The sequence below is a fragment of the Angustibacter speluncae genome (genome assembly GCF_054777815.1).
In genome coordinates, this window is sequence record NZ_BAAHAF010000016.1 from 1 (window position 1) to 47,495 (window position 47,495).

The window sequence follows — 47,495 nt, forward strand, 5'->3', positions numbered from 1 at the left end:
CGCCAGACCGCCGAGAACCTCGGCCGCCTCGACGTCGTCGCGGCCCTCGACCACGAGCGCCACCAGGGCGGTCACGGTGTCGTCGTGCCCGAGCCGGCCGCGGGTCAGCACCGCCCGCGCGGCGACCACCGGGTCGGCGTGGCCCACCGCGTCGGCGAGCGCGGCCCCCGCCGGCGGCGTCCCGAGCTTGTCGAGCGCCTCCACCGCCCGGCGGCGCCGTACGCGCTCGGGCGAGCCCAGTGCGGCGACGAGCAGAGGGACGGCGTCGTCCCCGGCCCGGGCGAGCGCCCACTGCAGCGCGCCCGCGACGTTCGGGTCGGTCTCGGTGAGCACGCCCTCGACGAGGACGGCGACGTCGCCCCCGCCACCGGTCGCCGCCGACAGCACCAGCCGCTGCCGCGTAGACGGGTCGCCGTCGCGCAGGCCGCGCAGCAGCGCGACGGTGCGCAGCGCGTCGCTCCACGCACCGGGGCCGGTCGCGCGCAGCCGCTCGAGCCGGCCGAGCAGCTCGGTCTCCTGCGCGATCCGCTCGCGGGTGCGCTCGAGGAGCCGGTCGACCGTCGCCGTCGGGTCGAACGACAGGTCGTCGAGCACCCGGGTGACCTCGGCCAGCCCGAGGCCGAGCGAGCGCAGCGCCTCCACGTGCAGCAGCCGCTCGAGGTCGTCCGGCGCGTAGGTGCGGTACCCGCCGTGCGTGCGCCCGCTCGGCACGACCAGACCGATCCGGTCGTAGTGGCGCAGCATCCGGGCGCTCAGGCCGGACCGTGCGGAGACCTCGCCGATGAGCACCGCGTCAGTCCCGGGCCTCGTCCGGCGGGGGCACCGGCGCGCCGCGCAGGGTCAGCGCCCGGTCGGCCGCCGCGAGGGCCAGGTCGAAGCCCTCCTCCGGGTGCGTCCGCAGCCGGGCGGTGGCCAGGGCGTGGGCGCGCACGTCCGGGTCGCGGTGGGCGGCGGCCCGCTCGACGGCGTCCGCACCCGCCTCGCCGAGGTCGACCAGCGCGCGGCTCAGGCTGAGCCGCACCTCCCGGTCGCCGCGACCGAGCTGGCTGGCGAGCCGCTCGGCGAGCCTCGCCTGCGACCCCGGCGTCACGAGCACGACGGCGGCCCGCCAGGCCGCGCGCGCCACCTCGACGTCCGCGTGGTGCAGCAGCGCGGGCGTGATCGCGTCGAACGCCCGGCGGTCGCCGATCTTCGACAGCGTGTGCAGGGCCTGGCTGCGGGCCTGCGGCTCCGGCGAGGTCAGCTCGTCCAGCAGCCGGTCGACCGTCCGGTCCGGGTCGTGCCGGGTGAGCGCCCAGGTGAGCATGTCGCGCACGAAGAACTCCGGCTCGACCGCGCAGCGCGCGACGAGCACCTCCAGGTCCTCCTCGCGCGGGTCCGTGCCCGCCGCGAGCGCCGCCCGCAGCCGCACCGACGCGTCCGGCGCGGCGAGCGCCGCGGCCCACCGCGACGTCGTCTCCTGCTCGCCCATCCCGACCACCTCCTCCACGATCGTCGACGTTGTCACGGTGTCAAGGTCAAACCGGCACCCCCCTACGATCGGGCGGACGAGCGAGCGGGAGGACGCGATGACGACGAGGCACCCCTTCGGCACGACCCCGGACGGCCGGCCGGTCACCCGGCTGGTGCTCGGCGGCGAGCCGGGGGTCGAGCTGCACCTGCTCGACCTCGGCGCGACGGTCCACCGGCTGCGGGTCACCGGGGCCGACGGCGTCCGGCGCGACGTCGCGCTCGGGCACCCCGCCGCCGCCGACTACGCGGCCTCGGACGCCTACCTCGGCGCCACGGTCGGCCGGTACGCCAACCGCGTGGCCGCAGGGCGCTTCGACGTCGACGGCGTCCCGGTGCAGGTGCCGCCCAACGACCGCGGCAACGCCCTGCACGGCGGGCCGGAGGGGTTCGACGCACGGGTGTGGGAGGTGGTGCGGCACGACGCCGACGCCGCCGAGCTCGCGCTCACCAGCCCGGACGGCGACCAGGGCTTCCCCGGGGAGCTGCGCGTCACGGCCCGGTTCGCGGTCACGGCCGACGCGGTCGAGCTCGAGCTGACGGCCACCACCGACGCGCCCACCGTCGTCAACCTCACCCAGCACGTCTACCTCAACCTCGACGGCGAGGGGTCCGGCACCGTCGACGACCACGAGCTGCAGGTGCCCGCCTCGCGCTGGGTGCCGGTCGACGCCACCGGCATCCCGCTCGACGGGCTCGCACCGGTCGACGGCACCCCGTTCGACCTGCGCACGCCGACCCGGCTCGGTGACGTCGTCCGCGGCGGCCACGAGCAGCTGGTCGCGGCGCAGGGGATCGACCACGACCTCGCGCCCGACGGCGAGGGGCTGCGCGAGGTCGCGCGCCTGCGCGGGCCGGTGAGCGGCACCGTCCTCACGCTGCGCAGCGACCAGCCGGGCCTGCAGGTCTACACCGGCAACTTCCTCGACGGGACGCTGCCGTCGCGCCCCGGCGGGCGCCACCGCCAGGGCGACGGCATCGCGCTGGAGCCGCAGCAGCACCCGGACTCCCCCAACCGCCCGCAGCTCGGCGACCCCGTGCTGCGCCCGGGCGGCACCTACCGCTGGCGCTCGGTCTGGTCCTTCGGCACCTGACCCGAACGGACCCCGGCCGGGTCGAACACCCCGACTGCCGCGCCGATCTCAGGCGTGGCTGTCCCCACCAGCACGCAACCGGTCTGCGCGAGCGCGGTCACGTTCCAGCTCGCGCGTCATCCGCTCGAGCTCCTGCCGCTGGAACGCCGTGAGTCCGTGCTCGTCGACCGGCAGCTCGTGCGGGGCGTACTCGCGTCTCGCAGGCGCCCACACCGGCTGACAGCTACGACCCTTCCAACCCAGCTTCCCCACGTGATCACCTCCGCCCCCACGATCAGGTCCCGACCGGGGCAGGCGACGCCGATTCCATCCGGTGAGGGCGCGCAACCGGGTGACGGTGAGTCGACCATCGGAAGGAACCGGCGCCGGACCCCCGGGAGGGGGCCTGGCGCCAGGGTCTTAGGCGTGCTCACCGAACCGCACGTCCTGCCAGGTGCGGGTGGCGACCCAGCCGACCAGCACCACGGCGTGCAGCACCCACAGCCACAGCAGCACCGCCACCACGCCGCCGACGCCGACGAGCCCGCCGAACGGCAGCCCGAGGTCGATCGGCAGCGACAGGAACAGCACGAAGCCCTGCAGGAACCCCGCGACGAACGCCCCCGTCGCGAAGGCGCCGACGACCGCGTGCCGCACCGGCGTCGCGTGCGGCACCACCGCCACGAACACCCAGGCCAGGACGACCGACACCGCGATCCAGCACACGTTCAGCGCGACGTAGGTGCCGAGCACGGTGGACCCCGCGCCGCCCGCGAGCAGGTCGGCCAGCAGGGGCGTCACCGACAGCACGCCGAGCAGCAGCGCCGGCGCCACGACCACGAGCGGGAGGGTCGCGAGCCGTCCGCGCCAGGCGATCCAGCGCCCGGGCGGGATGCCGACCAGCGAGGAGCACGCCCGCCGCAGCCCCTCGCCGTAGACGCTGGCGGGCAGCGTCGCGATCAGCACCGCGACCAGGTCGAGGTCGATGCCGCTCTCGACCAGCGCCCGCGCGACGGGTCCCGCGCCCAGCGCCTGCGGCAGCGCGTCCTCGAGCGACCCGGCCAGGTCACGCACCCGGTCGGTGCCGGCCAGCGCCGCCGCCGCGCGGCCGGTGACGAGCAGCACCGGGACGATCGACAGCGCCGAGTAGAAGGTGAGCGCCGCCGCGTGCAGCGGCAGGTCGCGGGGACGCAGCACGTCGGCGGTCGCCCGGGGCAGGCGGCGCAGGTCGCGCCACCACGACCCCCGGTTGCCGTCCACGCCCCCATCCTCGCCGACGACTCAGGTCGGGGCCCGACGTGCCGATGGGAACAGGTCGGCCGGGAACGTCCCGGCCGCGGGCGCGAGGGAGACGGCGGCGATGGAGGACGTGGACGAGATCGTCCAGGAGTTCCTCGTGGAGAGCCACGAGAACCTGGACCAGCTCGACCGCGACCTGGTGCAGCTGGAGGCCGAGCCCGGCTCCCGCGAGCTGCTCGCGAGCATCTTCCGCACCATCCACACGATCAAGGGCACCAGCGGCTTCCTGGCGTTCAACCGGCTCGAGTCGGTGACCCACGTCGGCGAGAACCTGCTCGCCCGCCTGCGCGACGGCCGGATGACGATGACGCCGACGAGCACCGACGTGCTGCTGGCCATGGTCGACACCGTCCGCGAGCTGCTCGCCGCCATCGAGGCCGACGGCACCGAGGGCGAGGTCGCGGTCGACGCGGTCGTCGCCCGCATCACCGCCGTCCTGGACGGCGAGACCGCGCCGGTCGCGCCGGCCGTCGACGCGGAACCTGTTGCGGCGCAGCCGGTCCCGGAGCCCGCCGAGGCGCCGGAGCCCGTCGCCACACCGGCGGTCCCCGTACCCCACCAGCGCACCGTGCCCGCCGCCGCACCCGAGCCCGCGCCCGTCCCCGCCGCCGTCCCCGCCGCCGTCCCCGCCGCCGAGTCCCCTGCCGAGGGCCCCGACGACCACGGCCAGCGCCGCAGCATCGCCGACGCCTCGATCCGCGTCGACGTCGAGCTGCTCGACTCCCTCATGCGCCTGGTCGGGGAGCTCGTCCTCACCCGCAACCAGATCGTGCGCCAGACCTCCGACCTCGCCCCGGCCGACGGCGCGGGCGCCGACCTGGTGCGCGCCTCGCAGCGGCTCAACCTGATCGCGAGCGAGCTGCAGGAGGGCGTCATGAAGACGCGCATGCAGCCGATCGACACGCTCTGGTCGAAGATGCCGCGCGTCGTCCGCGACCTCGGCGCGCTGTGCGGCAAGCAGGTACGCCTGGCCCAGGTGGGCAAGGAGACCGAGCTCGACCGCACGCTGCTCGAGGCCGTCAAGGACCCGCTGACGCACCTGGTGCGCAACGCCGTCGACCACGGGCTCGAGTCGCCCGCCGACCGCGTCGCGACGGGCAAGCCGGCCGAGGGCGTGCTGACCCTGCGGGCGTACCACGAGGGCGGCCAGGTGGTCGTCGAGGTGTGCGACGACGGCGGCGGCATCGACGCCGAGCGGGTGGCGGCCAAGGCCCTCGACAAGGGCCTGCGCACCCGCGCGCAGCTCGACCAGATGTCGCACCAGGACCTGCTGCAGCTGATCTTCCTGCCCGGCTTCTCGACCGCGGCCGCCGTCACCAACGTGTCCGGCCGCGGCGTCGGCATGGACGTGGTGAAGACCAACATCGAGGCGATCGGCGGCACCATCGAGGTCGAGTCGGCCCTCGGCGCCGGCACCACCTGCCGGCTGCGGATCCCGCTGACGCTGGCGATCGTCCCGGCCCTGACCGTCGAGTGCTCGGGCGACCGGTACGCCATCCCCCAGGTGAGCCTGCTCGAGCTGGTCGCGCTGGACGCCGACCGCGCAGGCACCGAGATCGAGGACGTCGCAGGCGCTCCCGTGCACCGCCTGCGCGGCGCGCTGCTGCCGCTGGTGCGCCTCGCCGACGTGCTCGGCGTGGAGTCGGGGCGCTCGGACGGCCACGTGCTGATCGCTGTGCTGCAGGCCGAGGGCAAGAAGTTCGGCCTGGTCATCGACCGGGTGCTCAGCACCGAGGAGATCGTCGTCAAGCCGCTCACCACCCGGCTGAAGAGCATCGGGACCTACTCCGGCGCGACGATCCTCGGCGACGGTCGGGTCGCGCTCATCCTCGACGTGCAGGCGCTCGCCCGCCGCGCGCTGTCGGCCGAGGTGCTCGACCGGCAGGCCGGCGAGCAGACCCAGGTCGCGACGGCGGACGCCGACGAGGACCGGGTGCTGGTCGCCGGCGTGGGCGGCGGGCGCCAGGTGGCGATCCCCCTGTCGTCCGTGACCCGCCTCGAGCACCTGCCCGCCGCCGGCGTCGAGCGGGTCGGCTCCCGCGAGGTCGTGCAGTACCGCGGCGCGATCCTGCCGCTGCTGCGCCTCGACCGGCACCTCGGCTCGGTCTCCGAGCGCGACGACGAGCACCTCGTGGTGGTCGTCTACACCGCCGGCGAGCGCAGCGTCGCCATCGTCGTCGAGGAGATCGTCGACGTCGTCGAGACCGGCGCCGCCGCGCGCAGCGACATCGACGACCACGGCCTCGTCGGGTCGACCGTGATCCGCGACCGCGTGATCGAGCTGCTCGACGTGCAGGCCGCGATCCTCGCGGCCGACCCGCACTTCTACGACCGCACCCTCGAGGAGGTCCGGTGAGCACCCGGCTGGTGACCTTCACCCTGGACGAGCGCCTGTACGGCGTCGAGGTCTCCGGGGTCCAGGAGGTGCTGCGCGGCCTGCCGCGCACCCGCGTCCCGCTCGCGCCGCCCGCGATGGCCGGCCTGATCAACCTGCGCGGCCAGGTGCTGCCGGCCGTCGACCTGCGGGTGCAGCTCCAGCTGCCGTCCCGCGTCGGCGACGACGAGCCGATGCTCGTCGTCGTGCGCGTCGGCGGCGAGCCGCTCGCCCTGCTCGTCGACTCGATCGGTGCCGTCGTCGACGTCGAGCAGGACCAGTTCGAGCCGCCGCCGGACACCCTGGTCGGTCCCGTCCGGGAGATCGTCGTCGGCGCCTACAAGCTCCCCGACCGCCTCCTGCTCTCCCTCGACGTCGACCGCGCCGTCGCGGCCTGACCCCCCACCCCACCCCCCACCCGAAAAGACACCTGCCATGAAGAAGATCCGCTGGACCGTGGGCCGCCGCATCGCGGTCATCACGGCGATCGGCTCCCTCACGACCGCGACCGTCGGCGTCCTCGCGCTCACGACCGCCGGCCAGAGCGCGGAGGCCGCGCACCGCGCCATCGCCCACAGCGAGGCCGCCGAGCTCACCCGCGCCCTCGACACCCGTTCCAGCGAGCTGAAGGTCACCGCCTACCGCGCAGTGACCGAGGGGGACCCCGAGGCGCTGCTCGCCGACATCACCGAGGACGAGGCCACCGTCGACGAGCTGCTCGCCGAGCTCGCGTCGCTCGACCTGCACGAGGACGACCAGCAGCGCATCGCCGCCCTGGGTGGCACGTTCGACACCTACACGGCAGCGCTCGAGACCTTCGTCACCGACGCCGTGGAGGACCAGGAGGCCACCCGCGAGCGGGCGGTCGAGATCCAGGAGGCCAACCAGGTCGTCGACGAGCAGCTCGGCGAGGCCGTCGACACGTTCTCGGCCGACGCCGACCTGTACGAGGAGGAGGTGGTCGCGGTCGAGCAGCGTTCGACCGTCATCACCCTCGCGGCGCTCGTGCTCGCGCTCGTGGTGTCGGTCGTCGCCTCGATGCTGATCACCCGCAGCCTGGTCAAGCCGCTGCAGCAGGCCGTCCAGGCCGTCGAGCGGTTCGCCCAGGGCGAGCTGACCCACCGCCTGCCGGAGACGGCCACCGGGTGCACCGGCGACCTGCAGCAGGCGTTCAACCGGGCCGTCGACGCCACCCACAAGATCGTGCTGTCGATCGCCGAGTCGTCCGACGCCGTCGCCGCCTCGTCGGAGGAGCTCTCCGCGTCGTCGCAGCAGATCGCCGCGGGCGCGGAGGAGACCGCGGTGCAGGCCGGCGTCGTCTCGGCCGCCGCCGACGAGGTCTCGCGCAACGTGCAGACCGTCGCCGCCGGCTCCGAGCAGATGGGTGCCTCGATCCGCGAGATCGCCCACTCCGCCAACGAGGCGGCCCGCGTGGCGCAGCAGGCCGTCGAGGTGGTCGCCACCACCAACGACACCGTCGCCAAGCTCGGGACGTCGTCGGCCGAGATCGGCTCGGTCATCAAGGTCATCACCTCGATCGCCGAGCAGACCAACCTGCTGGCGCTGAACGCCACGATCGAGGCCGCCCGCGCCGGCGAGGCCGGCAAGGGCTTCGCGGTGGTCGCCAACGAGGTCAAGGAGCTCGCGCAGGAGACCGCACGCGCCACCGAGGACATCGCCCGACGGGTCGAGGCCATCCAGGCCGACACCGGCGGCGCGGTCACGGCGATCGACGAGATCTCCTCGATCATCACCTCGATCAACGACTACCAGCTGACCATCGCCTCGGCGGTGGAGGAGCAGACCGCCACCACCAACGAGATGGCGCGCAACGTCACCGAGGCCGCCACCGGCTCCGGCGAGATCGCCACCAACATCACCGGGGTCTCGGCGGCGGCGAGCTCGACCACCCAGGCCCTGGCCCAGACGCAGTCGGCGGTCGACGAGCTCGCCCGCATGGCCGGCGACCTGCGCACCGCGGTGAGCAGCTTCCGGTACTGACCACGGGGCCTCGACGGGTCCGTCCGCGCGCACCGGCTGGTCCGGGTGGGTGACCACCCCGGGCCGGCCGGTTCGCGCGTCCCGGTGGTCTCGTCCCGGTCCGCTGGACGACGTCGCCGCGGTGGGTGATGCTCGCCGGGAGGGCGCCCGTCCGGGCGTCGCGCCGACGGGAGGTGCCGACCGTGCCGTACACGCTGGTCAGCTCCCCCGCGCTGGCCTTCGACCTGGTCCGGCTCCCCGAGGGGCCGGCCGCGGCCGGCGTCCTGCGGGTGGCCCTGCAGGCCGGCGCCGAGCAGGTCGCGCTCCTGTCGGGCCGCCACCCCGGACCGCACCGGGCGAGCCGCTGGGACCGGCTGGTCGCCGTCCCGCACGCGACCGCGTCCGGGACGATCCACCTCGCGGCCCCCGCGGTGGCCGCGGCCGCCGCGGGCGACACGGCGTCGTCGACCGTCCTGCGGTCGCGTCTCGAGGCGGCGCCCCTCGGGCACCTCGAGGCCCTCGACCGGTTCGTCCGCCACGAGGCGCTCGAGTCCACCTGGATCAGCAGCGGCGACCTGGCCGTGCAGGACCCCGACGGGTCGCGGGCGGCCGACGTCCTGGCTGACGCCGTCGCAGCCGCCTACTGCGCCGCGACGCTCGGAACCGCTGAGCGCGAGGCGCTCTCGGCTCCGTTCCGCGCGGCGCGCACGGTGCCCGACCCGTCCTGCGGCCACGGTCCCGCCGACGCGCTGCTCGCCCGCCTGGGTGCGGCCGACCCCGCCGCCCGCGCCGCCTGGCGGGCGGCCTCCCGCGCCCGCCTCGCCGACCCCGCGGGGTGGGCGGCGGGCATGCACGAGGCCACCTGGGCGCTCACCCTGTCCGGCCGGCTCCGGCTGGCCGCGGACGCCCAGCTGGCCGCGGTCGGCGCGTTCCGTCGCAGCGGCCTCACCGCGGGCGACGCCGCCCAGGGCGTCTGGAACGCCGTCGGCGGCGCGCTGCACGCGACCCTCGTCGCCGACCTCGTCGAGCCCGGCTCCGTCGCGCTCCTGACTGCCCCGCTCCGTGCCCTCGACGAGGCGGAACCACCCGGGCCGCAGCGGGACTGACCACCGCCAGATCGGGCGGTGCCGGACGTTCAGGTCGACCCCGCGTGTGCCGATGCAGTCCAGGTCGGTCACCGGGACCGATCCACGGACGGAGGACGCACCACGATGGCCGCGATCAGGGTGCTCGTGGTCGACGACTCCGTCGTCGTCCGCCGGCTCGTGTCCGACGTCCTCGGCCAGGACGCCGCCATCGAGGTGGTCGGCACCGCCGTCAACGGCCGCGCCGCCCTCGCCAAGGTCGAGCAGCTGCGTCCCGACCTGATCACGATGGACATCGAGATGCCCGAGCTCGACGGCGTCTCGGCCGTCCGCGAGCTGCGCCGACAGGGCGACCGCACACCGATCATCATGTTCAGCACGCTGACCGAGCGCGGCGCCGTGGCGACCCTCGACGCGCTGTCGGCCGGCGCCAGCGACTACGTCACCAAGCCCGCCAACGTCGGCAGCGTGAGCCAGTCGATGGAGCAGGTGCGCTCCTCGCTGGTCCCGAAGATCCTCGCGCTCGTCCCGCGCGCCGGCCTCGCCCGCGTGCCCGCTCCGCGGGTCGGCACCCCCGCCCCCGCCCCGGCCGCCCCCGTCGCCGAGCGCGCCGCCGCGCCGGTGCAGCTCGCTCCGCGTCGCCGTCCGGCGGGCGGCTACGACCTGCTCGTCGTCGGCTGCTCCACCGGCGGGCCCGAGGCGCTGTCGACCTTCCTGCAGTCGCTGCCGCCGCTGCACGTGCCGGTCGCCGTCGTCCAGCACATGCCCGCCGTCTTCACCCGGCAGTTCGCCGCCCGGCTCGACCGGCAGCTGTCGTTCCGCGTCAGCGAGGCGACCGACGGGCAGGTGCTGTCCGCGGGTGACGTCGTGATCGCCGCCGGCGACCACCACCTCGAGCTGCGCCGGGTCGGCGGCCGGCTCGTCGCGCGCCTCACCCAGGAGGCGCCCGAGAACTACTGCCGCCCCGCCGTCGACGTGCTGTTCCGCACCGCCGTCGCCGCCCAGGGCGCCGGCGTGCTCGCCGTCGTCCTCACCGGCATGGGCCAGGACGGGTGCGCGGGCGCCCGCCAGGTCGTCGACGCGGGCGGCAGCGTCGTGGTGCAGGACCGCGAGACGTCGGTGGTGTGGGGCATGCCCGGTGCGGTCGCGACCGCCGGTCTCGCCGAGGAGGTGCTGCCGCTCGCCGGGCTCGGCCCGGCGGTGGCCGCCCGGCTGGCCCCGACCCGCGACGCGCTGCGCGTGGGGGGCATGACGTGACCATCGCCCCCGAGGCCTTCGTCTACGTGCGCGACCTGGTGCGTCGCGAGAGCGCCATCGTGCTCGACACCGGCAAGGAGTACCTCGTCGAGTCCCGGCTCATCCCGCTCGCGCGGCAGGCGGGCTCGGCCGACGTCAACGCCTTCGTCGCGGGCCTGCGCCGGCGCGCCACCCCGCAGGCGACCCGTGCCGTCGTCGAGGCGCTCACCACCAACGAGACGTCGTGGTTCCGCGACGGCGACCCGTTCTCGACGCTGCGCACCGTCGTCCTGCCGGACCTCGCGACGCGCAGACCCGCTCGGCAGCTGCGGATCTGGTCGGCCGCGTGCTCGAGCGGGCAGGAGCCGTACAGCATCGCGATCAGCACCGCCGAGACGCCCGCCGTGGCCGGCTGGCGCACGGAGGTGCTCGGCACCGACCTGTCCGAGGAGATGGTGGCGCGGGCCCGCGAGGGCCGGTACACCCAGCTCGAGGTGAACCGCGGGCTGCCGGCCACCTCGCTCGTCCGCCACTTCGAGCGCGACGGCGCCCACTGGCGCATCGCCCCCGCCCTCGCGTCGGCGGTGACCTTCCGCCCGCTGAACCTGGTGCGCCCGTTCCCGCCGCTGGGGCGGTTCGACGTGGTGTTCCTGCGCAACGTGCTCATCTACTTCGACGTCGCGACCAAGCGCGACATCCTGCGCCGCGTGCGCCAGGTGATGGCTCCCGACGGCTACCTGTTCCTGGGTGCCGCCGAGATGACGATGGGCGTCGACGACGCCTGGGAACGGCTCCCGGCCGGCCGGTCGTCGGTCTACCGGATCAGAGAGGAGGACCGGTGATGAAGGCACTGGTCGTGGACGACTCGCGGGTGATGCGCCGCATCGTGATCCGCACGCTCGACGAGCTCGGGTACGAGTGCGTCGAGGCCGGCGACGGGCAGGAGGCGCTCGACCGCCTCGCCGAGGGCTTCGTGCCCGACCTGGCCTGCGTCGACTGGAACATGCCCGTCATGGACGGGCTGACCTTCGTCACCTCCGTGCGCGCCGAGCCGCGGTGGCGGTCGATCACGCTGATGATGGTCACGACCGAGAGCGAGCACTCCCAGATCGTCCGGGCCCTGGCCGCGGGCGCGCACGAGTACCTGATCAAGCCGTTCACGTCGGACGCGCTGCGCGACAAGCTCGACCTGCTCGGGCTGCTGCCGCTGGAGGTGCCGTCGTGAGCGCGGTCGACGAGCTCACCGTGCAGGCGGTGCTCGAGCAGGTCTGGGAGTCGCTGCTCGGCGAGCCGCTGCTGCCGTGGACCGACGACGTCGACGTCCCGGGCGCGGTGCGCGCGGAGGTCACCCTCTCCGGCGACTGGGCCGGCCGCGTCCTGCTGGCCTGCGACCCGCCGACGGCGGCCTCGCTCGCGCGCACCATGCTCGGCGCCCGCGACGGCGACCCCGTCCCGGACGAGGACGTGCGCGATGCCGTCGGCGAGCTGGCCAACGTGGTGGGCGGCAACGTCAAGGGCATGCTGCCCGGCACCACAGCACTCGGCCTCCCCCGGGTCGAGACCATCGCCGCCGCAACCGATCCCGTCGACCCGGTCGACGACGCCTCCACCGTCCGGCAGGTCGTGCGCTGGCACGGCGCCCCGGTCGTGGTCGACGTCACCGTCCAGCCCGCCCCCGTCCTCGCCGAGACCCCCGCGTAGGAACCGACCACGACCGCACGTCCTCCTGCAGCTCCACCCCGCACCACCCTCCTGCACGCACCACCCCGCACCGAAGGACACAACACCACCATGGACATCGTGATCGCCGACGACAGCCGCGTGATGCGGCAGATCGTGCTGCGCACCCTGCGGCAGGCCGGTTTCGACCACCACACCTACGTCGAGGCGGTCGACGGCGCCGACGCCCTCGAGAAGGTCGGCCAGGTCCAGCCGCAGCTCGTGCTCTCCGACTGGAACATGCCGAACATGACCGGGATCGAGCTGCTCGAGGCGCTGCGCGCGAACGGCAACACCGTGCCGTTCGGCTTCGTCACCTCCGAGGGCTCCCCCGAGATGCGCGCCACCGCCGAGGCGGCCGGCGCGGAGTTCCTCATCGCCAAGCCGTTCACGCCCGAGGCCTTCGAGCAGGCCCTCGGCGGGATGCTGGGGTGACGACGTGAACCAGCTTCCTGACCGCAAGCAGGTGCGGGACCTGTTCGAGGGCCTGCTCGGGCGCGACGTGGCCATCTCCGACGGCTCCCCCGTCGAGCCCGGCGCCGCGCTCGGCCCGCTCGTGGGCGTGTACGTCGACGACCAGACGACGCTGTCGGCCGTGGTGCTCATGGAGTTCCGGCTCGCCGCCTACGTGGGTGCGGCGCTCGGCCTGGTGCCCAAGGGCGGCGCGGAGGCCGCGGTCGAGGACCGCGAGCTGCCGCCGATGCTCGCCGAGAACGCGGCCGAGGTGCTGAACGTGCTGGCGGCGCCGATCGGCGACGCGAGCGGCGTGCACCAGCGTCTCTACCAGACCGTCGTCCCGGGCGAGGCGATCCCGGGTGACGCCGCCGCCTGGGCGGTCCGGCTCGGCAACCGCACCGACCTCGTCCTCGACGTGAAGTCCTACGGCGCGGGCACGCTGTCGATCGTCTCGGCGCTGGTGGACCCGTCGTGACCAGTCTGTGGCCCCTGCACCAGGTCGACGACGGCGTCGCGCTGTCGACGCGGATCGGCCGTCAGCAGATCGTCGACACCACCGGGCGCCAGGTCGCGAGCGAGCTGCTGTTCCGCGGGCGGGACGCCGAGACGTCCGGCCTGGTGTCGGCGTGGGACGCGGTGCGCGACGAGGCGATGACCGCCGAGCTGCGCCGCGCCGCCGCCGACCAGGCGACCTCGCACGTCATCGTGTCGACCTTCGGCGACTTCGGCCTCGACCGGCTCAGCGCCGGCCTGCCGCTGTTCCTCAACGTGACGCGCTCGTTCCTCGACGGCACGTACCCGCTGCCGTTCGACGCGCAGCACATCGTGCTCGAGGTGCTCGAGGACGTCGACGTCGACGACGCGGTCGTCGAGGGCGTCGCCCGCCTGCGCGAGCAGGGGTTCGCGATCGCGCTGGACGACTACCAGGACAAGCCGGGGCGCGAGCGCCTCCTGCCCTACGTCGACATCGTGAAGATCGACGTGCTCGACCCGGGCACCGACGTCGAGGCCGTCGCCGCCGCGGTGCGCGAGGCCGCGCCGCACGTCCAGCTGCTGGCCGAGCGGGTCGAGACCGAGCAGCAGCACCGCCGCTGCCTCGACGCCGGCTTCGAGCTGTTCCAGGGCTACCTGTTCGCGCACCCGCAGGTCCTGGAGTCGACGCAGCTGTCGCCCAACCAGGTGTCCTGCGTGCGCCTGCTGCAGCTGCTCAGCGACCCCGAGACGGGCGCGGACGAGCTGGAGCGGGTCGTCGCGTCCGACCCGGGCATGGCCGTGCGCGTGCTGCGCACCGCCAACTCGGCCGCCACCGGCAGCCGTCGGGCCATCTCGTCGCTGAAGCAGGCGCTGGTGCTGCTCGGCCCGCGCACGCTGCAGTCGTGGGTGGTCCTCGCCGTCCTCGGCGGCGGCACCGCCACCGAGCCGGCCGACCGGCTGGCGACCGTGCTGACCCGCGCGGAGGCCTGCCAGGCCGTCGCCGCCCGCACGGGCCGCGACGCCGCCGCGGCGTACACGCTCGGGCTCATCTCCGGCGTCGCCGAGGTGCTGCGCGTCCCCGCCGGCCAGATGGCCGAGGACGCCGGGCTCCCGGACGACGTCGTGGACGCGCTCGTGGAGGGCGCCGGCGACCTCGGGCCCGTGCTGCGCACCGTGCGCGGGCACGAGCTCGACCTGCCGGACGCCGCGGAGGGCTCGGGGCTCGACCCGCTGACGCTGTCGAACCTCTACCTCGGCGCCTGGACGCGGGCCCGCGAGGTCGTCGGCTCGCTCCTCGGCACGGCGTGACCGGTGCGGCGTGATCGGTCCGGGGGCCGCCTCAAGGTGGCCCCCGGAACGGCCGAAGCAGAGGGTGTCAGCCAGTCGACGTCAGGTGAGTGAGGACCCGCGCGGATGAACGCCCTCGACCTCAGGGGCAGCCAGAAGGCCGCCGTCCTGCTGGTGCACCTCGGCAAGGAGGCGGCCAGCCGCATCCTGTCGACGATGACCGAGACCGAGGTCGAGGAGATCACCGCCGAGATCGTCAAGCTCGGCTCGCTCGACCCCGAGCTGGCCGACGGCGTGCTGGCCGAGTTCCAGCAGGAGGCCTCGGCCATCGGGCGGGCCCCCGGCCGCGGTGGCGTCGACTTCGCCCGCGAGGCGCTGGAGGGCACGCTCGGCTCGGTGCGGGCCGACACCCTCATCGACAAGGTGTCGAGCGGCCCGGGCCGGATCCCGTTCTCGTTCCTGCGCGAGGCCGACCCCCGCCAGCTGCACAACTTCCTCGCCGAGGAGCACCCGCAGACCATCGCCGTCGTGCTGGCGCACCTGCGCGCCGAGCAGGCCTCGATGGTGCTGGCCGGCCTCGAGCCCGAGCTGGCCGCCGACGTGGCCCGGCGCATCGCCCTGATCGACCGGCCGTCCGCCGAGGCCGTGCGGAGCCTGTCCGAGGTCATGCACCGCCGCACGTCGTCGGTGCTGTCGATCCCCGTGCCCGAGTCGTCGGTCGGCGGCCTCGAGCCGCTCGTCGAGATCATCAACCGCACCGACCCCGGCACCGAGAAGCTGCTCCTCGAGGGCCTGGAGGGCCTCGACCAGGCGCTCGCCGAGGACGTCCGCAGCCGGATGTTCGTGTTCGAGGACATCCTCGGCCTCGAGGACCGCGCGATGCAGACCGTGCTGCGCCAGATCGAGGCGAGCATGCTCGCCAAGGCCCTCAAGGGCGCCTCCGAGCCGGTCAGCGCCAAGGTGCTCGGCAACATCTCCGAGCGGGCGCGCGAGAACCTCACCGAGGAGATCGAGCTGCTCGGCCGCGTGCGCGTCACCGAGGTCGAGGAGGCGCGCGGCGCCATCGTCGCGGTGCTGCGGCAGATGGAGGCCGCGGGCGAGATCGTGCTGCGCCGTTCGAACGACGAGGACGAGTACGTCGGCTGAGCCGCTCCCTCAGGGGCGGACGGCCGCACGGGCGTCCTCGAGCACGGCCCGCAGCGGCACGGGGACGCGGTCGAGCGGCACCTGCTCCGCGAGCGCCGCCGCGAACGCGGACTTGCGCCCGGACGTGGTGCCGGCGAACCGGTGCAGCTGGTCGTGCAGCGGGCGCCCGCGCTGGGCGGGCTGGTCGCGGAACGTGCGCAGCCGCGGCGCCAGCCCGAGACCTCCCAGCACCTCGACGACGCCCGCGGTGCCGACGGCCCGGATCAGCTCGTCCTCGAGGTCGTCGACGCACACGTGGAAGCCGTTGCGGGCCAGCGCCTCCCGCGTCGTCGCCTCGATCCCGACGCGGCGCAGCGCCCCCACGACGAACCGCACCTCAGGTGCGTCGCAGAGGCCGACCACCGCCGGTGCGGACGGGTCGGCGGTCAGGGCCACGAGGTGCCGGGCGACGTTGGTGACGCCGTCGATGGCGACGACCTCGAGGCCGGCGTGGTCGAGCCCGAGCCGCGGCGCCAGCACGCGCAGCGCTGCGGCGTCGCTGCGGCCCTCGACCAGCACGACGCCCCGCACCGCCGTGGTCACGGCACGACTGTCGCAGCGTCAGCCCTGCGGCGACAACGACTTCTGCTCGTCCTGTTCACGGGGGCCGCGCAGCTGCGCCTCGAGCTGCTCGGCCTCGGCCCCGCCGACCGCCTCGCCGCGGGCCACCAGGCCGGCGACGTCCGAGAGCGGGATCTGCTTGAGCGCCAGCGACAGCAGGAAGGCGATGCTGATGAACGGCAGCAGGTACCAGAACACCGGGGCGAGGGCGTCGGCGTAGGCGGTGACGACGCCCTCGCGGACGACGTCCGGTAGCTGGTCGAGCACCTGCGGGTCGATCGTCGCGGTGGCGGTCGCCGCGTCGGTCGCGCTGGCTCCGGCCGCGGTGAAGACGCCCGTGAGGTTCTCGGTGAGCCGGCTCGTGAAGATCGTGCCGAACACCGCCACGCCCAAGGAGGCGCCGACCTCGCGGAAGTAGTTGTTGGTGCTGGTGGCGACGCCGATCGCGTCGGGAGCGACGCTGTTCTGCACGACCAGGACGATGACCTGCATGATCAGGCCGAGGCCCGCGCCGAGGACGAGCAGGAACGCGCACACCAGCCAGATCGGGGTGTCGGCGGACAGGCTCGTCATCATGCCCATCGCCGCCGCCGTCACGACCGTCCCGGCGACCGGGTACGCCTTGTAGCGGCCGGTGCGGGTGATCGCGAGGCCCGAGGCGATCGAGGTGCCCATCAGGCCCACCATCATCGGGAGCATGAGCAGGCCGGACGCGGCCGCCGACGTGCCGGCCGACATCTGCAGGAAGGTGGGCACGAACCCGATCGCCGCGAACATGCCGAGACCGAGCATCAGGCCGATGGCGGTGGCGTTCACGAACACCGGGTTGCGGAAGAGCCCGAGCGGGATGACGGGGTCGGCCGCTCGCGACTCCACGACGACGAACGCGATCACGGCGGCGACGAGACCGGCTGCCCAGGCGAGGGTCTCGGGCGCGGTCCAGCCGTGGTCGGACGAGCCGCCGAAGTCGGTGAAGAAGATGAGGCACGTGGTCGCGACCGAGAGCAGCACGATGCCGAGGACGTCGACGGGCCTGCTCGCCCGCTTGGCCGGCAGGGTCAGGGTGAACCAGGCGACGGCGAACGCGGCCAGGCCGATGGGGACGTTGATCCAGAACGCCCAGTGCCAGGTGAGGTGGTCGACGAAGAAGCCGCCGAGCAGCGGACCAGCCACGGCGGCCAGGCCGAACACGCCGCCGAGCGGGCCGAGGTACTTGCCGCGCTCGTTGGCGGGCACGATGTCGGCGATGATCGCCTGCGACAGGATCATCAGCCCGCCACCGCCCAGCCCCTGCATCGCGCGGAAGCCGACGAACGTCCAGAACTCCTGCGAGAGCGCGGCTCCCAGCGAGGCCAGCGTGAACAGGGCGATCGCCACCAGGAACAGCCGCCGCCGGCCCAGCACGTCACCGAGCTTGCCGTAGACCGGCATCACGATCGTGGTCGCGAGCAGGTAGGCGGTCGTCGTCCAGACCTGGTGCTCGACCCCGCCCAGGTCGCCGACGATCGTGGGCATCGCCGTCGACACGATGGTCTGGTCGAGGCTGGCCAGCAGCATGCCGGCGATGAGCGCGCTGAAGATGATCCAGATGCGTCGCTGCGTGAGCAGCAGCGGCGAGCCGGCCTGGGCGGCGGGCGAGGTCGTGGTCATGGTGGGTCCCGTGGGTGTCGGGCGCGGAGGGCGCCGGGTCAGGAGCCGAGCAGCGCCCGGGCCACCGCGAGGCGGTCGGCGAGGACGTCGGCGAAGGTGGTGGTGAGCGCGGCGTCGGGCTCGGACTCGAGGTACTGGAACGCGCTCGCGCGGGCGAGCGTCCCCACGAGCTGGACGGCGGTGAGGGCCCGCACGTCGTCGTGGACCAGTCCCTCCCGGTGGGTCACCAGGACGACGTCGGCCTGCTCGTCCTCCTGCGCGATCTCGAGCAACCGGGCCAGCACCCGCGGCTCGCGGTCGAGCACCGCGCGCACCTGGGCGACCGTCGCGCGGGTGATGCCGAGCGTCTCCCACCGCGCCGCGTGCAGGGCCACCAGGTCGTCGAGCAGGGCGTCGGGCCGCGGCCCGCGGTCGAGGAACGCCAGGACCGCCTGCTCGTCGCGCCGACGCAGGCACCGCCCGAGGACGGCGTCCTCCTTGGACGCGAAGTAGTTGAAGAAGGTGCGCCGCGAGACACCGGCGGCGTCGCACACCTGCTCGACGGTGAAGCCCGCCAACCCCACCTCGACGGCCAGCGCCCGGGCCGCCGTCGACAGGTCGTCGGCGGTGCGCAGGAGCCGACGCTCGCGCACACTGGTTGCACCATCGATCACGAAGTGCATGTTTGCACGATCGCGACGATCGTGCAAACCCGTCAGCGGCGGCGGACGGCCCGCACCACGACGTCGTGCAGCTCGGCGTCGCCGCCCGGCCGCTCCACCCGCCGGGTCGGTTCGTCGGACGTCACGACGTCCCAGCGGGCGGGGTCGAGCAGCGCCACGACCTCGGCCGCGGTGGCGCTGGCGTGGTCGGGGTGGGCGCCGCGCGCCCGGTGGTGGCCGTGGCCGTGGTGGCTCAGGTCGTCCAGGTGGCTCGGGGCGCCGTGGCGCCCGTGGTCACCGGCGCGGTGACCCACGACGAGCAGCGTGCCGCCGGGCGCGACCCACTCGGCGACCCGGGCGTAGAAGCCGAGCTGCGGCATGGCCGGGTGGGCGTAGTGGGTGGTCACCAGGTCGTGCTCGACCGGCGGCGCCCAGGTCGTGAGATCGGCTCGCACCCAGTCGATCCCGTCAGCGCCACCCTGCGCTCCGCGGGCCGACGCCCGCGCCAGCACCTCGGCGGAGACGTCGACGGCGGTCACCCGCCACCCGTGCGCCGCGAGCCACAGCGCCTCCGCCCCCTCGCCGCACCCGGCGTCGAGGGCGGTGCCCGGCGCGAGGCCGGCGAGCTCGCGCTCCAGGTAGGGGTGGGCCGGTGCCGGCGTCCGGCCCGACGCCTGCTCCCAGTGCGACTCCCAGTAGCCGCGGTCGAACTCGTGGTCCACGTCCCCTCCTCGTCCGCCGGCGGGTCGTCATCCGGCACCCGACCAGGGTGCGCCGAGACCACGCTGCTTGGCAAACGTGCTTGCTGGAACGGCAAGGCGTCTCCGACCTCCGGAGGAGGTCGACTGCCTCCTCGAGCGCGATGCGCCCGTGCGCGACCCCCGCCGACGCTGGGACGGACGCCCCGAGGGCCGACCCGTGGACAGCCCGCGGGACCCGGGGCACGAGGAGCACCCACGATGCACCCCACCACCACCCGCCTGCGCGGCGCCGCCGGAGCGCTCGTCACCGCCGGCGTCCTGCTGGGCACGGTCGCCTGCGCCGCCGCCCCGACGGGCGCCACCCCCGCCGCCGAGGCCGCACCGGCCGCCGTCGCGGCCGAGCCCGGGGCACCCGGCCCTGCCGCGCTGACGCCGACCGACGTGGGCGCGTGGCTCGACGGCGTGCTGCCCACCGCGCTCGAGGAGCACGGCATCGCCGGGGCGGCCGTGTCGGTCGTGCACGACGGCGAGGTCGTCGCCGCCCGCGGCTACGGCTGGGCCGACACCGGGGCCGACGGCGGCGAGCCGGTACCGGTCGACCCGCAGGACACCCTGTTCCGTGTCGGGTCGGTGTCGAAGCTCGCCACCGCGACCGCCGTCCTCCAGCTGGTCGAGCAGGGCCGCGTCGACCTCGACACCGACGTCGAGGAGTACGTCGACGTCGACCTGCGGCGGCGCTTCGACGCACCGATCACGCTGCGCCACCTGCTCACGCACACAGCCGGTTTCGAGGAGCGCGTCCGCGGCCTGATCGGGCCCCCGGGCACACCGGTCGACCTCCGGGCGGCGATGGCCGACGACCCGCCCGAGCAGCTGTACGCCCCCGGCACCGTGCCCGCCTACTCCAACTACGGCAACGCCCTCGCGGGGTACGTCGTCGAGCAGGTCAGCGGGCAGCCCTTCGAGGAGTACGTGCAGGAGCACGTGCTCGACCGCGCCGGCATGACGTCGTCGACCTTCGCCCAGCCGCTGCCCGACCGGCTGGAGCCGCGGATGGCGCGCGGGTACGCCGACTCGTCCTCCGCCGCAGCCCCCTTCGAGGTCGTCGGCACCGCCCCCGCCGGCGCGCTCACCGCGTCCACCACCGACATGGCCGCGTTCGCGCTCGCGCTGCTGGGCGAGCCCGTGACCGGGACGCCGCTGCTCGAGCCCGCGACCCTCGCGCTGATGCAGGAGCCCGCCCTCGACGGCGACGACCTCGGCGCCCTCGCCGCCGGCCAGCGGATGACCCTGGGCTTCTTCGACGAGAGCCGCAACGGCCACCGGGTGCTGGGCCACGGGGGCGACACCAACTGGTTCCACTCGCACCTCCAGGTGTACCCCGACGACCGCACCGGGATCGTGGTGTCGCTCAACAGCTCCGGCACCGGACCCACGTCGTCGCTCGACGTGCGCGACACGCTCGTGCGCCAGTTCGCCGACCGCTACTTCCCCGAGGACGGGGCCGACGGGCCGACGGGCGTGGACGAGGCGACCGCGCGCGAGCACGCCGCCGCCGTCACGGGCAGGTACGCCTCGTCGCGCGCGCTCAGCAGCACGTTCCTGTCGGTCGTGGGTCTCGCCGGCACCACGACGCTCACCGCCCTCGAGGACGGACGCCTCCACGTCGACCCCCACCCGGGCACGGGGAAGCCGGCCGTCCTCACCGAGGTCGAGCCGTGGGTGTGGCGCGAGGTGGGCGGCGGGCGCACGCTGGCGGCGCGGCTGTCGGCGTCGGGCGAGGTCGAGGCGGTCGGTGCGGAGTCGGCGTTCGCGCTGCTGCCCCTCACCACCACCCAGCGGCTCGGCGTGCCCGTGCTGGTGGGCGCCGTCGCGGTCATGGTGCTGACGGTGCTCGGGTGGCTGGTCGTCGGCCCGGTGCGGCTGGTCCGCCGGCTGCGAGGCCGCGACGGCACGTCGTCGAAGGCGCGGGGCTCGCGCGCCGATCGCGCCGTCACCGGTCTGACCGCGGCGGGCACGGTCGCCGCCGTCGTCGCGGTCGCGGGCTGGGCGGCTGCGGTCACGACCGTGATGGGTCTGCAGGAGGTGCCGGCCGGGGTGCTGCGCGGGCTGCAGGGCCTGCTGGTGGTCGGACTGCTCGCCCTCGCACCGGCGGCCGTCCGCCTGGTGCAGCGGGCGCGGCGCCGGGCGGGCGCGCTCGCGGTCACCCGCAGCGCGGGCCTGGTCCTCGCGCTGGCCGCGCTCACCTGGTTCGCCGTCGAGTTCCGGCTGCTGGCACCGGACCTGTCGTACTGACCGGCCGGGCGCCGGTGGCCGCGCGGCCGCCGGCACCCGGCGTGACCTGGCATCCTGGCGGCGGCCCGCGGCCGTCCCGCCCCGACGAGGGAGCACGTCATCGAGACCGCACCCGCACCGGCACCCGACCCGGGGGCGCCGCCGCACCCGACCTGGTGGAGCCGCGTCGACCGCGCCCTCGACCGCGCCGGCCTGCGCGGCACCACCGCCCGCGACGCGGCGCTGGCGGTGGTCGTCGCGCTTGCGACGGCCGTCGGGGTGCTCGTCCTGCTGCACCTCGGTCGCGACGAGCCGGGTCTGGGACCGCAGGAGCTCCCCCGCGCCCCCGTGCTCGCCCTGACCTCGATGCAGGCGCTCGTCCTCGCGGTGCGCCGCACCCGGCCGCTCGCGTGCCTGGCGGTGGTGGTCGCCTGCCAGCTCGCCCTGACCGCGCTCGTGCCGCCGGACGCGTCGGTGCGGCTCGCCGCTCCGGCCGTCGCGGCCTACACGCTGGGGACGCTGCTGCCCGGCCGCGCGTCCGCGTGGGCCGTGGCGACGGCCGTCCTGGCGGAGGCCGGCGGCTCGGTGCTGCTGCGGGCGACCGACGGGGTGGACCCGTGGCTGCCGGAGCTGGCCGACGGCGGCGCGGCGCTGCTGGTCTACGGCGGTGGCGCGCTCGTCGGTGGCTACGTCGGCACCCGGCGGCGCTACGTCGTGCTGCTGCGTCGCCGGGCCGAGGACCTGCAGGACGCCCAGCGGGCCCGGGTGCGCGCGGCGATCTCGGCCGAGCGCACCCGGATGGCCCGCGAGCTGCACGACATCGCCGCGCACCACCTGTCAGGTGTGGTCGTCCAGGCCGCCGCGGTCGAGCGGCTCATCGGCCGCGACCCGCAGGCGGCGCTCGAGGGCACCCGCTGGATCCGGTCGCAGGGACGGGCCACGCTCGAGGACCTGCGCCTGCTCGTCGGGGTGCTGCGCGAGCCGCCGGGGTCGGACGCCGCCGGCGGTGCGGACGACCCGGGTGCGCCGGTGCCCGGGCTCGACGTGCTGCACGAGCTCGTCGACGTGGCAAGGGGTCTCGGCGCCGAGGTCGACCTCGACGTGCCCGCGACGCCCCTCGGGCTCCCGCCGGTCGCGGACGTCGCCCTCTACCGCGTCGCCCAGGAGGCGCTGTCGAACGCCCGCCAGCACGCCCCGGGGGCACCGGTGCGGGTGCGGCTGTCGCGCGACGACGACCGGGTCGAGCTCGTGGTCGAGAACGGGGCGCCGCGCACCGCGGCGCCGGACGTGGCCGCAGGTGGTGGCGCCGGCCTGGTCGGGATGCGCGAGCGGACGCAGCTGGTCGGTGCGACGCTCGCGACCGGCCCGACGGCCGACGGCGGGTGGCGGGTGCGCGCGGTGCTGCCGCACCGGGACGACGACGCGGGAGGACGACGGTGACGACGAGGGTGCTGCTGGTCGACGACCAGGCGGTGGTGCGGGCGGGGTTCCGGGTGCTCCTCGAGGACGCGGGCGACCTCGAGGTCGTGGGCGAGGCCTCGACCGGGCCGCAGGCGGTGACCCAGGCGCGGCTGCTGCGTCCCGACGTCGTGTGCATGGACGTGCGGATGCCGGGCGGCGACGGCCTGGCGGCGACCCGCGCGATCGTGCAGGAGGGCGGTGACGAGGCGCCCGCCGTGCTGGTCGTGACGACCTTCGACCTCGACGAGTACGTCTTCGGCGCGCTCGAGGCGGGAGCGAGCGGCTTCGTGCTCAAGGACTGCGAGCCGGACGACCTCGTCGACGCCGTCCGCCGGCTCGCCGCCGGCGAGGGTCTGCTGGCGCAGGCGGTCACGCGCCGGGTGATCCGCGAGTTCGCGCGCCGCGGGGCGGGGCCCACCCCCGACACCGAGGGCCTGGAGCGGTTGACGGCGCGCGAGGCCGAGATCGTGCGGCTGCTGGCCGACGGCCTGTCGAACGCCGAGATCGCCGCCGAGCTCGTGGTCGAGACCAGCACCGTGAAGTCGCACCTCGGGCGGGCGATGGCCAAGCTCGGGGTGCGCGACCGGGTGCAGGCCGTGGTCTGGGCGCACCGCTCGGGCCTCGTCGACCCCTGAGCCACCTGATCACGCTCGGTCACCGGGCGTGACCCACCGTCATGAGTCGGCAGCTGCAATGGATTGCACGGCACCCGATCGGCGCACACGTGGCTCAAGGTGGGCACCGTACGCTCCGACCACTCCTGACGTGACCACCATCGTCCTCGCCCGCGACGCCGCTCGCCGCCAGTCGCGCCCGCTCGCCGCCAGCGCCCTCGCCGTGGCCCTGCTCGCGGTGCTGCTCGTCGCCCTGCCGGGCGCGCGCCCCGCCGACGCCGCGATCACCACCCCGTTCCAGCAGGCGTTCTCGGTGAACACCAACGGGTCGATCCAGGTCCGCGGCAACACGCTGCTCACCTGCGCCACCGGCGCCACCGGCTGCGCCGCCGCGCGCACGTGGGTCTCGCCCGGCGGGCCGTCGAACGCTGCCGACGCCAACGGCACCAACCTGAACAACAACCAGTTCAGCGCCGCGTACGTCGACGTCGACGCCGATGCCGGCACCTTCAACTCCTCGACCGCGCGCGTGGACGTGCCGGCCGGCGGCAACGTGCTCTACGCCGCCCTGGTGTGGGGCGCCGGCACGGCCGCGCCGACCCCGGCGGAGCGCAACCAGGTGCGGCTCCACGCGCCGGGGACCGCGGGGTACACCACCGTCGTGGCCGACGACTTCATGACGCGCCCTGACGGCTCTTTCCAGGGCTACTCCGACGTCACCGAGGAGATCGCGGCAGCCGGCTCGGGCGCGTACACCGTCGCGAACGTGCAGGTCTCGGCCGGCGCCGTCAACCGGCACGCCGGGTGGTCGCTGGTGGTCGTGATGGCCGACCCGGCCGCCCCGGCACGCAACCTCACCGTCTACCGCGGGTTCGGCGACGTCAGCGCCAGCGCCGGCAACCAGACCGTCGACCTGACCGTCGACGGCTTCATCACCCCGCCCTCCGGTCCGGTGCGCACCGAGCTCGGCATGGTGTCGTACGAGGGTGACGCGGGCTCGGTCGGCGACCAGCTGCTGCTCAAGGCCGGCGCCCCGACGTCCCCGACGGCGTTCACGAACGTCGCGGACGCCCGCAACGCCCGCAACAACGTCTTCAACTCCAGCCTGACCGAGCGCGGCGTCGAGACGCCGGGCCGGAACCCGGCGTACGCGAACCAGCTCGGCTTCGACGCCGACGTGCTCGGCGCGGACAACATCCTGCCGAACAGCGCGACCAGCGCGACGATCCGGCTCACGACCGACAGCGAGACCTACTACCCGGGCGTGGTCACCTTCGCGACCGAGCTGTACGACCCCACGCTGCTCGGCTCGAAGCAGGTCACGAACGTGACCGACGGCTCCACGGCCGGCACCGCCACGTCGGCCGACCCGGGCGACGTGCTCGAGTACACCGTCCCGGCGGAGAACATCGGCCTCGACACCGCCTCGGACTCCACGTTCTTCGACGCCGTGCCGGTCGGCACGACGTACGTGCCCGGCTCGCTGAGCGTCGACGGCGTCGCCGTGACCGACCAGCCCGGTGACGACACCGGCGAGTTCGTCGCCGACGCCAACCAGGGCCACGTGGTGGCGCGCCTCGGCGCCGGTGCCACCACCGCCGAGGGCGGGTCGATCCCGGCCGACGGCGGCGCCACCAAGCACACCGTGCGGTTCCGGGTCCGCGTCGACGCCGACGCCCAGGGCCAGGACCTCACGAACGTCGCTGCCTACACCTACCGCGGCCAGACCACCGGCGCGGCGCAGTCGACCGCGAGCAACTCGGTCGTCGGCACCGTCCCGTCCGACCCGTCGGCCAACAACGAGCCGTCCGCGCCCTCGTACATCCGCACCCTGCGGCCCACCCCGGGAGCCGGCTCGCTGGTGCTCGACGTGCTGGCCGCCTCGACCGACCCCGACAGCGACACCCTGACGCTGCTCGGCGCCACCGACGGCGCCGGCGGCTCCGTCGTCCAGGACGCCCAGGGCCGTCTCGTCTACACGCCTCGCCCGGACTTCGCCGGCCGCGACGCGTTCACCTACACGATCTCGGACGGCAACGGCGGCACCTCGACCGCCGTGGTGCGGGTCGACGTGGTCAACGACGCGCCGACGGCCGACGACGAGACCGCCTCCACCCCGGCCGGTTCGCCGGTCGCGGTCGACGTGCTCGCCGGCGACACCGACGCCAACGGCGACGCGCTGACGGTGAAGTCGTACCCGTCCGCCACCGCGAACGGCACCGTGGTGCAGCTGCCGGACGGCCGCCTGCAGTACACGCCGAACCCGGGCTTCCGTGGGACGGACTCGTTCGAGTACGTGGTGCAGGACACCCGCGGCGGCACCGACACCGGCCTGGTCACCATCACCGTGACGAACCGCGCGCCGGACGCCGTCGACGACGCGGTCGTCGTGCAGCAGGGCACCACCCCGGTGCCGCTCGCGGTGCGCGGCAACGACTCCGACCCGGACGGCGACGTCACCACCGTGTCGTCGTACACCCAGCCGGGCAGCGGCAGCGTGGTGCTGGCCGCGAACGGCACCGGCAGCTGGACGCCGCCCGCCGGCTTCGTCGGCACGACGACGTTCACGTACACGCTGACCGACGGCAGCGCCACGGACACCGCGACCGTCACGCTGACGGTCAACGGCCCGCCCGTCGCCGCCACGAGCAGCGCCACGACCGCCACGAACACTTCGCGCCAGATCGACCTGCTCGCGGGCTCGTCCGACCCCAACGGCGACACCGTGACCGTCGCGTCGGTGACCCAGCCGGCGGTCGGCTCGGTCGTCCTCGGCGCTGGCGGCGTGGCCACGTACACCCCGCCGACCGGGTTCACCGGCACCACGACGTTCGACTACGTCCTCACCGACGGGCGCGGGGGGAGCACCACCCGCACGGTCACCGTCACGGTCACCAACGCGGCGCCCGTCGCGGCGGACCTGACCGCCACCACCGCCACCGACGCGGCCGCGGAGGTCGACGTGCTGGCGCACGCGAGCGACCTGAACAACCAGCCCACCCCGACGCAGACGCTCACGGTGGTGCCGGTCTCGGCCACCGCCGGCGCGACGCTCTCGGTGAACGCGGACGGCGAGCTGGTGATCTCGCCGGCCACCGGCTTCAAGGGCACCGTGGTCGCGACCTACCGCGTCAGCGACGGCACCGACGAGAGCGCCGACGCCACTGTCACGCTCACCGTCGCGAACGGCGCGCCCGTCGCCGTCGCGGACGGCCCGGTCTCCACGCCGACGTCGACCTCGGTGCTGGTCGACGTGCTGGACGGCGACAGCGACCCGAACGGCGACACCCTCACGCTCACCGGTGTGCTCGGCACCCCGGTGGACGGCGACGGCACCACGAGCGGCACGGTCGTCGTCGAGGACGGCGAGGTGCGCTACACCCCGCCGACCGGCTGGGCCGGCACCGTGACGTTCACCTACGAGGTGACCGACGGGACGTCCACCTCGACCGGCACCGTCACGGTGGTCGTCGAGAACGCCGCGCCGGTCGCCGCCGACCTCACCACGTCCACCGGGACCGACCAGCCCGTCACCGTCGACGTCCTGGCCGACGCGACCGACGGCAACGTGCCGGGCTCGGACCAGGAGCTGGTCGTCACCGCGGTGAGCGCCGACAACGGCGCGACCGTCGTCGTCGACGCCGACGGCGCGCTGGTCGTGACGCCGGCCGACGGCTTCACGGGCACGGTCACCGTCACCTACACCGTCTCGGACGGCGCGGGCGGCAGCGACCAGGGCACCGTCACCGTCACGGTCCTGAACGCCGCGCCGGTCGTCACGACGGCCGCGACGGCGACCACGCCCACCGACGTGGGGGTGCTGGTCGACGTGCTCGCCGGCGTCGAGGACGCCAACGGCGACACGCTGTCGATCGGGACGCTCGGCGCCCCCGTCGACGCCGACGGCGTGGTGCGCGGCACGGTCGTCGTCGAGGCCGGCCAGGTGCGCTACTCCCCGCCCACCGGCTTCGCCGGCACCGTGACGTTCACCTACGAGGTGGGCGACGGCACCGACACCGTCGTCGCGACCGCGACCGTCACCGTGCTCAACGCGACGCCCGTGACGGCGCCCGACACCGCGACCACGGTCGCCGGCCGCTCGGTCGTGGTCGACGTGCTCGCGAACGACGGCGACCAGAACATCCCCGGCACCACGCAGTCGCTGACGGTCGTGTCGTGGGTCGCCGACAACGGCGCCACCGTCACGGCTGGCCCGAACGGGCAGCTGGTCGTGACGCCCGCCCCCGGTTTCGTCGGGGTCGTCACGGTCACCTACACCGTCGCCGACGGTGCGGGCGGCACGGCGGACGGCACGCTGCGGGTCACCGTCACGGCGGCCGGCGCCGGCGGCGGTGGCACCACCCCGCCGGTCTCGGGCGGCACGGGCGGGACCGGCGCCGGCGCAACGGGTTCTGCCGGGGCGACCGGCGTCACCGCGGCCGCGTCCCGCCTGCCCCGTACCGGTGCCGACGGCGCTGCCGCCCTCGCGGGCGTCGCGCTGACGACCCTGCTGCTCGGCGCCGGCCTGGTGCTGACGGCACGGCGCCGCCGCGCCGGCTGACCTCCGGCTCGACCGACGCCCCGTCCCGCGGACCTCGCGGGGCGGGGCGTCGGCGTACCCTCGCCGGCATGGCGACCGCGGGCGGGAACGGTTCGGGCAAGGTCGATCTCAAGCAGCTCGACTGCTACCGGGCGACCCGGGGCCGCTTCCGGGTGCTCGACGTGCCCGACCTGCGGCACCTCGCGATCCGCGGTCACGGCGACCCCAACGGGCCCGCGTTCGCCACGGCCCTCGCCTCGCTCTACCCGGTCGCGTACGGCGTGAAGTTCGCCAGCAAGCAGCAGCTCGGACGCGACTACGTGGTGATGCCGCTCGAGGGCCTGTGGTGGGCCGACGACATGGACACGTTCACGGCGGCGCGCGACAAGGCGCGCTGGGACTGGCTGCTGCTCACCGTCGTCCCCGACTGGGTCGACGACGCGCTCGTGGCCGATGCCGTCGCCCGGGTGCGCGCGAAGCCGGACGTGCCGGAGCGCCTCGACGACGTCGTGCTCGGCACCCTGTCGGAGGGCCGGTGCGTGCAGACGCTGCACGTGGGGAGCTTCGACGACGAGGCCGAGGTGCTCCGCGAGCTGCACGAGGAGTTCGTCCCCGCGAACGGCCTGCGGCTCACCGGTCGCCACCACGAGATCTACCTGAGCGACCGGCGGCGGGTGGCTCCCGAGAAGCTGCGGACCGTCCTGCGCCAGCCCGTCGAGGTGGTGGCGTGAGCGGCCGTTCCACCGCCGGGCTGGAGGCGGGCGCTGTCGCCGTCGTCACCGGCGCGGCTCGCGGCATCGGCCTGGGCGTGGCGGCAGCGCTGGCCGACCACGGCGTCGCGGTGGCGTGCCTCGACCGGGCGGGCGCCGACACGGGTGCGTTCGAGGACGTGTGCCGGGCCGCCGGCGTCGCGCATCTGGCGCTGGCGGTCGACGTCCGCGACCAGGACGCGGTGCACGATTGCGTGCGCCGCGCAGGCGAGCTCGGCACGGTCCGCTACGGCGTGAACTGCGCGGGCGTCGACGGGCTCGAGCCCGCCGCCGGCATGAGCGCGGACGCCTGGCGCCGCGTCGTCGAGGTCGACCTCGACGGCGTCTTCTTCGCCTGCCAGGCCGAGCACGCCGCGATGCGCGAGCACGGCGGCGCGATCGTGAACATCGCCTCGATGTCCGGGCACGTGGTCAACCGCGGCGTCGACCACGTCGCGTACGGCGCCGCCAAGGCGGGGGTGGTGCACCTGTCCCGCGGCCTCGGCGTCGAGTGGGCCGTCGACGGGGTGCGGGTGAACTCGGTGAGCCCCGGCTACGTCGACACCGAGATGACCCGGCACACCCCGTCCGACCTGCTCCGCTCGTTCGCCGACCAGACGCCGATGGGCCGGCTCGCGACGATCGACGAGGTGGTCGGCCCGGTCCTGTTCCTGCTCGGCCCCGGGGCCGGCTTCGTCACCGCGACCGACCTGCTCGTCGACGGCGGCTTCACGGCCTGGTGACCGGCGGCGGGTCGGTCTCCCAGCGGGCGCGGCGCTCGTCGTCGGTCTGCTCCCACCAGGGCGTACCGCGTTCTCCCAGTGCGACCTTCGCGGCGTGCACGCCGGCACGCGAGCGCGCCTCGTCGTCCGTGCCCTTCGTGCGACCGACCTCGCGGCGCCAGGCCATCAGCGACTTCACGAGCTCCTCGCGGCGGTCGGGCGGGATGTCGGGGTCGCTCGCCCGCCACCTGCGGCCGTCGATGACCAGGTAGCGACCGTCGTCGGTCCGCTCCGGCTCGGTGCCCATACGGGGAGCCTAGGGAGCGGAGCCGGTCGGCGCGACCGCGGCACGGAGCCTGTCCACAGGGGTGCGATCGGATAGCCGGTTGTGCACAGATCACGTTGCAGGACAGGCGTTGTCGGTGGTCGCCCCTAGCATCAGGACATGTCGGTGGGGGCTGCGGGTGACGTGGGTCGAGGTGGTGTGACGGGTGCGGTCGCGGCCGTCACCGCCGGTCTCGACGACCTCGACGCGGCGCCCGTATGGGGTCTGACCGACGCCGAGCTGCACGAGGCGATCGTCGACGTGACCACGCAGGAGGCGCGGCTGGCCGCGCAGAAGGCGAGGCTGCTGCGGGAGTCGGTGTCGCGCGAGGCGCCTGACACCCGCGGCCGCCGGGGTGCTGTCACCAAGGCGGTGCTGACCGATCGGTGCCGGGTGCGGCCCGGTCGTGCGCAGGCCGACCTGGCGAACGCGGCGGTGACGTGCCCGCAGACCGGTGACCTGCGTGGTCTGGGTGGGGCCTGGGCCGCGGGTGCGGTCAGCCGCGAGCACGTCGACGTCGCCCGACGCTGCCTCGACCGCATCCCCCGGCAGGTCGTCCGCGAGCGGCGCGACGAGGTCGACGCCGAGCTGACGACGAGAGCCGGCGCCTGGGACCCGCAGACCGCCGACAAGCTCGCCCAGCACCTGCTCGACAGGCTGCTGCCCGACGGCGCCGACCGGTTCGACGAGCACGCCCACGGACGTCGCCACCTCGGGGTGGTCACCGACTCGACCGGGATGGTGCTGGTCTCGGGTCAGCTCGACGCCGCCGGCGGGCTGACCTTCACCGCGATACTGGACGCGATCGCCGAGCAGGATCGGCACGACCTGCGCGCCGGCGGCGACCCCGATGTCCGCACCCGCGGGCAGCGCCGCGCCGACGCCCTGGTCACCATGGCAGAGCTCGCCGGCGCGCAGCTGCGTCTGCCGCAGCCCGACGGGGTGAAGACGGCGGTGCCGCGGGTCGTGGTGCACGTCGACGCCGACCAGCAGACCGCCACCACCACGACCGGGCAACAGGTCTCGCCCGGCACGCTGGCCCGGCTGGTCTGCGACGCGATCCTCGAGAAGGTGACCCTCTCCAGCGGACGGGTCGTCGCGATGGAGACCCTTGGTCGACTCGCCACCCCGCACCAGCGCGCCGCACTGGCCGCCCGCGACGGCGGCTGCGTGTGGCCCGGCTGCACCGCACCACCGTCGCTCTGCGAGGCCCACCACGTCATCTGGTGGTCCCGCGGGGGCCCCACCACCATCGACAACCTGGCGCTGCTCTGTTCTCGGCACCACACCAGGATCCACGCCCAACCCGAGCACGGGTGGCAGCTACTGGAGCGCGACGGCCGACCCGTGTTCCGACCACCGCACCACCACGGCCACCCACCAGGCACGCTGCTGCGCAACACCTTCCACGACGACGTCCGAGCCGCCCGCGCCACCGGACGGCGCTGGCGCGCGCCCGCGCACGAGCCTCCGTGAGGACGCCGCCGACCCGCCTAGCGGCCGCGAGGTGACGGACGCGGGCGCACCAGCAGGGCCGCGCCGGCGACCGCGAGCGCGGCCGCGACGACCCAGCCGACCAACGTGCCCGCGGGCGGACCGACCACCGCGGCGAGCAGCACGAGCGCGGCCACGCCGAGCGCGGTGCCGAGCTGGGCCGCGGTGTTGACGACGGCACCGGCGGTGCCGGTGAGCTCCTCCGGCACGTCGGTGCCGATCGTCGTCGCGCACACCGACGCGATCCCGAGCCCCGTGCCGCACACCAGCACACCGCCCGACAGCACGACCGGCGAGCCCGGCGCCAGCACCAGCGGAAGGCAACCGAGGGCGACCAGCGCCAGCCCGACCGCGCCCGCGCGACGCGGGCCGACGCGACCGACCCACGACGGCGTGGTCGACGACCCGAGGACCACCCCGAGGCTGAACGGCAGCAGCGCCAGGCCCGCCCCCGCGGCAGACAGGTCGAGCTCGTCCTGCAGGTGCAGGGTCGCGAGCACGCCGATCGAGCTGGTGGTCGCCGTGTTGAGCCACGAGAACGCCGTGCCCGTGCGCAGGTTCGCCGAACGCACCGCCGCCCGCGGGACCAGCGGGTCCCGGGAGCGGCGCTGGTGCGCCACGAGCGCGGCGCCGAGCACCAGGCCCACCACCGCGACCGCGGCGCCGGTGCCGCGCAGCGACGGCTGCTCGGCCGCCGACGCCCCGACGATCACCGCCATCACGGCACCGACGAGCAGGGCGGCGGCCGCGAGGTCGACCCGCACGTCCCGGTCCCGGGTACCCGCCGGCACCAGCAGCCGGACGCCGGCGAGCAGCAGCAGACCGACCGGCACGTTCACCCAGAACACCGCCTGCCAGCCCAGCGTCGTGGTGAGCGCCCCTCCGACCAGGAAGCCCGCGGCACCCGCCGCGGCGCCGCTGGCGCTCCAGGCGGCCAGCGCCCGTCCGCGGCGTGGCTGCAGCGGCGCCGCGTCGAGCAGCAGCCGCAGGGCGGCCGGGACGCACAGCGCGGCCGTCGCGCCCTGCAGCGCCCGCGCGGCGACGAGCTGGACCGCCGAGCCGGACGTCGCGCCGAGCACCCCGGCCAGGCAGAACCCGAGGGTGCCGAGCAGCAGCACCCGCCGGTGGCCGTGGCGGTCGCCCAGCCGTCCGCCGACCACGAGCAGCCCGCCGAAGCACGCGGCGTACGCGGTCGCCAGCACGGGCGTGACCGCCGGGGAGGCGCCGACGCCGGCCAGCATCTGCGGCAGCGCCGTCACCCCGCTGGTGACGCCCAGCACGTCGACGAACTGGATCCCGCACAGCACGGCGACCACGGCCGCGGTGCGGGCTCCAGGTCCGGTGCGCTCGTGGTCCACCCGCTCCACGCTGCCGGTGGTGGCCCGGGCGCGCCAGGCGGGAGACTGGCGCGGTGGGGACGACGACGCCGGTGCTGCACCTGACCGTCGGGCTGCCGGGCGTCGGCAAGACCACGCTGGCGCGCCGGCTCGCCGCGGACCTGCCCGCGGCGCGGCTCACGCCGGACGAGTGGATGGCGCCGCTGTTCGGCGAGTCCGACGCCGGTGGGCGCCGCGACGTGCTGGAGGGCCGGTTCCTGTGGCTCGCGCACGAGACCCTGCGGTGCGGCGCCTCGGTGGTGCTCGACCTCGGGTGCTGGTCGCCCGAGGAGCGCTACGCCGTGCGGGCGGTGGCGGTGCTCGCCGGTGCCGGCTTCGAGCTGCACCACCTCACGCTGCCGGAGGACGAGCGTCGGCGCCGCTGCACCACCCGGTGGCAGGAGACGCCGCACGAGACCTTCGAGATGACCGAGGCCGACCACGACCGGTTCGTCGCCGGGTTCCGCGCACCCGACGACGCCGAGCTCGCGCTCGGTCCGCTGCCCGACCCGCCGGCGCCGTTCCCGACCTGGCCGGCGTGGGCGTCCGACCGGTGGCCGACCCTCCCCCGGCTCGACCGCACCGCCTGAGCCGCAACCGGTCTCAGTCCGACCACGCCGCGACCGCGTCGGCGAGGTCGACGTCGTCGGACGGCGGCAGGTGCGTCGGCCCCGCACCCGCCTCCCGCGGCGCCGCCGCGACCAGCACGCCGTCGTCGGTGCGCCGCAGCACCCCCCGCGCCGCCAGGTGCGGGTGGTCGGGTGCCTCGGCGAGGGTCAGGACGGGCGTCACGCAGGCGTCCGTGCCGCCGAACACCCGCTCCCAGTGCGCGCGCGGGTGCGCGGCGAACCGGTCGCCGAGCACCCGGGCGAGGTCGGGCCAGGCGGACGCGTCGTCGCGGTCGGGCACGTCGTCGGACGCCAGGCCGAGGCCGTCGAGCAGGAGCGCGTAGAAGGCGGGCTCGAGCGACCCGACGGCGACGTACCCGCCGTCGGCGCACCGGTAGGTGCGGTAGAACGGCGCACCGCCGTCGAGCAGGTTGGACGCCCTCCGGTCGCTCCAGCTCCCGGCGCCGTGCAGCGACAGCACCAGCTGCAGCAGGTGGCTCGCGCCGTCGACGATCGCGGCGTCGAGCACGCACCCCTCGCCCGTCCGTCCTCGGCGCAGCAGCGCCGCGAGCACACCCACGACCAGGTAGGCCGACCCGCCGCCGTAGTCGCCGACCAGGTTGAGCGGCGGGACGGGGTCGTCGGCCCCGATCGCGTGCAGGGCCCCGGTGAGACCGAGGTAGTTGAGGTCGTGCCCGGCCGCGCCGGCCCACGGGCCGTCCTGCCCCCAGCCGGTCATCCGCCCGTAGACCAGCCGCGGGTCGGCCGCGCGGAGCTCCTCGGGTCCGAGGCCCACCCGCTCGGCGACGCCGGGGCGGAACCCCTCGAGCAGCACGTCGGCCCGCGCCGCGAGCGCCCGCACGGCCGCCAGCTGCTCGGCGTCCTTGAGGTCGGCGCGCACGCGCCGGCGTCCGCGCCGGGTGGCGTCCCACGACCAGGCACCGGCCGGCTCGTCGGCCCGCTCGACCCGCACCACGTCGGCGCCGAGACCGGCCAGCAGCAGGCCCGCGTGCGGCACCGGGCCCAGTCCGCCGACCTCGAGCACCCGCACCCCGGCGAGCATCGCGTCGCCGGCGGGGTCGCTCACGCGCCCCACACGCCGAGCTCGTTGCCCTCGGTGTCGCGGAAGTGGAACCGGCGCCCGCCCGGGAAGTCGTACGGCCCCTGCACGACCTCACCCCCCGCCGAGCGCACGGCGTCGGCGCTGGCGTCGAGGTCGGTCGACCACAGCAGCACCAGGGGGCCGCCCGGCCCCGGCGAGCCCTGCGGGTTCAGCCCGCCGACCTCGCCCTCGCCGTCCGGCGCCTCGATGCCCGCGTAGGCACCGCCGTAGTCGTGGAACCGCCAGCCGAACGCCCGCTCGTAGAACGCCCGCGCGCGGGCGAGGTCGTCGACGGCGAGCTCGGTGTAGTCGAGGGCGTGGTGGGTCTGCTCGGCGGCCATCCGGCCATCCTGCCGCGCGGGTCCGACATCAGCACGACCCCAGCATCTGCTGCAGGGCGGCCTGCTCGGCGCTGTCGACCGACAGGCCGTAGACGTGCTTGACGTCGATCCACTGCCGCACGTAGACGCAGTGCACCGAGGTGTTCGGCGGCTGCCACTCGGCCGGGTCCTTGTCGCTCTTGCTGCGGTTGCTCGACGCCGACACCGCGATCAGCTGCGGGTTGGTGAGGTCGTTCGCGAACGCCTCGCGCTGCGCGGTCGTCCACCCGTCGGCCCCGGACGCCCACGCCTCGGCCAGCGGCACCATGTGGTCGATGTCGACCGAGCTCGAGTCCTCGACCCACACCGCGTCGTAGACCGAGTACCAGCGCCCGCCGGTGGCCCGGCAGCTCGAGTCGGTCACCACGCCGCTCCCGTCCCGCTGCAGGACCGTCTCGCGGGTGTCGCACGGGCTCTGCACCGTCGACCAGTGCGGGAACAGGTCGCGGTCGTAGCCCGAGCCGTCCTCGGCGCGCACCGTGAGCCCCGCCAGCCGCTGCGCCGCCACCGACGGCGACGACGGGTCCGGCGGGTACGCGTGCACCGGGTTCACCAGCGCCGGCACGGCGAGCGCGAGGACGACGGTGGCGAGCAGCACCAGCAGGCCGCGCGTCGAGGGCAGCGGGAGGGTCGGCATGGCCTCCACCGTGCCCGACAGGCGTCCGTTGTGGGGTGGTTCGTCCCGACTTTCTCGCCGGACGTCCACCGACCGGTGGACCCCTCGTCCACCGGTGGACGCTCCCCCGCGCCGGCGCGGGCCACCAGCGTGGACGGCATGGACGCACCGGTGGACGTGAGGGGCCTGCGCAAGGCCTACGGCGGGAGGGCTGCGGTCGACGGCCTCGACCTGCGGATCGAGCGCGGCGAGGTGTTCGGTCTGCTCGGGCCCAACGGCGCCGGCAAGACCACGACGGTGGAGGTGCTGGAGGGGCTGCGTCGCCCGGACGCCGGCACGGTGCGGGTGCTGGGCGAGGACCCCGCGACCGCGGGCCGGGCCTGGCGCGAACGGGTCGGCATCGTCCTGCAGAGCTCGACCGGCCTCGACCTGCTCACCGTCCGGGAGGTCGTGGCGAGCACCGCCAGGGCGTTCCGACGACCCCGCCCGGTCGAGGAGGTGATCGAGGCGGTCGGACTGACCGACGAGGCCGGGGACCGCGTCGGACGCCTGTCCGGCGGTCAGCGCCGCCGCGTCGACGTCGCCCTCGGCATCGTCGGCCGGCCCGAGCTGCTGTTCCTCGACGAACCGACGACCGGCTTCGACCCCCAGGCCCGCCGCGGGTTCTGGGGCCTCATCCGCTCGCTCGCGCATGACGGCGGCACCACGATCGTGCTCACCACCCACTACCTCGACGAGGCCGAGCACCTGTCCGACCGCGTCGGCGTCATCGCCGCCGGGCGGCTCGTCGCCCTCGACACCCCGGCCGCGCTGGGCGGCCGGTCGTCGGCGCTGGCGACGGTCTCGTGGCTGCACGACGGGGCCCGGCGCACCGAGCGCACCGCCACCCCGACGCAGCTCGTCGCCACCCTCGCCGACGTCTTCGACGGCGAGGTGCCCGAGCTGACCGTCACCCGGCCGACGCTCGAGGACACCTACCTCTCCCTGGTCCGTCCGCACCTGGACGGCGAGACCGCCTCCGCCGCACGGGCGCTCGGCAACGAGGTGGTACCGGCATGAGCACCGCCGCCCTGGGGTGGGACCGCACGGTCCTCGAGCTGAAGCAGTACTTCCGCGAGAAGGAGTCGGTCTTCTTCTCGTTCGCGTTCCCGGTGCTGCTGCTGGTCATGTTCGCCGTCATCTTCGGCGACGACTTCGACGCGGGCGCGCAGGCCGCGGGCGTGGACGCCGCCCGCTTCTTCCTGCCGGGCATGATCGCTGCGGGCGTGGTGCTCACCAGCTTCCAGACGATGGCGCTGGGCGTCGCGGTCGAGCGCGACGACGGGACGCTGAAGCGGCTGCGCTGCACCCCGATGCCGCCGCTGGCCTACTTCCTCGGCAAGGTCGGGCTCGTCGCGCTCACCTCGCTCGCGCAGCTGGCCCTGCTGCTGGGCGTGGCCGCCCTGGCCTTCGACGTCCCGCTGCCCACCGACGCCGCCAGCTGGACGACCTTCGCGTGGGTCTTCCTGCTCGGCGCCGCCGGCGGCACGGTGCTCGGCATCGCCTACTCGTCGCTGGCACCGACGGCGCGCTCGGCGTCGGCGCTGGTGATCCCGCCGACGATCGTGCTGCAGTTCGTCTCGGGCGTGTACTTCGCCTTCACCGACCTCCCGACCTGGTTGCAGCAGCTGGCCGCGGCGTTCCCGCTGAAGTGGATCGCGCAGGGCATGCGAGGCGTCTTCCTGCCGGACGCGTGGCAGGCGCAGGAGATGGCGGGCTCGTGGGAGACCGGACGCACCGCGCTGGTCCTGACCGCCTGGCTCGTGGCCGGTCTCGTCCTGTGCGTCACCACGTTCCGCTGGACCCGCCGCGGATCGACGTGAGTGCCGGGATGATGGGCGCGTGACCACCGACGTCGCCGCGCCCGCCGCCGGGCAGGACCACGCCCTCGAGGAGATGTGGCGCCGCCAGCAGGTGGTCTGGCACGCGCTGTTCGCTGCGCTCCTGGTGGTCGCCGTGGTGGTCGTGCTGCTCGAGCCGAGCACCACCCGCGCGCCGCAGCTGGCCTGCCTCGTCGCCATGGCGGTCGCCTACGTCGTCTGGGGCGTGCGGGGTCTGGCGCGGCAGGGCACGGCCGGCCTGGTCTACGTGCTCGTCGTCTGGGCGCTGTTCCTGCTGCTCGTGGGGCTCGACGCCGAGGGCGAGGCCTGGCTGCTCACCTTCGCCGTGTTCCCGCAGACCTGGGCGATGGTGCCGCGCCGCACGGCGGTCGTGGTCGTCGTCGCCGGCATCGCCGTGTTCACCGGCCTGCGGGTGTGGCAGGTCAGCACCACCGACGAGGGCCTCGGCGGGCTGTTCGTCGCCTCGCTCATCATGCTGGCGCTCTCGCTCGCGATGGGGCTGTTCGTCGACCGCCTGGTCACCGAGGCCGAGTCGCGCTCGCAGGCCCTGCGCGAGCTCCGGCTGGCCCAGGCCGATCTCGCCGCAGCCGAACGGGCGCAGGGGGTCTCGGCCGAGCGGGAGCGGATGTCCCGCGAGATCCACGACACCCTCGCGCAGGGGTTCACCTCGGTGCTCACGCTGGCCCGGGCCACCGAGTCGGCGCTCGAGCGCGGCGACCTCGACGTCGTCCGCGAGCGGCTGCACCTGATCGAGCGCACCGCCGCCGACAACCTCACCGAGGCGCGGTTGATCGTCGCCGAGACCACGCCGGGGCACCTGCAGTCGCGCTCGCTCGCCCAGGCGCTGCAGCGCCTCGTCGACGCCGTCACCGAGGGCACCGGCCTCCCGGCCGGGCTCGAGGTCGACGGCGACCCCGCGCCGCTGCCCGCGGCGTGCGAGGTCGTGCTGCTGCGCACCGCGCAGGAGGGCCTCGCCAACGCGCGTCGGCACGCGGGGGCGTCGCGGGTCGACCTGCGGCTGTCGTACCTCGCGGAGGCGGTCTCGCTCGAGGTTGCCGACGACGGAACGGGTTTCGACGCCGACGCGCGACGTCCGGGCTACGGGTTGGACGGCGCGACGGCCCGCGCGGGTGAGGTCGGCGGGCGGCTCGAGGTGACCAGCGCGCCGGGCGCGGGCACCGTGCTGCGGGTGGAGGTGCCCCGGTGACGCGGCTCCGGCTGCTCGTCGTCGACGACCACCCGGTGGTGCGCACGGGGCTCGTCGCGATGCTCGCCGAGCACGACGACTTCGACGTCGTGGGCGAGGCGGGCGACGGCGACGAGGCCGTCGCCCAGGCCGACCGGTTGCGGCCCGACGTCGTGCTGATGGACCTGCGGATGCCCGGCACCGACGGCGCGACCGCCACCGCGGTGCTGCGCGCCCGGCCGGAACCACCCGCGGTGCTGGTGCTCACCACCTACGACACCGACGCCGACATCGTCCGCGCGGTCGAGGCGGGCGCCACCGGCTACCTGCTCAAGGACGCCCCGCGCGACGTGCTGGCCGACGCCGTCCGCCGGGCGGCGCGCGGCGAGACCGTGTTCGCCCCACCGGTGGTCGCGGCCCTCACGGCGCGGCTGCGCGGACCGGCCGGCCCGCAGCTCACCGGGCGGGAGGTGCAGGTGCTGCAGCAGGTGGCCCGCGGCCTGTCGAACGCCGAGGTCGGTCGGGCGCTGCACATCGGCGAGGCGACCGTGAAGACCCACCTGCTGCGCGCGTTCGACAAGCTCGGCGTCGCCGACCGCACGGCGGCGGTCACCGCGGCCTACCGCGCCGGCCTCATCGACCTGGACCGGGGACGCTGACCTCGCCGGGGGCGGCGGCCTCGGGGTCGTCGGTGACCGGCGACTCCATGCCCGCCCGCAGCGCCTCCATCTGCGCGGCGAGCGCGGTGCCGCCGAACAGCGAGGCCGCCGACAGGTAGCACCACAGCAGCAGCGCGAAGATGCCGGCGAGCGGGCCGTACACGGCGTCGAACGAGCTGCTGAGCCGCACGTACGCCGCGAGCAGCGCGGTCGAGCCCATCGTCAGGACGACGGCGACCAGCGCCCCTAGGGCGAGCCACGACAGCGCGGGCTGGCGACGGCGCGGCACGTGGTCGAGCAGCACCGCGATCGTGAACGTCGTGGTGGCGACGCCCACGGGCCAGCGGGCGAGGTCCCAGGCGAGGTGCTGCCCGTCCGACCAGCCGTAGACGTCGGTGAGCGCGTCACCGAGGGCGCCACCGCCGACGAGCAGCACGAAGCCGACGCCCACGGGCGCCATCAGCACCAGCGTCAGCACCACCGCGCGCCCGTACTTGTGCAGGGCGGGCCGGTCGCGGCGGATGCCGTACAGCCGGTTGGTGCCCCGTTCGATCTGCGCCGTGGCGGCCACCATCGCCGCGAACGCCGCGAGCAGGCCGATGGTGAGCGCGACCTCGCCGACGTCCTCGTCGAGGTCGCCGTCGACGAGCTCGGCCATCACCTGGTCGGCCTGCTGGCCGGGCGTCACCTCGGCGACGGTGCGCACCACCACCTCGGCGGCCTCGCCGGAGTCGAGGTCGCCGGCCAGCCCGGTGAGCGCCGCGAGGAACGGCACCAGGCCCAACGCCATCTGCAGCGCGAGCGCTCGGCTGCTGCTGAACCCGTCGCCGAACCGGAACCGCAGGAACGACTCCCGCAGCACCCGCAGCACCCCGTGGTGGCGGACGGTGCGCCAGGCGTCCTCGGCGTCGAGCTCGTCACCGGACATGTCCGTCGTCACGGGGACGCGGCGGGCGGTGGTCACCTGACCCATCCTCCCTTGCGCCGGGGCCCGCGCAGGTACCGTTCTCCCGGACTGATCCGACGGGGAGGGAACCCAGTGACCCAGCTCAGCAAGGGCGGCAACGCGCCGCTGCAGGCACAGCGGCTCGTGCTCACGGTCGACGTGGGGGCGCCGGCCGACCTGTCGGCGCTGCTGGTCACCGAGAGCGGCAAGGTCCGCAGCGACGCCGACTTCGTCTTCTACAACCAGCCCACCGGTCCCGGGGTGCGGTGCGTGCCACCGGCCGGCGGCCAGGGCTGGAAGGTCGAGGTCGACCTCGACCAGGTGCCGGCCGACGTGCACGCCGTGCGCCTGGTCACCTCCCTCGACGACGCGAGCAACCAGTTCGGACGGGTGGGCCAGCCGGTCGCCCGGGTCGCCGACCAGGCCGGCGCCCAGCAGGCCGAGTTCACGATGACCGGCCTGTCGTCGGAGAGCATCGTCGTCGCGCTCGAGCTGTACCGGCGCCAGGGTGCCTGGAAGGTCCGGGCCGTGGGCCAGGGCTACGCCGGCGGCCTCGCCGACCTGATCAAGGACCACGGCGTCAGCGTCGACGACGCCCCCTCGACGCCGGCCGCGCCCCAGCAGCCGGCCCCTCAGCAGCCGGCCCCCCAGCCCGTCCAGCAGCAGCCGGCCCCCTCGTACGGGCAGCCGTCGCAGCCCGCCCCGTCCTACGGCCAGCCCCAGCCCCAGCAGCCGGCCCCCACGTACGGTCAGCCGTCGCAGCCCGCCCCGTCCTACGGCCAGCCCCAGCCCCAGCAGCCGGCCCCCACGTACGGTCAGCCGTCGCAGCCCGCGCCGTCCTACGGGCAGCCCCAGCCCCAGCAGGCGCCGTCGTACGGCCAGCCCCAGCCGCAGCAGGCGCCGTCGTACGGCCAGCCGCAGCCGCAGCAGGCCCCGTCGTACGGGCAGCCGCAGCAGGCGCCGACCTACGGCCAGCCCCAGCCCGCCCCCTCGTACGGCCAGCCCCCGCAGGGCCACGGCCAGCAGCCCCCGCAGGCGCCGCCCGCCTACGGCGGCCCGCCGCAGCAGCAGGGCCAGCAGCCCCAGCAGCAGGGCGCGCCGTCCGGCGAGGTGAGCCTGTCGAAGAACCGCCCGGTCAGCCTGAGCAAGGGCCAGAAGGTCACGCTCACCAAGGACGAGGGCGTCGCCCTCACGATGATCCGGATGGGCCTGGGCTGGGACCCGATCAAGAAGGGCGGGTTCTTCGGCTCCCGCGAGGTCGAGGTCGACCTGGACGCCTCGTGCGTGCTGTTCGCCGACGGCCAGCCCGTCGACGTCGCGTTCTACAACCAGCTGCGCACCAAGGACGGCTCGGTCCAGCACACCGGCGACAACCGCACGGGTGAGGGCGACGGCGACGACGAGGTCGTGATGGTCGACCTGACCCGCGTCCCGGTGCACGTCAGCACGCTGTTCTTCATCGTCACCTCCTACGAGGGCCAGACCTTCGAGCAGGTGCAGAACGCGTTCTGCCGCCTCGTCGACCACACCACCGGGGCCGAGCTCGCCCGCTACACCCTCGCCGGCGGCATGGCCTACACCGGCATGGTGATGGCGAAGGTCTACCGCGAGGGCCCGGCCTGGAAGCTGCAGGCCATCGGCGAGCCGATCCAGGCGCGGGTGCCCACCGAGGCGATCCAGCAGCTGCCCCGGTTCCTCAAGACCTCCTGAGCCGGACGGGGGGAGCCGGCCGTGGTCGTCCAGCTGGTGAACGGGCAGAACCTGCCGTGGCCGGACCGCGTCGTCGTGGTCGAGGTGCAGCACGCCGGTGACGTCTCGGCGCTGCTGCTCACGCCGCAGGGCCGCGTCCGCGGCACCGACGACCTGGCCTTCTACAACCAGCCGGGCACGGGGGCCGTGCGGTGGGTCGCGGGCCCGCCCCAGCAGGTGCGGGTCGACCTCGCCGGCGCCGACGCCGAGGTCGCCACCGTCGCGGTCGTGGTCAGCACCGACCCCGGCACGCCCGCCCTCGGGGCGCAGCCCGCGCCGGTCGTCCGGCTGCTCGACGGGTCCGGCACCCAGGTGGCGGCGTTCGTCCCGTCCGGCCTGACGACCGAGCGCGCGCTCGTCGTGGTCGAGGTCTACCGGCGCGGCGACGGCTGGAAGGTGCGCGCGGTCGGGCAGGGCTACGACGGCGGGCTCGGCCAGGCGCTCACCGCGCACGGGGTGGCGGTCGAGGGCGCACCGGCCGCACCGCTGCTGGCCGCGCTGCTGGCCGACCCGGCCGCGCCCGACCTGCCCCGCCCGCCGTCGGGCGCGACCCCTCCCCCGCCTCCGCCGCCGCCCGGCACCTCCCCGCAGGAGCGGCTGGTCCGGCAGGCGGCGGGCGTCCTGGAGGACGCCTCCCGCTCGACCGCCTCGTTGCGCTCGACGCTCTCGTACGCGCACGACCGGCTCGAGCGCCGGCTGGAGGGGCTGGTCGCCGACCCCGCCACCCGGGTCGGCCCGCAGGGCGACGCCGCGCGGGCGCGGGCGCAGTCCGAGCACGACGCGATGGTCGCCGAGGCGCAGCGGCGCCACGAGCGCGACGTCGCCCACCTCGCGACCGAGCTCGCCGGGTTCGAGGCCTCGCTGCCCGCGCCGATGGCGCGCTGGGACGCCCCGGCCTGGACGTCGTGGCAGCCGGCCCGCGAACCGGCCGTCGCCGTGCGCATCGGCACGCTCGGCGTCGACGACGCTCCCACCCTGCAGGTACCGATGCTCGTCGGGCTGCCGCTGCACCTGCCGGTCTGGGTCGACACCTCCACCGGCGGTCCGGCGGCGGCCGCGCAGGTGATGCGGGCGGTCGCCGTGCGCGTGCTGGCCGGCCACCCACCGGGTGCGCTGCGGGTGCTGCACCTCGACGTCGGCGCCACCAACCCGGCGCCGCTGCACGGCGTCGGCACGCTCGTCAGCGACCCGGCGGGCGTGACGGCGGCGCTGGGCGACCTGTCGCGGCGCCTCGACCTGGTGCGGATGGCGTTGCAGGCCAGGGACGCCGACGCGCTGGAGGCCGCCGGGTGGGAGCGCCACCTGCTGCTCGTGCACGACCTGCCCACCGGGTTCGACGACCGCGCGCTGGCGCTGCTGCGCCAGGTGGTCGACGAGGGCGTCGACCTCGGCGTGCAGGTCGTGCTCACCGGCGCGGACAGCGAGGCCGCACCGAACCCACTGGTCTCGTCGCTGCTGCGGGCCTGCCGGCGGGTCCCGGGCGGGCCGGGCGGCGTCCTCACCGACGGGTTCGGGGGCACCGACTGGGACTTCTTCCCGGACCTCGGGCCGCTCGACCAGACGCTGCTGCCGGGGCTGCTCCCCCGCCTGGCCGTGCCCGACCCGACGTCCTGAGCGCGGCCACCGCCTGCAGGACAGGACCGGCGCGGCCCCGCCAGGTGGTGGGGGCCGCGCCGGGGCACGGGGGGTCGTCCGACCGGATCGTCAGGCCGGGACGACCTTGCCGGGGTTGAGGATGCCGTGCGGGTCGAGCGCGCGCCGCAGCGCGCGGTGCAGCTCGGCCACCGCCGGGTCGAGCTCGGCCTCGAGCCCCTCGCGCTTCAGCAGGCCCACGCCGTGCTCGCCGGTGACGGTGCCGCCGAGCTCCAGCGCGGCCGTGATGATCTCGGCGAACGCGTCCTGCGCGCGCAGCCGCGCGGCCTCGTCCCCGGGCGGGGTGACGAGCAGCGGGTGGAGGTTGCCGTCGCCGGCGTGGGCGATGTTCGCCACCAGGACGTCGTGCCGGCGTCCGATCACCTCGATCCGCTCGAGCATCGCGGGCACCGCACCCAGCGGGACGCAGACGTCCTCGGTGAGCACCGGGCCGAGCCGCTCGAGCGCGGGGTAGGCGAGGCGGCGGGCGCTGAACAGCGCGTCGGCCTCCTCCTGGTCGGCGGAGCGGGCCGCCCAGGTGGCACCGGCGGCCTCGAACGCGGCCAGCACGGCGTCCGCCTCGGCCTCCCCGGCCGACCCGGGGGCGTCGACGCGCGCGAGCAGGATCGCGTCGGCGTCGGCCGACAGCCCCATCTGCTTCCACTCGTCGACCGCCGCGAGGCAGTGCCGGTCGAGCAGCTCGAGCGCGGACGGCACGACGCCCGCGGCCGCGGCGGCCGCCACCGCCTCGCCGGCCGCGACGAGGGAGTCGAAGTACCCGACGACGGTGTGCTCGACGGGCCGGGCCGGGCGGAGCCGCACGGTGACCTCGGTGACGATGCCGAGCGTGCCCTCCGACCCGACGAGCAGGCCGACGAGGTCGTAGCCGGCCACGCCCTTCGCCGTGCGCCGTCCGACGCGCACGAGATCGCCTGTGCCCGTGACGACCTGGAGCTCCAGCACGTAGTCGCGGGTGACGCCGTACTTCACGCAGCACACGCCACCGGCGTTGGTGGCCACGTTGCCGCCGATGGTCGACCACGGCGAGCTGGCCGGGTCGGGCGGGTACCAGAGGCCGACCTCGGCGACGGCGGCGCGCAGGTGGTCGTTCACCACCCCGGGCTGCACGACGGCGTACCGCTCGAGGGTGTCGACCTCGAGCACGGCGTCCATCCGCTCGAGGCTGACGACCACGCCGCCCTCGACCGCGTTGGCGCCGCCCGACAGGCCGGTGCCGGCCCCGCGGGCCACGACGGGCGCGCGGTGCTCGAGGCACAGCCGCACCACGTCGCGGACCTGCTCGGCGGTCGTCGGCCGGACCACGGCGACCGGGAGCGCGGACGGCGCCCACTCGGCCTCGTCGTGGCGGTACCGCTCGCGCGAGTCCGGCGAGGTGACGACCGTGCCGGCGGGCAGCAGGTCGACGAGGGCGGCGCGCAGGGCGTCGTCGCGGACCTCCCGCCCGAGGGCGTCGAGACGCTCGTCGGTGGCGGTCACCGGACGGACTTGATCGGCAGGACGGCGATCGCGCCCACCATCACGAAGACGATGCCGGAGACGAACAGCACCGGGTAGCCGCCGGTGAGCGAGACCAGACCGGCCGCGATCGACGGGCTCATCGCCTGCGGGAGCGTGGTGGCCAGGCCGAGGATCGCGAGGTCGCGGCCCGCGGTGCTCTGCTGCGAGGCGAGCTTCGCCGGCAGCACCTCGGTCATCAGGGCGAGGTCGATGGAGATGTAGGTGCCGAAGCCCAGGCCGAGCAGGAAGCTGTAGACCAGCACGCCGGTGACGGTCGGGACGAACAGCGGCACAGCCAGGGCGATCGACATGACGACCGACGACCACACGATGAAGGGCTTGCGGCGGCCGACCTTGTCCGACAGGAAGCCGCTGCCCAGCGCGGAGAGCAGGACGCCGACCAGCAGCACGACGCCGACCTGGGCGGCCACGGCGGTCGACTCGGTGTCGGACAGGCCCACGTAGTCGCGCAAGATGTACAGGCCGTAGGTCTGGGCGCCGTAGAAGCCGATCACCATCAGGAAGCGGGAGCCGAAGGCCCACGCGAAGTCGGGGTGACGACGCGGGTTCACCCAGAAGCCCTTGACGAACCCCTTGAGCGAGAACGGCTCCCGCACCTCGTCCTCGACCGCGAGGCTCGAGGTGTCGCGGTTGACGACGACGAAGGCGCCGACGACCACGACCATCAGGACGGCGAGCACGACGTAGGGCAGCGCACCCTGGGCGGCGAGCGAGCCCGCGACGACCGCGCCGACCGCGTTGCCGATGGTGATGCCGAGCCCGACCATGCCGGACACCCCGCCGCGGCGGGCCGGCGGGAAGCGGTCGGGGACGAGCGCGGTGGCCGCGGCCTGCAGGGCGTTCACGCCGAGCTGGACGGCCATCCACACGATCGCGACGGTGACGACCGAGCCCGCCATGGGCAGGCCGACGAGGAACCCGGCTGCGACGAGACCGCCGCCGACCATCCACGGGGTGCGGCGCCCGAAGCGCGAGCGGGTCGAGTCCGACAGCGCACCGGCGATCGGCTGGGCGAACACGGTCGCGAGGAAGGCGACGGTCGAGACGATCGCCAGGTTGCCGACCTTGTTCGCCTCGTCGAGGCGGGCGACCAGGTCGGGGATCAGGATGCCGAGCCCGCCGGAGTTGATGGCCAGGATGGCCACGTAGACCATGAGCAGCCCGAACGACAGCCGGCGCAGGCCCGACGGCCTGGCCTCCGCGACGGGGGTCGGGTCGACCGGGGGCACCGGCGGCACCGGTGCGGCGGACGTGGCGTCGGTCTTCGCGAGCGACGGGATCGTGCTGGTCATGTCGTTCTCCTGGCGTGAGCTGGCGGCGCTGCCGCTCGGGGGGTCGCACCAGCCTCCGACCCGGGGCACCGCGCCGACAACGGACCGGACCTCCACCGTCGGCCCGATCGGGTGGGAGGATCGTCCACATGGACCTCGCAGCCGACTGGGTCGGGCTGCTCGCGGCGCAGGCGCCGGTCGAGGAGCTCGAGGCGCACCGGCGCGCACTCGTCGCCGCCGGCACCGCGCCCGAGCGCGCCGACGCGCAGGCCCGTGCCGCCCTCGAGGTGGCGGCGCTGCTCGCCGAGCGCCGGCAGCGGGCGCTCGAGCTGGCCGCCCTGAACGAGGTGGCCGAGCGGCTCGCCGTCGTGCGCGACCCGCAGGGGCTGCTGGAGGAGGTCGTCGCGCAGGCCCGGCGGCTGCTCGGCGTCGACCTCACCTACCTCGCGCTGGTCGAGGACGACGCCTTCCGGATCGTGGTGGCCGACGGCGCCCGCAGCCCGCGGCTGGTGGGCATCCGGCTGCCCACGGGCGGCGGCCTGATCGGGCGCGTGGTCGAGGGCGGCGAGGCGATGTGGACCCGCGACTACCGGTCCGAGACCGCGATCGTGCACGAGGACACCGCCGACCGGGCGGCCGCGGCCGAGGGGCTGCGCGGGCTGCTCGGCGTCCCGCTGGCCGTGCGCGGGCGGGTGCTCGGCGCCCTGCTGGCGGCCAAGCGGCAGGAGCGGGTGTTCGACGACGACGAGGTGCGGCTCCTGCAGGGCCTCGCGGCGCACGCGGCCGTCGCCATCGACAACGCCCGCTCGCGCGAGCAGCTCGCCGGGTCGGAGGCGGCGCTGCAGCGCACGCTGCGCCTCGACGCCGAGCTGACGGCCGCGGTGCTCGAGGGCGGCGACCTCGACTCGCTGCTGGAGCGGGTGCGGGCCATGTCGCCGACGCCGCTGGAGTGGGTGGAGCCCGCGCAGGTCGACGGCCACCCCGGCACGGTGCGCCGGGTGGTCGCCGCCGGCGACCTGCTCGGGGCCCTCGCCGTGGCCGACGCGGACCCGCCGGCCGACGTCGTCCTGCTGATGGAGCGCGCCGCCCCCGTGCTCGCCCTCACCCTCGCCGGCCGCCGCGCGGCCGAGCGGGCCGACCGG

43 protein-coding genes are annotated in these 47,495 nt (G+C 75.2%); 28 read left to right on the forward strand and 15 right to left on the reverse strand.

What is annotated here, in order from left to right; all coding sequences use genetic code 11:
- Both ACYVKY_RS01515 and ACYVKY_RS01520 read right to left on the reverse strand, forming a co-directional pair.
- Positions 1–789, reverse strand: a 789-nt coding sequence (locus ACYVKY_RS01515) for a HEAT repeat domain-containing protein (protein WP_460433221.1), incomplete at its 3' end; no start/stop codon positions are given.
- Between the two features lie 4 nt (positions 790–793).
- Complete coding sequence (locus ACYVKY_RS01520) at positions 794–1,507, reverse strand: HEAT repeat domain-containing protein (protein ID WP_460433222.1); 714 nt, start codon at positions 1,505–1,507, stop codon at positions 794–796.
- A gap of 61 nt (positions 1,508–1,568) precedes the next feature.
- Here ACYVKY_RS01520 and ACYVKY_RS01525 point away from each other — a divergent pair, with 61 nt between their 5' ends.
- Positions 1,569–2,603 (forward strand): aldose epimerase family protein, encoded by a 1,035-nt coding sequence (locus ACYVKY_RS01525; protein ID WP_460433223.1) that lies wholly within the window; start codon positions 1,569–1,571, stop codon positions 2,601–2,603.
- A 399-nt stretch (positions 2,604–3,002) separates the two neighbouring features.
- Here ACYVKY_RS01525 and ACYVKY_RS01530 read toward each other — a convergent pair whose 3' ends face one another.
- A complete protein-coding gene (locus ACYVKY_RS01530; protein WP_460433224.1) occupies positions 3,003–3,842 on the reverse strand; it encodes a YihY/virulence factor BrkB family protein in 840 nt (279 codons plus the stop codon).
- 100 nt (positions 3,843–3,942) lie between these two features.
- On the opposite strand from ACYVKY_RS01530, the gene ACYVKY_RS01535 reads away from it, so the two are divergent.
- The 12 genes from ACYVKY_RS01535 to fliG all read left to right on the forward strand — a co-directional run bounded on the left by ACYVKY_RS01535 (position 3,943) and on the right by fliG (position 15,638).
- Positions 3,943–6,237, forward strand: a complete 2,295-nt coding sequence (locus tag ACYVKY_RS01535) for a chemotaxis protein CheA (protein ID WP_460433225.1) — start codon at positions 3,943–3,945, stop codon at positions 6,235–6,237.
- Positions 6,234–6,653 carry a chemotaxis protein CheW gene (locus ACYVKY_RS01540; RefSeq protein ID WP_460433226.1) on the forward strand — a complete coding sequence of 140 codons (420 nt, stop codon included), beginning with the start codon at positions 6,234–6,236 and terminating at the stop codon, positions 6,651–6,653. The genes ACYVKY_RS01535 and ACYVKY_RS01540 overlap by 4 nt, the downstream gene beginning before the upstream one ends.
- A 37-nt stretch (positions 6,654–6,690) precedes the next feature.
- Positions 6,691–8,256 (forward strand): methyl-accepting chemotaxis protein, encoded by a 1,566-nt coding sequence (locus tag ACYVKY_RS01545; RefSeq protein ID WP_460433227.1) that lies wholly within the window; start codon positions 6,691–6,693, stop codon positions 8,254–8,256.
- A gap of 182 nt (positions 8,257–8,438) precedes the next feature.
- A complete protein-coding gene (locus tag ACYVKY_RS01550) occupies positions 8,439–9,341 on the forward strand; it encodes a hypothetical protein (RefSeq protein WP_460433228.1) in 903 nt (300 codons plus the stop codon).
- Positions 9,342–9,446: 105 nt separating this feature from the next.
- The gene (gene cheB / locus ACYVKY_RS01555) at positions 9,447–10,577 is read left to right on the forward strand and encodes a chemotaxis-specific protein-glutamate methyltransferase CheB (RefSeq protein WP_460433229.1); all 1,131 of its coding nucleotides are present in this window, start codon (positions 9,447–9,449) and stop codon (positions 10,575–10,577) included.
- Positions 10,574–11,398, forward strand: coding sequence for a CheR family methyltransferase (locus ACYVKY_RS01560; protein ID WP_460433230.1), 825 nt, complete (start codon positions 10,574–10,576; stop codon positions 11,396–11,398). The genes cheB and ACYVKY_RS01560 overlap by 4 nt, the downstream gene beginning before the upstream one ends.
- Positions 11,398–11,781, forward strand: a complete 384-nt coding sequence (locus tag ACYVKY_RS01565; RefSeq protein ID WP_460433231.1) for a response regulator — start codon at positions 11,398–11,400, stop codon at positions 11,779–11,781. Before ACYVKY_RS01560 ends, ACYVKY_RS01565 begins: the two co-directional genes overlap by 1 nt.
- Complete coding sequence (locus tag ACYVKY_RS01570) at positions 11,778–12,257, forward strand: chemotaxis protein CheX (RefSeq protein ID WP_460433232.1); 480 nt, start codon at positions 11,778–11,780, stop codon at positions 12,255–12,257. Before ACYVKY_RS01565 ends, ACYVKY_RS01570 begins: the two co-directional genes overlap by 4 nt.
- Positions 12,258–12,347: 90 nt before the next feature.
- A complete protein-coding gene (locus tag ACYVKY_RS01575; RefSeq protein WP_460433233.1) occupies positions 12,348–12,710 on the forward strand; it encodes a response regulator in 363 nt (120 codons plus the stop codon).
- Between the two features lie 4 nt (positions 12,711–12,714).
- The gene (locus ACYVKY_RS01580) at positions 12,715–13,206 is read left to right on the forward strand and encodes a hypothetical protein (RefSeq protein WP_460433234.1); all 492 of its coding nucleotides are present in this window, start codon (positions 12,715–12,717) and stop codon (positions 13,204–13,206) included.
- Positions 13,203–14,513: an EAL and HDOD domain-containing protein gene (locus ACYVKY_RS01585; RefSeq protein ID WP_460433235.1), complete on the forward strand. Its 1,311-nt coding sequence runs from the start codon at positions 13,203–13,205 to the stop codon at positions 14,511–14,513. The genes ACYVKY_RS01580 and ACYVKY_RS01585 overlap by 4 nt, the downstream gene beginning before the upstream one ends.
- 105 nt (positions 14,514–14,618) lie before the next feature.
- Entirely contained in the window at positions 14,619–15,638 is a 1,020-nt protein-coding gene (gene fliG / locus ACYVKY_RS01590) for a flagellar motor switch protein FliG (RefSeq protein ID WP_460433236.1), read from the forward strand.
- Positions 15,639–15,647: 9 nt separating this feature from the next.
- Here the strand turns inward: fliG and ACYVKY_RS01595 are convergent, their stop codons facing one another.
- The 4 genes from ACYVKY_RS01595 to ACYVKY_RS01610 all read right to left on the reverse strand — a co-directional run bounded on the left by ACYVKY_RS01595 (position 15,648) and on the right by ACYVKY_RS01610 (position 19,251).
- A complete protein-coding gene (locus ACYVKY_RS01595; RefSeq protein ID WP_460433237.1) occupies positions 15,648–16,220 on the reverse strand; it encodes a TOPRIM nucleotidyl transferase/hydrolase domain-containing protein in 573 nt (190 codons plus the stop codon).
- 18 nt (positions 16,221–16,238) lie between these two features.
- Positions 16,239–17,888, reverse strand: a complete 1,650-nt coding sequence (locus tag ACYVKY_RS01600) for an MDR family MFS transporter (RefSeq protein ID WP_460433238.1) — start codon at positions 17,886–17,888, stop codon at positions 16,239–16,241.
- A 38-nt stretch (positions 17,889–17,926) separates the two neighbouring features.
- On the reverse strand, positions 17,927–18,520 hold the full coding sequence (locus ACYVKY_RS01605; protein ID WP_460433239.1) for a TetR/AcrR family transcriptional regulator: 594 nt from the start codon (positions 18,518–18,520) through the stop codon (positions 17,927–17,929).
- Between the two features lie 62 nt (positions 18,521–18,582).
- Complete coding sequence (locus tag ACYVKY_RS01610; RefSeq protein ID WP_460433240.1) at positions 18,583–19,251, reverse strand: class I SAM-dependent methyltransferase; 669 nt, start codon at positions 19,249–19,251, stop codon at positions 18,583–18,585.
- A gap of 237 nt (positions 19,252–19,488) precedes the next feature.
- Between ACYVKY_RS01610 and ACYVKY_RS01615 the strand changes: the two genes are divergently transcribed.
- From ACYVKY_RS01615 to ACYVKY_RS01640, 6 genes are all read left to right on the forward strand, one after another.
- The gene (locus ACYVKY_RS01615) at positions 19,489–21,525 is read left to right on the forward strand and encodes a serine hydrolase domain-containing protein (RefSeq protein WP_460433241.1); all 2,037 of its coding nucleotides are present in this window, start codon (positions 19,489–19,491) and stop codon (positions 21,523–21,525) included.
- Between the two features lie 228 nt (positions 21,526–21,753).
- On the forward strand, positions 21,754–22,944 hold the full coding sequence (locus tag ACYVKY_RS01620; RefSeq protein ID WP_460433242.1) for a sensor histidine kinase: 1,191 nt from the start codon (positions 21,754–21,756) through the stop codon (positions 22,942–22,944).
- Positions 22,941–23,600 carry a response regulator gene (locus tag ACYVKY_RS01625; protein ID WP_460433243.1) on the forward strand — a complete coding sequence of 220 codons (660 nt, stop codon included), beginning with the start codon at positions 22,941–22,943 and terminating at the stop codon, positions 23,598–23,600. Before ACYVKY_RS01620 ends, ACYVKY_RS01625 begins: the two co-directional genes overlap by 4 nt.
- 130 nt (positions 23,601–23,730) lie before the next feature.
- Complete coding sequence (locus ACYVKY_RS01630) at positions 23,731–28,140, forward strand: beta strand repeat-containing protein (protein WP_460433244.1); 4,410 nt, start codon at positions 23,731–23,733, stop codon at positions 28,138–28,140.
- A 68-nt stretch (positions 28,141–28,208) separates the two neighbouring features.
- Positions 28,209–28,850 carry a GyrI-like domain-containing protein gene (locus tag ACYVKY_RS01635; RefSeq protein ID WP_460433245.1) on the forward strand — a complete coding sequence of 214 codons (642 nt, stop codon included), beginning with the start codon at positions 28,209–28,211 and terminating at the stop codon, positions 28,848–28,850.
- On the forward strand, positions 28,847–29,611 hold the full coding sequence (locus ACYVKY_RS01640; protein ID WP_460433246.1) for an SDR family oxidoreductase: 765 nt from the start codon (positions 28,847–28,849) through the stop codon (positions 29,609–29,611). The genes ACYVKY_RS01635 and ACYVKY_RS01640 overlap by 4 nt, the downstream gene beginning before the upstream one ends.
- On the opposite strand, the gene ACYVKY_RS01645 is transcribed toward ACYVKY_RS01640, so the two are convergent.
- Positions 29,598–29,897 (reverse strand): hypothetical protein, encoded by a 300-nt coding sequence (locus ACYVKY_RS01645; RefSeq protein WP_460433247.1) that lies wholly within the window; start codon positions 29,895–29,897, stop codon positions 29,598–29,600. The two genes, ACYVKY_RS01640 and ACYVKY_RS01645, sit on opposite strands and share 14 nt — an antisense overlap.
- Positions 29,898–30,035: 138 nt before the next feature.
- Between ACYVKY_RS01645 and ACYVKY_RS01650 the strand changes: the two genes are divergently transcribed.
- Complete coding sequence (locus tag ACYVKY_RS01650) at positions 30,036–31,391, forward strand: HNH endonuclease signature motif containing protein (protein WP_460433248.1); 1,356 nt, start codon at positions 30,036–30,038, stop codon at positions 31,389–31,391.
- Positions 31,392–31,408: 17 nt separating this feature from the next.
- Here the strand turns inward: ACYVKY_RS01650 and ACYVKY_RS01655 are convergent, their stop codons facing one another.
- Positions 31,409–32,767, reverse strand: a complete 1,359-nt coding sequence (locus tag ACYVKY_RS01655) for an MFS transporter (RefSeq protein WP_460433249.1) — start codon at positions 32,765–32,767, stop codon at positions 31,409–31,411.
- Positions 32,768–32,820: 53 nt separating this feature from the next.
- On the opposite strand from ACYVKY_RS01655, the gene ACYVKY_RS01660 reads away from it, so the two are divergent.
- A complete protein-coding gene (locus tag ACYVKY_RS01660; RefSeq protein WP_460433250.1) occupies positions 32,821–33,375 on the forward strand; it encodes an AAA family ATPase in 555 nt (184 codons plus the stop codon).
- A 13-nt stretch (positions 33,376–33,388) separates the two neighbouring features.
- On the opposite strand, the gene ACYVKY_RS01665 is transcribed toward ACYVKY_RS01660, so the two are convergent.
- From ACYVKY_RS01665 to ACYVKY_RS01675, 3 genes are read right to left on the reverse strand one after another with little or no spacing between them, the layout of a single operon-like run.
- Positions 33,389–34,480 carry a CaiB/BaiF CoA transferase family protein gene (locus ACYVKY_RS01665; RefSeq protein WP_460433251.1) on the reverse strand — a complete coding sequence of 364 codons (1,092 nt, stop codon included), beginning with the start codon at positions 34,478–34,480 and terminating at the stop codon, positions 33,389–33,391.
- The gene (locus ACYVKY_RS01670; protein ID WP_460433252.1) at positions 34,477–34,836 is read right to left on the reverse strand and encodes a VOC family protein; all 360 of its coding nucleotides are present in this window, start codon (positions 34,834–34,836) and stop codon (positions 34,477–34,479) included. The genes ACYVKY_RS01665 and ACYVKY_RS01670 overlap by 4 nt, the downstream gene beginning before the upstream one ends.
- Before the next feature lie 28 nt (positions 34,837–34,864).
- Positions 34,865–35,512 (reverse strand): HNH endonuclease family protein, encoded by a 648-nt coding sequence (locus ACYVKY_RS01675; protein ID WP_460433253.1) that lies wholly within the window; start codon positions 35,510–35,512, stop codon positions 34,865–34,867.
- A gap of 138 nt (positions 35,513–35,650) precedes the next feature.
- Here ACYVKY_RS01675 and ACYVKY_RS01680 point away from each other — a divergent pair, with 138 nt between their 5' ends.
- From ACYVKY_RS01680 to ACYVKY_RS01695, 4 genes are read left to right on the forward strand one after another with little or no spacing between them, the layout of a single operon-like run.
- Positions 35,651–36,550, forward strand: coding sequence for an ABC transporter ATP-binding protein (locus ACYVKY_RS01680; RefSeq protein ID WP_460433254.1), 900 nt, complete (start codon positions 35,651–35,653; stop codon positions 36,548–36,550).
- Positions 36,547–37,353 (forward strand): ABC transporter permease, encoded by an 807-nt coding sequence (locus ACYVKY_RS01685; RefSeq protein WP_460433255.1) that lies wholly within the window; start codon positions 36,547–36,549, stop codon positions 37,351–37,353. The genes ACYVKY_RS01680 and ACYVKY_RS01685 overlap by 4 nt, the downstream gene beginning before the upstream one ends.
- Before the next feature lie 19 nt (positions 37,354–37,372).
- Positions 37,373–38,578 carry a sensor histidine kinase gene (locus tag ACYVKY_RS01690; RefSeq protein WP_460433256.1) on the forward strand — a complete coding sequence of 402 codons (1,206 nt, stop codon included), beginning with the start codon at positions 37,373–37,375 and terminating at the stop codon, positions 38,576–38,578.
- A gap of 59 nt (positions 38,579–38,637) precedes the next feature.
- The gene (locus ACYVKY_RS01695; RefSeq protein WP_460433262.1) at positions 38,638–39,216 is read left to right on the forward strand and encodes a response regulator; all 579 of its coding nucleotides are present in this window, start codon (positions 38,638–38,640) and stop codon (positions 39,214–39,216) included.
- Here ACYVKY_RS01695 and ACYVKY_RS01700 read toward each other — a convergent pair.
- Positions 39,191–40,189: a YihY/virulence factor BrkB family protein gene (locus tag ACYVKY_RS01700; RefSeq protein WP_460433257.1), complete on the reverse strand. Its 999-nt coding sequence runs from the start codon at positions 40,187–40,189 to the stop codon at positions 39,191–39,193. The genes ACYVKY_RS01695 and ACYVKY_RS01700 overlap by 26 nt on opposite strands.
- A 66-nt stretch (positions 40,190–40,255) precedes the next feature.
- On the opposite strand from ACYVKY_RS01700, the gene ACYVKY_RS01705 reads away from it, so the two are divergent.
- Positions 40,256–41,872, forward strand: a complete 1,617-nt coding sequence (locus ACYVKY_RS01705) for a TerD family protein (protein WP_460433258.1) — start codon at positions 40,256–40,258, stop codon at positions 41,870–41,872.
- A gap of 21 nt (positions 41,873–41,893) precedes the next feature.
- A complete protein-coding gene (locus tag ACYVKY_RS01710) occupies positions 41,894–43,525 on the forward strand; it encodes a TerD family protein (protein WP_460433259.1) in 1,632 nt (543 codons plus the stop codon).
- A gap of 90 nt (positions 43,526–43,615) precedes the next feature.
- Here ACYVKY_RS01710 and ACYVKY_RS01715 read toward each other — a convergent pair whose 3' ends face one another.
- Positions 43,616–44,983 (reverse strand): FAD-binding oxidoreductase, encoded by a 1,368-nt coding sequence (locus ACYVKY_RS01715; protein WP_460433263.1) that lies wholly within the window; start codon positions 44,981–44,983, stop codon positions 43,616–43,618.
- A 53-nt stretch (positions 44,984–45,036) separates the two neighbouring features.
- Positions 45,037–46,374, reverse strand: coding sequence for an MFS transporter (locus ACYVKY_RS01720; protein ID WP_460433260.1), 1,338 nt, complete (start codon positions 46,372–46,374; stop codon positions 45,037–45,039).
- 128 nt (positions 46,375–46,502) lie between these two features.
- Here ACYVKY_RS01720 and ACYVKY_RS01725 point away from each other — a divergent pair.
- A partial coding sequence (locus tag ACYVKY_RS01725; protein WP_460433261.1) for a GAF domain-containing protein occupies positions 46,503–47,495 on the forward strand: 993 nt, incomplete at its 3' end.

Excerpts from the sequence above, each read along its gene's own strand:
- ACYVKY_RS01525 (WP_460433223.1), top strand. The coding sequence starts at position 1,569 with ATGACGACGAGGCACCCCTTCGGCACGACCCCGGACGGCCGGCCGGTC.
- ACYVKY_RS01535 (WP_460433225.1), top strand. The coding sequence starts at position 3,943 with ATGGAGGACGTGGACGAGATCGTCCAGGAGTTCCTCGTGGAGAGCCAC.
- ACYVKY_RS01545 (WP_460433227.1), top strand. The coding sequence starts at position 6,691 with ATGAAGAAGATCCGCTGGACCGTGGGCCGCCGCATCGCGGTCATCACG.
- cheB (WP_460433229.1), top strand. The coding sequence starts at position 9,447 with ATGGCCGCGATCAGGGTGCTCGTGGTCGACGACTCCGTCGTCGTCCGC.
- ACYVKY_RS01565 (WP_460433231.1), top strand. The coding sequence starts at position 11,398 with ATGAAGGCACTGGTCGTGGACGACTCGCGGGTGATGCGCCGCATCGTG.
- ACYVKY_RS01575 (WP_460433233.1), top strand. The coding sequence starts at position 12,348 with ATGGACATCGTGATCGCCGACGACAGCCGCGTGATGCGGCAGATCGTG.
- fliG (WP_460433236.1), top strand. The coding sequence starts at position 14,619 with ATGAACGCCCTCGACCTCAGGGGCAGCCAGAAGGCCGCCGTCCTGCTG.
- ACYVKY_RS01600 (WP_460433238.1), bottom strand. The coding sequence starts at position 17,888 with ATGACCACGACCTCGCCCGCCGCCCAGGCCGGCTCGCCGCTGCTGCTC.
- ACYVKY_RS01615 (WP_460433241.1), top strand. The coding sequence starts at position 19,489 with ATGCACCCCACCACCACCCGCCTGCGCGGCGCCGCCGGAGCGCTCGTC.
- ACYVKY_RS01635 (WP_460433245.1), top strand. The coding sequence starts at position 28,209 with ATGGCGACCGCGGGCGGGAACGGTTCGGGCAAGGTCGATCTCAAGCAG.
- ACYVKY_RS01645 (WP_460433247.1), bottom strand. The coding sequence starts at position 29,897 with ATGGGCACCGAGCCGGAGCGGACCGACGACGGTCGCTACCTGGTCATC.
- ACYVKY_RS01650 (WP_460433248.1), top strand. The coding sequence starts at position 30,036 with ATGTCGGTGGGGGCTGCGGGTGACGTGGGTCGAGGTGGTGTGACGGGT.
- ACYVKY_RS01670 (WP_460433252.1), bottom strand. The coding sequence starts at position 34,836 with ATGGCCGCCGAGCAGACCCACCACGCCCTCGACTACACCGAGCTCGCC.
- ACYVKY_RS01675 (WP_460433253.1), bottom strand. The coding sequence starts at position 35,512 with ATGCCGACCCTCCCGCTGCCCTCGACGCGCGGCCTGCTGGTGCTGCTC.
- ACYVKY_RS01680 (WP_460433254.1), top strand. The coding sequence starts at position 35,651 with ATGGACGCACCGGTGGACGTGAGGGGCCTGCGCAAGGCCTACGGCGGG.
- ACYVKY_RS01685 (WP_460433255.1), top strand. The coding sequence starts at position 36,547 with ATGAGCACCGCCGCCCTGGGGTGGGACCGCACGGTCCTCGAGCTGAAG.
- ACYVKY_RS01695 (WP_460433262.1), top strand. The coding sequence starts at position 38,638 with ATGCTCGCCGAGCACGACGACTTCGACGTCGTGGGCGAGGCGGGCGAC.
- ACYVKY_RS01700 (WP_460433257.1), bottom strand. The coding sequence starts at position 40,189 with ATGGGTCAGGTGACCACCGCCCGCCGCGTCCCCGTGACGACGGACATG.
- ACYVKY_RS01720 (WP_460433260.1), bottom strand. The coding sequence starts at position 46,374 with ATGACCAGCACGATCCCGTCGCTCGCGAAGACCGACGCCACGTCCGCC.